This is a genomic window from Nocardioides cremeus, from assembly GCF_030518195.1.
GTDB lineage: Bacteria > Actinomycetota > Actinomycetes > Propionibacteriales > Nocardioidaceae > Nocardioides > Nocardioides cremeus.
The window spans coordinates 1-54,252 of sequence record NZ_JAULSC010000025.1 but is presented as its reverse complement, the minus strand read 5'-3'; the positions used below and the strand labels follow the sequence as shown (position 1 = coordinate 54,252).

50 protein-coding genes are annotated in these 54,252 nt (G+C 73.8%); 9 read left to right on the top strand and 41 right to left on the bottom strand.

The features are described from left to right. The first annotated feature begins 41 nt into the window (after window positions 1-41). The gene (locus QWJ41_RS18615) at window positions 42-704 is read left to right on the top strand and encodes a flavodoxin family protein (protein ID WP_439117346.1); all 663 of its coding nucleotides are present in this window, start codon (window positions 42-44) and stop codon (window positions 702-704) included. Window positions 705-727: 23 nt separating this feature from the next. On the opposite strand, the gene hisF is transcribed toward QWJ41_RS18615, so the two are convergent. Genes hisF through hisD form a run of 7 tightly spaced genes read right to left on the bottom strand, consistent with a single transcriptional unit; the run spans window position 728 to window position 6,344 of the window. Further along, window positions 728-1,489, bottom strand: coding sequence for an imidazole glycerol phosphate synthase subunit HisF (gene hisF, locus QWJ41_RS18610; RefSeq protein ID WP_302709977.1), 762 nt, complete (start codon window positions 1,487-1,489; stop codon window positions 728-730). Further along, window positions 1,486-2,220, bottom strand: coding sequence for a bifunctional 1-(5-phosphoribosyl)-5-((5-phosphoribosylamino)methylideneamino)imidazole-4-carboxamide isomerase/phosphoribosylanthranilate isomerase PriA (gene priA, locus QWJ41_RS18605; RefSeq protein ID WP_302709976.1), 735 nt, complete (start codon window positions 2,218-2,220; stop codon window positions 1,486-1,488). Before priA ends, hisF begins: the two co-directional genes overlap by 4 nt. Window positions 2,221-2,247: 27 nt before the next feature. Next, window positions 2,248-2,580 carry a hypothetical protein gene (locus QWJ41_RS18600; RefSeq protein WP_302709975.1) on the bottom strand — a complete coding sequence of 111 codons (333 nt, stop codon included), beginning with the start codon at window positions 2,578-2,580 and terminating at the stop codon, window positions 2,248-2,250. Window positions 2,581-2,596: 16 nt separating this feature from the next. Beyond that, on the bottom strand, window positions 2,597-3,256 hold the full coding sequence (hisH, locus tag QWJ41_RS18595) for an imidazole glycerol phosphate synthase subunit HisH (RefSeq protein WP_302709974.1): 660 nt from the start codon (window positions 3,254-3,256) through the stop codon (window positions 2,597-2,599). Continuing rightward, window positions 3,253-3,861: an imidazoleglycerol-phosphate dehydratase HisB gene (hisB, locus tag QWJ41_RS18590; RefSeq protein ID WP_302709973.1), complete on the bottom strand. Its 609-nt coding sequence runs from the start codon at window positions 3,859-3,861 to the stop codon at window positions 3,253-3,255. The genes hisH and hisB overlap by 4 nt, the downstream gene beginning before the upstream one ends. Next, window positions 3,858-5,018, bottom strand: a complete 1,161-nt coding sequence (locus QWJ41_RS18585; RefSeq protein ID WP_302709972.1) for a histidinol-phosphate transaminase — start codon at window positions 5,016-5,018, stop codon at window positions 3,858-3,860. The genes hisB and QWJ41_RS18585 overlap by 4 nt, the downstream gene beginning before the upstream one ends. 9 nt (window positions 5,019-5,027) lie before the next feature. Further along, entirely contained in the window at window positions 5,028-6,344 is a 1,317-nt protein-coding gene (hisD, locus tag QWJ41_RS18580; protein WP_302709971.1) for a histidinol dehydrogenase, read from the bottom strand. Between the two features lie 103 nt (window positions 6,345-6,447). Between hisD and QWJ41_RS18575 the strand changes: the two genes are divergently transcribed. Further along, a complete protein-coding gene (locus QWJ41_RS18575; protein WP_302709970.1) occupies window positions 6,448-7,113 on the top strand; it encodes an LON peptidase substrate-binding domain-containing protein in 666 nt (221 codons plus the stop codon). A 10-nt stretch (window positions 7,114-7,123) separates the two neighbouring features. Next, entirely contained in the window at window positions 7,124-7,618 is a 495-nt protein-coding gene (ybaK, locus tag QWJ41_RS18570) for a Cys-tRNA(Pro) deacylase (RefSeq protein ID WP_302709969.1), read from the top strand. Between the two features lie 223 nt (window positions 7,619-7,841). Here ybaK and QWJ41_RS18565 read toward each other — a convergent pair whose 3' ends face one another. From QWJ41_RS18565 to mraZ, 25 genes are all read right to left on the bottom strand, one after another. Next, entirely contained in the window at window positions 7,842-9,389 is a 1,548-nt protein-coding gene (locus tag QWJ41_RS18565) for a DUF3352 domain-containing protein (protein WP_302709968.1), read from the bottom strand. 9 nt (window positions 9,390-9,398) lie between these two features. Next, window positions 9,399-10,007 (bottom strand): hypothetical protein, encoded by a 609-nt coding sequence (locus QWJ41_RS18560; RefSeq protein ID WP_302709967.1) that lies wholly within the window; start codon window positions 10,005-10,007, stop codon window positions 9,399-9,401. Continuing rightward, window positions 9,992-13,564, bottom strand: coding sequence for a DNA polymerase III subunit alpha (dnaE, locus tag QWJ41_RS18555; RefSeq protein WP_302709966.1), 3,573 nt, complete (start codon window positions 13,562-13,564; stop codon window positions 9,992-9,994). The genes QWJ41_RS18560 and dnaE overlap by 16 nt, the downstream gene beginning before the upstream one ends. A gap of 132 nt (window positions 13,565-13,696) precedes the next feature. Continuing rightward, window positions 13,697-14,410 carry a GNAT family N-acetyltransferase gene (locus QWJ41_RS18550; protein WP_302709965.1) on the bottom strand — a complete coding sequence of 238 codons (714 nt, stop codon included), beginning with the start codon at window positions 14,408-14,410 and terminating at the stop codon, window positions 13,697-13,699. Next, window positions 14,400-15,338 carry an RluA family pseudouridine synthase gene (locus QWJ41_RS18545; RefSeq protein WP_302709964.1) on the bottom strand — a complete coding sequence of 313 codons (939 nt, stop codon included), beginning with the start codon at window positions 15,336-15,338 and terminating at the stop codon, window positions 14,400-14,402. The genes QWJ41_RS18550 and QWJ41_RS18545 overlap by 11 nt, the downstream gene beginning before the upstream one ends. Further along, complete coding sequence (gene lspA / locus QWJ41_RS18540) at window positions 15,335-15,901, bottom strand: signal peptidase II (protein WP_302709963.1); 567 nt, start codon at window positions 15,899-15,901, stop codon at window positions 15,335-15,337. The genes QWJ41_RS18545 and lspA overlap by 4 nt, the downstream gene beginning before the upstream one ends. After that, complete coding sequence (locus QWJ41_RS18535) at window positions 15,874-16,731, bottom strand: TraR/DksA family transcriptional regulator (RefSeq protein ID WP_302709962.1); 858 nt, start codon at window positions 16,729-16,731, stop codon at window positions 15,874-15,876. The genes lspA and QWJ41_RS18535 overlap by 28 nt, the downstream gene beginning before the upstream one ends. A 200-nt stretch (window positions 16,732-16,931) precedes the next feature. After that, window positions 16,932-17,690: a DivIVA domain-containing protein gene (locus tag QWJ41_RS18530; protein WP_302709961.1), complete on the bottom strand. Its 759-nt coding sequence runs from the start codon at window positions 17,688-17,690 to the stop codon at window positions 16,932-16,934. Window positions 17,691-17,806: 116 nt separating this feature from the next. Further along, complete coding sequence (locus QWJ41_RS18525; RefSeq protein WP_302709960.1) at window positions 17,807-18,097, bottom strand: YggT family protein; 291 nt, start codon at window positions 18,095-18,097, stop codon at window positions 17,807-17,809. Window positions 18,098-18,158: 61 nt separating this feature from the next. After that, window positions 18,159-18,674, bottom strand: a complete 516-nt coding sequence (locus tag QWJ41_RS18520) for a cell division protein SepF (RefSeq protein WP_302709959.1) — start codon at window positions 18,672-18,674, stop codon at window positions 18,159-18,161. 54 nt (window positions 18,675-18,728) lie between these two features. Further along, window positions 18,729-19,424, bottom strand: coding sequence for a YggS family pyridoxal phosphate-dependent enzyme (locus QWJ41_RS18515; protein ID WP_302709958.1), 696 nt, complete (start codon window positions 19,422-19,424; stop codon window positions 18,729-18,731). Beyond that, on the bottom strand, window positions 19,421-20,107 hold the full coding sequence (locus QWJ41_RS18510) for a purine nucleoside phosphorylase YfiH/LACC1 family protein (RefSeq protein ID WP_302709957.1): 687 nt from the start codon (window positions 20,105-20,107) through the stop codon (window positions 19,421-19,423). Before QWJ41_RS18510 ends, QWJ41_RS18515 begins: the two co-directional genes overlap by 4 nt. 13 nt (window positions 20,108-20,120) lie before the next feature. After that, window positions 20,121-21,350, bottom strand: a complete 1,230-nt coding sequence (gene ftsZ, locus QWJ41_RS18505; RefSeq protein WP_302709956.1) for a cell division protein FtsZ — start codon at window positions 21,348-21,350, stop codon at window positions 20,121-20,123. Between the two features lie 401 nt (window positions 21,351-21,751). Further along, window positions 21,752-22,540 (bottom strand): cell division protein FtsQ/DivIB, encoded by a 789-nt coding sequence (locus tag QWJ41_RS18500; protein ID WP_302709955.1) that lies wholly within the window; start codon window positions 22,538-22,540, stop codon window positions 21,752-21,754. Then, window positions 22,533-23,963 (bottom strand): UDP-N-acetylmuramate--L-alanine ligase, encoded by a 1,431-nt coding sequence (gene murC / locus QWJ41_RS18495; RefSeq protein WP_302709954.1) that lies wholly within the window; start codon window positions 23,961-23,963, stop codon window positions 22,533-22,535. The genes QWJ41_RS18500 and murC overlap by 8 nt, the downstream gene beginning before the upstream one ends. Further along, the gene (gene murG, locus QWJ41_RS18490) at window positions 23,960-25,060 is read right to left on the bottom strand and encodes an undecaprenyldiphospho-muramoylpentapeptide beta-N-acetylglucosaminyltransferase (protein WP_302709953.1); all 1,101 of its coding nucleotides are present in this window, start codon (window positions 25,058-25,060) and stop codon (window positions 23,960-23,962) included. Before murG ends, murC begins: the two co-directional genes overlap by 4 nt. 10 nt (window positions 25,061-25,070) lie before the next feature. Beyond that, complete coding sequence (gene ftsW, locus QWJ41_RS18485; protein WP_302709952.1) at window positions 25,071-26,339, bottom strand: putative lipid II flippase FtsW; 1,269 nt, start codon at window positions 26,337-26,339, stop codon at window positions 25,071-25,073. A gap of 25 nt (window positions 26,340-26,364) precedes the next feature. Next, a complete protein-coding gene (gene murD, locus QWJ41_RS18480) occupies window positions 26,365-27,849 on the bottom strand; it encodes a UDP-N-acetylmuramoyl-L-alanine--D-glutamate ligase (RefSeq protein ID WP_302709951.1) in 1,485 nt (494 codons plus the stop codon). Then, window positions 27,831-28,919: a phospho-N-acetylmuramoyl-pentapeptide-transferase gene (mraY, locus tag QWJ41_RS18475; RefSeq protein WP_302709950.1), complete on the bottom strand. Its 1,089-nt coding sequence runs from the start codon at window positions 28,917-28,919 to the stop codon at window positions 27,831-27,833. Before mraY ends, murD begins: the two co-directional genes overlap by 19 nt. 138 nt (window positions 28,920-29,057) lie before the next feature. Then, the gene (locus QWJ41_RS18470) at window positions 29,058-30,659 is read right to left on the bottom strand and encodes a UDP-N-acetylmuramoyl-L-alanyl-D-glutamate--2,6-diaminopimelate ligase (RefSeq protein WP_302709949.1); all 1,602 of its coding nucleotides are present in this window, start codon (window positions 30,657-30,659) and stop codon (window positions 29,058-29,060) included. Window positions 30,660-30,716: 57 nt separating this feature from the next. Next, complete coding sequence (locus QWJ41_RS18465) at window positions 30,717-32,528, bottom strand: peptidoglycan D,D-transpeptidase FtsI family protein (RefSeq protein WP_302709947.1); 1,812 nt, start codon at window positions 32,526-32,528, stop codon at window positions 30,717-30,719. Between the two features lie 60 nt (window positions 32,529-32,588). Continuing rightward, entirely contained in the window at window positions 32,589-33,248 is a 660-nt protein-coding gene (gene ftsL / locus QWJ41_RS18460) for a cell division protein FtsL (protein ID WP_302709946.1), read from the bottom strand. Next, window positions 33,245-34,225 (bottom strand): 16S rRNA (cytosine(1402)-N(4))-methyltransferase RsmH, encoded by a 981-nt coding sequence (rsmH, locus tag QWJ41_RS18455; RefSeq protein WP_302709945.1) that lies wholly within the window; start codon window positions 34,223-34,225, stop codon window positions 33,245-33,247. The genes ftsL and rsmH overlap by 4 nt, the downstream gene beginning before the upstream one ends. A 1-nt stretch (window position 34,226) precedes the next feature. After that, window positions 34,227-34,406: a hypothetical protein gene (locus tag QWJ41_RS18450; RefSeq protein ID WP_193670380.1), complete on the bottom strand. Its 180-nt coding sequence runs from the start codon at window positions 34,404-34,406 to the stop codon at window positions 34,227-34,229. 353 nt (window positions 34,407-34,759) lie between these two features. Then, on the bottom strand, window positions 34,760-35,185 hold the full coding sequence (gene mraZ, locus QWJ41_RS18445; protein WP_302709943.1) for a division/cell wall cluster transcriptional repressor MraZ: 426 nt from the start codon (window positions 35,183-35,185) through the stop codon (window positions 34,760-34,762). Between the two features lie 295 nt (window positions 35,186-35,480). Between mraZ and QWJ41_RS18440 the strand changes: the two genes are divergently transcribed. The 3 genes from QWJ41_RS18440 to QWJ41_RS18430 are packed head-to-tail and all read left to right on the top strand — an operon-like array spanning window position 35,481 to window position 40,091. Then, complete coding sequence (locus QWJ41_RS18440) at window positions 35,481-36,407, top strand: AAA family ATPase (RefSeq protein ID WP_302709978.1); 927 nt, start codon at window positions 35,481-35,483, stop codon at window positions 36,405-36,407. A gap of 10 nt (window positions 36,408-36,417) precedes the next feature. Next, window positions 36,418-37,692: a DUF58 domain-containing protein gene (locus tag QWJ41_RS18435; RefSeq protein WP_302709942.1), complete on the top strand. Its 1,275-nt coding sequence runs from the start codon at window positions 36,418-36,420 to the stop codon at window positions 37,690-37,692. Further along, window positions 37,689-40,091, top strand: coding sequence for a transglutaminase TgpA family protein (locus tag QWJ41_RS18430; RefSeq protein ID WP_302709941.1), 2,403 nt, complete (start codon window positions 37,689-37,691; stop codon window positions 40,089-40,091). Before QWJ41_RS18435 ends, QWJ41_RS18430 begins: the two co-directional genes overlap by 4 nt. Before the next feature lie 324 nt (window positions 40,092-40,415). Here QWJ41_RS18430 and QWJ41_RS18425 read toward each other — a convergent pair whose 3' ends face one another. From QWJ41_RS18425 to QWJ41_RS18390, 8 genes are all read right to left on the bottom strand, one after another. After that, entirely contained in the window at window positions 40,416-40,880 is a 465-nt protein-coding gene (locus QWJ41_RS18425) for an SCO2097 family morphological protein (RefSeq protein ID WP_302709940.1), read from the bottom strand. 208 nt (window positions 40,881-41,088) lie between these two features. After that, window positions 41,089-42,294: a DNA polymerase IV gene (dinB, locus tag QWJ41_RS18420; protein ID WP_302709939.1), complete on the bottom strand. Its 1,206-nt coding sequence runs from the start codon at window positions 42,292-42,294 to the stop codon at window positions 41,089-41,091. A 108-nt stretch (window positions 42,295-42,402) separates the two neighbouring features. Further along, complete coding sequence (locus tag QWJ41_RS18415; RefSeq protein ID WP_302709938.1) at window positions 42,403-43,137, bottom strand: methyltransferase; 735 nt, start codon at window positions 43,135-43,137, stop codon at window positions 42,403-42,405. A 31-nt stretch (window positions 43,138-43,168) separates the two neighbouring features. Then, window positions 43,169-47,116 carry a DNA polymerase III subunit alpha gene (locus QWJ41_RS18410; RefSeq protein WP_302709937.1) on the bottom strand — a complete coding sequence of 1,316 codons (3,948 nt, stop codon included), beginning with the start codon at window positions 47,114-47,116 and terminating at the stop codon, window positions 43,169-43,171. A 109-nt stretch (window positions 47,117-47,225) separates the two neighbouring features. After that, a complete protein-coding gene (locus QWJ41_RS18405) occupies window positions 47,226-48,458 on the bottom strand; it encodes an endonuclease (RefSeq protein WP_302709935.1) in 1,233 nt (410 codons plus the stop codon). A gap of 14 nt (window positions 48,459-48,472) precedes the next feature. Then, window positions 48,473-48,928: an SAV_6107 family HEPN domain-containing protein gene (locus tag QWJ41_RS18400; RefSeq protein WP_302709934.1), complete on the bottom strand. Its 456-nt coding sequence runs from the start codon at window positions 48,926-48,928 to the stop codon at window positions 48,473-48,475. Between the two features lie 14 nt (window positions 48,929-48,942). Continuing rightward, window positions 48,943-49,332, bottom strand: a complete 390-nt coding sequence (locus QWJ41_RS18395) for a DUF6504 family protein (RefSeq protein WP_302709933.1) — start codon at window positions 49,330-49,332, stop codon at window positions 48,943-48,945. A gap of 184 nt (window positions 49,333-49,516) precedes the next feature. Further along, on the bottom strand, window positions 49,517-50,020 hold the full coding sequence (locus QWJ41_RS18390; protein ID WP_302709932.1) for a hypothetical protein: 504 nt from the start codon (window positions 50,018-50,020) through the stop codon (window positions 49,517-49,519). 72 nt (window positions 50,021-50,092) lie between these two features. Here QWJ41_RS18390 and QWJ41_RS18385 point away from each other — a divergent pair, with 72 nt between their 5' ends. Both QWJ41_RS18385 and QWJ41_RS18380 read left to right on the top strand, forming a co-directional pair. Further along, on the top strand, window positions 50,093-50,578 hold the full coding sequence (locus QWJ41_RS18385; RefSeq protein ID WP_302709931.1) for a YbaK/EbsC family protein: 486 nt from the start codon (window positions 50,093-50,095) through the stop codon (window positions 50,576-50,578). A gap of 22 nt (window positions 50,579-50,600) precedes the next feature. Further along, a complete protein-coding gene (locus QWJ41_RS18380; RefSeq protein WP_302709930.1) occupies window positions 50,601-51,902 on the top strand; it encodes a phytoene desaturase family protein in 1,302 nt (433 codons plus the stop codon). Window positions 51,903-51,921: 19 nt separating this feature from the next. Here QWJ41_RS18380 and metF read toward each other — a convergent pair whose 3' ends face one another. Continuing rightward, window positions 51,922-52,812, bottom strand: coding sequence for a methylenetetrahydrofolate reductase [NAD(P)H] (metF, locus tag QWJ41_RS18375; RefSeq protein WP_302709929.1), 891 nt, complete (start codon window positions 52,810-52,812; stop codon window positions 51,922-51,924). 88 nt (window positions 52,813-52,900) lie between these two features. On the opposite strand from metF, the gene QWJ41_RS18370 reads away from it, so the two are divergent. Next, window positions 52,901-53,998 carry a polyprenyl synthetase family protein gene (locus QWJ41_RS18370; RefSeq protein WP_302709928.1) on the top strand — a complete coding sequence of 366 codons (1,098 nt, stop codon included), beginning with the start codon at window positions 52,901-52,903 and terminating at the stop codon, window positions 53,996-53,998. Window positions 53,999-54,252: the final 254 nt, after the last annotated feature.

Sequence of the window (54,252 nt, the reverse complement as noted above, 5' to 3'; positions counted from 1 at the left end):
TTACGAGGTGCCTCTCGTGAACAGGTGGATTCGACGTCGCAATCGACATCTTCCCTGCTCAAGAGGGCACCTCGTTCTACGCCACGCTCACACCGCTGGACGCCGCCGGTGGATCAGGGCTGAACTGCACGCTGAAGAGCTCGCCGGCCCCGTCGAGCTCCGACAAGCTCGGCCGCGAGGTGCTCGCCGCCCTCGAGGAGCACGGCGGCAGCGGCGAGGTGGTCCGCGTCGTCGACCACCGGGTCCGCTTCGGGGTCTCCACCGACGAGGGCGACGGCGACGAGTGGCCCACCATCCGCCAGAAGATCCTCGACTGCGACGTGCTCGTGCTGGCCACCCCGATCTGGCTGGGCCAGCCGTCGTCGGTGGCCAAGGTGGTGCTCGAGCGTCTCGACGCCGAGCTCGCCGAGACCGACGACGCCGGGCGCCCGATCCTCTTCGACAAGGTCGCCCTGGTGGCCGTGGTCGGCAACGAGGACGGGGCGCACCACACCACCGCCGAGCTCCTGCAGGCGCTCAGCGACGTCGGGATGACCATCCCGGCCCAGGCGGCGACGTACTGGGTCGGCGAGGCGATGCACGGCACCGACTACAACGACCTCGAGGAGTCCCCCGAGGGCACCGCGTCGACCACCCGCACCGCCGCGGCCAACGCGGCGCACCTCAGCGGGCTGCTGCGCGGCTCGGGCTACCCCGCCGGGTAGGCCCCGGCGTCGGCGGCCCCCCGTCAGCGGACGGGGTGGCCGCCCTGCGCCAGGGCCTGCTTGACCTGGCCCACGGTGAGCGCGCCGAAGTGGAAGACCGAGGCCGCCAGCACCGCGTCGGCACCCGCGTCGACCGCGGGTGCGAAGTGCTCGGGCGCCCCCGCGCCGCCCGAGGCGATCACCGGGATGCTCACCTCGCGGCGCACCGCCGAGATCAGCTCGAGGTCGAAGCCGACGCGGGTGCCGTCGGCGTCCATGGCGTTGAGCAGGATCTCCCCCGCACCCAGCTCGGCCGCGCGGTGCGACCACTCGACGGCGTCGAGCCCCGACGAGGTCCGCCCGCCGTGGGTGGTCACCTCGAAGCCCGAGTCGGTGCCGCTCGCACGCCGCGCGTCGACCGAGAGCACCAGCACCTGGTTGCCGAACCGGTCGGCGATCTCGGCGACCAGCTCGGGACGGCGGATCGCGGCGGTGTTGACCGCGATCTTGTCGGCGCCCGCGCGCAGCAGCCGGTCGACGTCGGCGACCGAGCCCACGCCGCCACCGACGGTGAGCGGGATGAAGACCTGCTCGGCGGTCGCGGCCACGATCTCCATCGTGGTGGCCCGGCCCTCGTGGGAGGCGGAGATGTCGAGGAAGGTCAGCTCGTCGGCGCCCTCGGCGTCGTAGAGCTGGGCCAGCTCGACGGGGTCGCCGGCGTCGCGCAGGCCCTGGAAGTTCACACCCTTGACGACCCGGCCGCCGTCGACGTCGAGGCAGGGGATGACGCGGACCGCGAGGCTCACGAGGCGCCCCTGGTCAGCGCGAGCGCGTCCTCGAGGGTGAAGCGGCCCTCGTAGAGCGCGGTGCCGGCGATCGCGCCCTCGACGCCGTCGGGCACCAGCGACATCAGCGCCTCGATGTCGGAGAGCTCGGTGACCCCGCCGGAGGCGATGACCGGGCGGTCGGTGACCGCGCAGACGTCGCGCAGCAGCTGCAGGTTGGGCCCCTGCAGCATCCCGTCCTTGTTGACGTCGGTGACGACGTAGCGTGCGCAGCCCTCGGCGTCGAGGCGGGCCAGCACCTCGTAGAGGTCGCCGCCCTCGCGGGTCCAGCCACGCGCGGCCAGGGTGCGCCCGCGCACGTCGAGGCCGATGGCGATCCGGTCGCCGTGCTCGGCGATCACCTTCGCGCACCACTCGGGCGACTCCAGCGCGGCGGTGCCGATGTTGACCCGGCGGCAGCCCGTGGCCAGCGCGGCCTCCAGCGACTCGTCGTCGCGGATGCCGCCCGACATCTCCACGTCGATGTCGAGCGCGCCGACGATCTGCGCCTGCAGCTCGCGGTTGCTGCCGCGCCCGAAGGCCGCGTCGAGGTCGACCAGGTGCAGCCACTCGGCCCCCGCGTCCTGCCAGCGGCGCGCGGCGGCGACCGGGTCGCCGTACACGCGCTCGGAGCCGGCGACGCCCTGGGCGAGCTGGACGGCGCGGCCCTCGGTGATGTCGACGGCGGGGAGGAGCTGCAGGTAGTCGCTCATGGGACCTTCCGGGGTGGTGGAGCCGCCTCAGCGGCGGAACAGCAGGGTGTGCAGGACGGGGGCGGCCAGGACGGAGACGACCAGCGACAGGGCCGGCCAGGCCCAGCCGTCGGTGAGCAGGGCGACGAGGACGTTGAACACCACGACCAGCACCACGGTGGTGGTGCGCTGGCGGCGCTCCCGCTCGGCGAGGACACCGGTCGGGCGGCCCGCGCGCGAGCGCTCCGGCAGCCACGAGGCCACCGCGCGGCGCCGCGCCGTACGCCGCTCGCGACGCTCGGCCTCGGCCGCGCGCGCCGCGGCCAGCAGCGCCTGCTCGTGCTCGCGCGCCTCGCGCCGGCGCGCCCGCTCCTTGCTCATCCGCCCTCGCCCGCGCTCAGGGCCGCAGCGTGGCGACCCAGTTGCGCAGCAGCGCCGCGCCGGCGTCGCCCGACTTCTCGGGGTGGAACTGGGTGGCCCACAGCGGTCCGTTCTCGACCGCCGCGACGAACCGGTCGCCGTCCTGCTCGGGGGCGCCGGTCTCGGCCCAGGTCACCAGCGGGGCGCGGGTGCGGTCGTTGGTCTCGAGCTGCCACTCGCGCACGCCGTAGGAGTGCACGAAGTAGAACCGCTCGCCCTCGATGCCCGCGAACATCGCGGAGCCCTCGGGCGCCTCGACGGTGTTCCAGCCCATGTGCGGCACCACCGGCGCCTGCAGCCGCTCGACCAGGCCCGGCCACTCGTCGCAACCCTCGCTCTCGACGCCGTGCTCGATGCCGCGCGAGAAGAGCACCTGCATGCCCACGCAGATGCCCAGCACGGGGCGACCGCCGGCCAGGCGGCGACCGATCATCCGGTCGCCCTTGACCTCGCGCAGGCCGGCCATGCAGGCGGCGTAGGCGCCCACGCCGGGCACCAGCAGGCCGTCGGCGGCCAGGCAGGTCTCGAAGTCGGAGGTCAGCTCGACCTCGGCGCCGGCGCGCTCGACGGCACGCACCACCGAGCGCAGGTTGCCCGAGCCGTAGTCGAGGACCGCCACCGTGGGGCGAGCAGTCACAGCGCACCCTTCGTCGAGGGGATGCCACCCTCGCGCGGGTCGATCGCGACCGCGTCGCGGAAGGCGCGGGCGAACGCCTTGAACTGCGTCTCCACGATGTGGTGCGGCTCGCGGCCGGCCAGCACCCGCACGTGCAGCGCGAGGTGGGCGTGGAAGGCGATCGTCTCGAAGACGTGGCGGGTCAGCGAGCCGAGGTAGCCGACCCCGCTGCCGCCCAGCGAGACGTACTGCTGGCCCTCGGGCTCACCGGTGTGCACGCAGTAGGGCCGGCCCGAGACGTCGACGACGGCCTGGACCAGCGCCTCGTCGAGCGGCACGGTCGCGTCGCCGAAGCGGCGTACGCCGACCTTGTCGCCCAGCGCCTGGCGCAGCGCCTGGCCCAGCGCGATGGCGGCGTCCTCGACGGTGTGGTGGGCGTCGATGTGCACGTCGCCCTCGACCTGGACGGTCAGGTCGATCAGCGCGTGGCGCGCGAACGCGGTGAGCATGTGGTCGTAGAAGCCCACGCCGGTCGAGATGTCGTGGCGGCCCGACCCGTCGAGGTCGACCTCGACGAGCACCTTGGACTCGCTGGTCTGTCGCTCGATGCGTGCGGTGCGGCTCATCGGGTGCTCGCTTCCTCGGTCAGGGGGCTCTGCGGGGGTTCGTGGGCCAGCACCTCGTCGAGGGCGGCGTCGAAGGCCATCATCTCCTCCGGGGTGCCCACGGAGACGCGCAGCCACCCCTCGGGGCCGGTCTCGCGCACCAGCACGCCCCGCTCGAGCAGCTGCTCCCAGGTGGCGTGGCGGTCGGCGAAGCGGCCGAACAGCACGAAGTTGGCGTCGCTGTCGGCGACCGTGAGGCCCTTGGCGCGCAGCGAGGCGACCGTGCGGTCGCGCTCGGCGCGCAGGTCGTCGACCTTGCCGAGCAGCTCGGGGGCGTGGCGCAGCGCGGCCAGCGCGACCGCCTGGGTCACCGCCGAGAGGTGGTAGGGCAGGCGCACCACGCGGATCGCGTCGCAGATCGCCGGGTCGGCGGCCAGGTAGCCCAGCCGGGCGCCGGCCAGCGCGAACGCCTTGCTCATGGTGCGCGTCACCACGAGGTTGCGGTGCTCGGGCAGCAGCTCGAGCGCGCTGGGCGTGCCCGCGCGGCGGAACTCGCCGTACGCCTCGTCGATGACCACCAGGCCACCGGGCTCGTAGGAGGCCGCGGCCTCGCACAGCACGCCGACCGCCTCCGGCGCCAGGGCGGTGCCGGTGGGGTTGTTGGGGCTGGGCAGCAGGACCACGGTGGGCTGCTGCTCGAGCACCAGCGCGCGGGCGGCGTCGAGGTCGAGGGTGAAGTCGTCCTCGCGGCGCCCCTGCACCCACTCGGTGGCGGTGTCGCGGGCGTACTCGGGGTACATCGAGTAGGTCGGCGCGAAGCTCAGCGCGCGCCGGCCCGGGCCGCCGAAGGCCTGCAGCAGCTGGAGCATGACCTCGTTGGAGCCGTTGGCCGCCCACACCTGCGCCGGGTCGATCGCGAAGCCGCGGGTCGGCTCGGTGTCGCGCGAGAGGTACGCCGCCAGGGCGGCGCGCAGCTCGACGTGCTCGCGGTCGGGGTAGCGGTTCAGCGTGGTCGCGGCGGCGCGCACCGACGCGGCCACGTCGTCGGCGCAGGCCGGCGACGGGCCGTAGGGGTTCTCGTTGGTGTTGAGCTGCACCGGGGCGCGCTCCAGGGAGACCTGGGGCGCGCCGTACGGCTCCAGCCCCTGCAGCTCCTCGCGCAGCGGGGGGAAGACCATCGCCGGCCCCTAGCTCTCGAAGCGCACGCGCACGGCGGCGCCGTGACCGGGCAGGTCCTCGGCCTCGGCCAGCGTCACCACGTGGTCGGCCACCTCGGCCAGGCCCTCGCGCGAGTAGTCGACGACGTGCACCGACTTGGTGAACGCGCGCACCGACAGGCCCGAGGAGTGACAGGCGCAGCCGCCGCTGGGCAGCACGTGGTTGGAGCCGGCGCAGTAGTCGCCCAGGCTCACCGGGGCGTGCGGGCCCACGAAGATCGCGCCGGCGTTGCGCACCCGCGCCGCGACGTCGGCGGCGTCGTCGGTGTGGATCTCGAGGTGCTCGGCGCCGTAGGCGTTGACGACCTCCAGGCCCTGCTCGAGGTCGTCGACCAGCACCGTGGCGGACTGGCGCCCGCCGAGGCTGGTGCGGATCCGCTCCTGGTGCTTGGTCACCGAGACCTGCTTGTCGAGCTCGGCGTCGACCTCGTCCGCCAGCCGCTCGGAGGTGGTCACCAGCACGCTCGCGGCCAGCGGGTCGTGCTCGGCCTGGCTGACCAGGTCGGCGGCGACGTACGCCGCCTGCGCGGTGTCGTCGGCCAGGATCGCGATCTCGGTCGGGCCGGCCTCGGAGTCGATGCCCACGACGCCCTTGAGCAGCCGCTTGGCGGTCACCACGTAGATGTTGCCCGGGCCGGTGACCATGTCGACGCGCTCGCAGGGGCCGACCCCGTAGGCGAACATCGCGATCGCCTGGGCGCCGCCGACGGCGTAGACCTCCTCGACGCCGAGCATCTCGCAGGCCGCGAGGATCGTGGGGTGCACCTCGCCGCCGAAGTCCTTCTGCGGCGGGGAGGCCAGCGCCAGCGAGCGCACGCCCGCGGTCTGGGCGGGCACCACGTTCATCAGCACGCTCGAGACCAGCGGCGCCAGGCCGCCGGGCACGTAGAGGCCGACCCGGTCGATCGGCACCTTGCGGTGCGTGACCCGGGCGCCGGGGCCCAGGTCGGTGACGGCGTCGCGCTCCAGCTCGTTCTCGCAGGTCCTGCGCAGCCGGGCGATGGACTCCTCGAGCCCCGCGCGGATCGCCGGGTCGAGCTCCTCCAGGGCGCGGCGCATCGCCTCGGGGGCCACGCGCACGTCCTCGCGCTCGACCCCGTCGAACTTCGCCGACATCTCCTGGATCGCGGCGAGACCGCCGGTGCGCACCGCCTCGGTGATCGCATGCACCGCGGGCACGGCGGCCTCGACGTCGAAGTCGGCGCGGGGCAGGGCCGTGCGGTAGTCGAACGGCTCCCCTGCCGCGCGGCCGGTGGCGGCACTGCGCAGGTCGATGCGGCGGATCATGCCCCCGAGTCTACGAGCGCGCGCCCACCCGCACCGATTCAGCGGCGGTGGTGGACAGCACGGCGACCAGCACGGTGCACGCCCGAGGGCTAGGTTGGTGGGCGTGGACGACACGCTGCCGATGTTCCCGCTGGGCTCCGTGCTGTTCCCTGGCGTCAGCGTGCCGCTGACCGTCTTCGAGGACCGCTACCGCGCCCTCGTGCACCACCTGCTGCGGGTGGAGGACCCGACGCAGCGGCTGTTCGGCACCGTGGGCATCCGCGAAGGCTACGAGGTCGGCGACCACGGCGCGCAGTCGCTCTACCGGGTCGGGGTCAAGGTGCTGCTCACCGAGGTCGAGGCGCACGCCGACGGCACCTTCTCGTGCGTGGCCGTCGGGCTCGAGCGGATCGCGCTCGAGCGGCTCGAGACCTCCGGCCCGTTCCCCGTGGGGCACGTCGAGGAGCGCCCCGAGCCGGCCGGCGAGGTTGACGAGCACGTCGTCGAGCGCGCCCGCGCCGTCTTCACCGCCTACCGCGCCGCGCTGGCCGACCTGCGCGCCGACCCCTACAGCGGAGCGCTGCCCCGCGACCCGTCGTACCTGTCGTGGACGCTGGCGGCCTGCGCGCCGCTGCCCATGCCCGAGCGCCAGGCGCTGCTCGAGGCCGACGACGCCGGCGAGCGGCTGGTGCTGGTCACCGACCTGCTGCAGCACGAGCTGCGGGCGATGAACGTGATCCCCTCCCTGCCCGCGACCGACGTGGCGCGCACGCGCTGGTCGCCCAACTAGGCGGGTTCGTGTGGCCCGCCGCTCCCGCGACCGCTCCCCCACCACCCAGGCCACGCTGGCGCTGGCGCGCGCCGGTGTCGAGCACGTCGCCCACACCTACGAGCACGACCCCCGTGCGGCGTCGTACGGGCTGGAGGCGGCGCAGGCCCTCGGCGTCGACGCGGCGCGGGTGCTCAAGACGCTGCTGGCCGAGGTCGACGGGCGCCTCGCGGTCGCGGTGGTGCCCGTCAGCGCCCAGCTCGACCTCAAGGCCCTGGCGCGGGCGCTGGGCGGCAGCCGGGCGGTGATGGCCGACCCCGCCGTCGCGGAGCGGGCCACCGGGTACGTCGTCGGCGGCATCTCGCCGCTGGGCCAGAAGAAGCCGCTGCCGACCGTCGTCGACGCCGGCGCGCTGGAGCACCCCACCGTGCTGGTCTCCGGGGGGCGCCGCGGCTTCGACATCGAGCTCTCCCCCACCGACCTGGTCGCCCTCACCCGGGCCACCACCGCCCCCGTCTCCCGCTGACCCGGCCCGAACTTCCCGCCGAGTCGGCCTGAACTTCCCGCCCACCCGGCCCGAACTTCGCACCGAGTCGGCCTGGACCGGCCGTCCTCGACCGGGTGTGGATCCCGGCCGGCTCGAGGGGAGACCTTGGCCGGGTCAGCGCGAAGTTCGGGCCGGGTCGGCGCGAAGTCTGGGCCGGGTCAGCGTGAAGTTTGGGCCGGGTCAGCGTGAAGTCTGGGCCGGGTCAGCGGGTGGTGAGGCGCAGCACGGCGCGGACCACGTCGCCGTCGACGCGGGCGCTGGCGCCCACGGCCCCGAGCTGGGCCAGGTCGCGGTCCTCCTCGACGCCCGGGGCGGCCTGGTCGACCAGGTCGGCCACGACTCCCAGGTCGAGGAACGCCACCATGCCGGCGCCATCGGCGTCGGGCACCACCGAGGTGAAGAGGTCGGAGTCGCCGAGCGAGCCGCCGGCCTCGACCGCGTCGAGCCACGGACCACTGGGCCCCACGAGGATCCGGTCACCGGCCTCGCGGGCCTCGAGGGAGGCGGCCAGCGGACCCGCCTGGGCGATCGCCTCCTCGGCCTCGTCCAGGTCGCCCCGGGTGATGGCGGCGACCGGCACGTCGCTCAGGTCACCGGAGAAGAAGGCGCCCAGCAGGGCGTCGGGGTCGAGGTCGGGACCGATGGCGAGCGCGGCGACGTCGCCGAGCAGCGCCTCGACGTCGACGGGCAGCGAGGCGCCCTCCTCGTCGAGCGCCTGCGACCAGCCCTCCCCCAGCCCGGCCGCGAGTGCCAGCACGGTGTCGTCGGGCAGCCCGGTGACCAGCTCTCCGGCGCCCGCCTCCAGGGCGTCCGCCTGGTCGGAGGCGGCGCCGGCGGCCTCGATCTCCAGCGCGCCGTCACCGAACCGGAGCACCGCGGCCATCCCCTCGAAGTCGTCGAGCGTCTCGTCGAGCTCCTCCAGCTCCTCGGCCCCGGGCAGCTCGCCGCCGAAGAACTCGCTGCCGAGGTCGGCCAGCACGCGCGGCGCCTCGGGAGCGGCGTACGCCGTCAGCACGCCCTCGTCGCCGGCCTCACCTGTCCAGCGCCGGAAGTCCTCGTCGTCGGCCAGAGACCCCTCCGCCGCGGCGTCGGCGACCTCCGCGACGATCTCGGGGGTCTCGGCCACCAGCAGCCAGTCGCCCTCGACGCTCCAGCCGGCCATGCTCTCGGCATCGCTGCCGTCGCACGACAGCAGCGCACGCACCCCGGCGTCGGCAGCGTCGGGGTCGGTGACCTCCACGGCGAAGACCATGGAGGGCAGCGCCTCGCCCGCGGGCACGGCGGCGGCCCCGAACCGCTCCCCCAGCCAGGGCGCGACGGCGTCGTCGTAGCCGAGGTCGCAGGGTGCTTCCTCGAGCACCGCCTCGACGATGCTGCGCTTGACGTCGACGTCCTCGAGCGAACCCTCGAGGTCGAGCTCGTCGGCGATCGTCGGGAACTCCTGCAGGGTCTCCAGCGCGGCGAGCTTCTGCTTCCCGCTCGGGTCGAGGGTCACTCCCACGTAGCCGACCGAGTCGGCGGGGAACGCCTCGGCGGCCTGGGCGCCGTCGGAGAGGTACCAGTAGGCGCCGAACGCCGCACCGCCCACGAGGCCCAGGCCCAGCACGCCGAGGCCGGCCACCAGGGCCGCCGGACGCCTGCTAGTGCGCGGCCGCGGGGCGATCGGGCCGCCTCGGCCCTGCTCCAGGACCTCGGCCTGCGGCTCGTCCTGGTCGTGGGGGCGGCGGGGCTGCTGAGGGGTCTCGTCCACGCCGTCAGACTACGCCGGACGGCGCCCGCCCACGCCCGGCAGCAGCGCGTAGGCGCTGCCGGTGCCCAGGGCCGCGGCCAGCGGCCAGGCCAGCAGCGCGCCGAGGCTGTCGAGGCCCAGGGCACTGGGCAGGGTGGCGCCGCGCCCGGCGGTGCGGGCCAGCTCCTGCGGGTCGGGCGGGCCCAGGGCGACGCCGACCTGCCACATCACCACGGCCGCCAGCAGCGAGGCGAGCACGACCACGGCCAGGGCCACCAGCTCGCGCCCGACCAGCACCAGGCTCGACAGCGCACCCAGGACGACGCCGCCACCGAGGGCGAGCACGACGTACTGGGCGGTGCCGGCGAACTCGTTGCGCAGCGCGTCGAGGTCGTAGCGGCCATCAGCGTCGACGGGGAACCACTCCTTGCGGAAGACCGTGCCCGTCGACGGCTCCCACCAGCGCTCCCAGACCCAGCCCAGGGCCGCACCCGCGACCACGAAGACCAGCACGACGCCCAGCGCCTGCAGCAGGCTCGCGCGCAGCCCCGGCCGCGCCCGGCGTACGTCGCCCGGTTGCGCGAGCGAGGAGCCGAACGGGTAGTGGTGCGACGACGAGTGGGTCAGCTGGTCAGGCATCCCGGACCCAGCAGCGCCTTGAGGTCGGCGAACAGCGCCGGGGTCGGTGTGACCCGCAGCCGGTCGTCGAGCCTCATCACCTTCGTCGCCTCCCGCGTCATGAGACGCAACCGTACTTCGGTCATCCCAGGGTGCGTGCCGAGCACGTCCTTGAGCTGCTCGACCACGGGGCCGGTGCAGCGCGTCGAGGGCATCGAGATGACCACCGGGCCGGACGGGCCGTCGGAGATGTCGGGGACCGAGACCTCCTGGCCGTGGATCTCGGGCTGGTCCTTGCTGCGCGAGAGCCGGCCCTTGACGGTCAGGATCGCGTCCTCGACCAGCAGCGTCGAGGCCAGCTGGTAGGCGCTGGGGAAGAGCAGCACGTCGATGCCGCCGTCGAGGTCCTCGAGCGTGATCATCGCCCACGCGTCGCCGCGCTTGGTGATCTTGCGCTGCACCGAGGTGACCAGGCCGCTGATCGTGATCGGCGAGCCGTCGGTGCGGTCCTCGTCGAGCATCAGCTGGCCGATGGTGCAGTCGGAGCCGTTGGCCAGCACGTGCTCGAGCCCCAGCAGCGGGTGGTCGGAGACGTAGAGGCCGAGCATGTCGCGCTCGTGGGCCAGCAGCGTGGTCTTGTCCCACTCGTCGATGTCGGGCACCGTCACCGAGATCCCGAAGGAGCCCCCGGCGTCGTCGTCCATCCCGCCGAAGAGGGAGTCCTGGCCGATCGCCTCGTTGCGCTTGATGTCGACGTACTGGTCGACGGCGGTCTCGTGGATGGCCACCAGGGCGCGGCGGCGGTGCTTCATCTCGTCGAAGGCACCGGCCTTGACCAGCGACTCGATGACGCGCTTGTTGCACACCAGCGCCGGCACCTTGTCCATGAAGTCGTTGAAGTCGGTGTAGCGGCCCTTCTGCTCGCGGCCCGAGACGATGCCGTCGACGACGTTGGCGCCCACGTTGCGCACCGCGGTCAGGCCGAAGCGCACGTCGTTGCCGACCGGGGTGAAGTTGGCGGCCGACTCGTTGACGTCGGGCGGCAGCACCTGGATCTTCATCCGTCGGCACTCGTTGAGGTAGATCGCCGACTTGTCTTTGTCGTCCTTGACCGAGGTCAGCAGCGCGGCCATGTACTCGGCCGGGTAGTTGGCCTTGAGGTAGGCGGTCCAGTAGGACACCACGCCGTACGCCGCCGAGTGCGCCTTGTTGAAGGCGTAGTCGGAGAACGGCAGCAGGATGTCCCACAGCGTCTTGATCGCGGCGTCGGAGTAGCCCCGCTCCTTCATGCCCCCCGAGAAGCCGGCGAACTGCTTGTCCAGCTCGGCCTTCTTCTTCTTGCCCATCGCGCGTCGCAGGATGTCGGCCTGGCCCAGGGTGTAGCCCGCGAGCTTCTGGGCGATCGCCATCACCTGCTCCTGGTAGACGATCAGGCCGTAGGTCTCGCCCAGCACGTCCTCGAGCGCCTCGGCGAGCTCGGGGTGGATCGGCTCCACCGGCTCCCGGCCGGTCTTGCGGCGGGCGTACTTGTTGTGCGAGTCGGCACCCATCGGGCCGGGCCGGTAGAGCGCGCCGACCGCGGAGATGTCCTCGAAGGTGTCGGGGCGCATCGAGCGCAGCAGTGCGCGCATCGGGCCGCCGTCGAGCTGGAAGACGCCCAGGGTGTCGCCGCGCTGCAGCAGGGCGTAGGTGTTCTCGTCGGTCAGCTCGAGCTCCTCGAGGACCACGGTCTCGCCGCGGTTGGCCTCGATGTTCTTGATGGCGTCGTCGAGGACGGTCAGGTTGCGCAGCCCGAGGAAGTCCATCTTGATCAGGCCGAGGCCCTCACAGGTGGGGTAGTCGAACTGGGTGATCATCGCGCCGTCGGCGGGCCGCTTGAGCAGCGGGATGACGTCCTCGAGCGGCTCGCTCGACATGATCACGCCGGCCGCGTGCACGCCCCACTGCCGCTTGAGACCCTCGATGCCGATGGCGGTGTCGACGACCTTCTGCACGTCGTTGTCGGAGTCGTAGAGCTGGCGGAACTCCCCGCCCTCGCCGTAGCGGGCGTGCTCGGGGTCGAAGATCTGCTGCAGCGGCACGTCCTTGCCCATCACCGCCGCCGGCATCGCCTTGGTGATGCGGTCGCCCATGGCGAAGGGGTAGCCCAGGATGCGCGAGGAGTCCTTGACGGCCTGCTTGGCCTTGATGGTGCCGTAGGTGACGATGTAGGAGACCCGGTCGTCGCCGTACTTCTCGGTGACGTACCTGATGACCTCGCCACGCCGGCGCTCGTCGAAGTCGATGTCGAAGTCGGGCATGGAGACGCGGTCGGGGTTGAGGAAGCGCTCGAAGATCAGCCCGTGCACCAGCGGGTCGAGGTCGGTGATGCGCAGCGCGTAGGCGACCATCGAGCCCGCACCCGAGCCGCGGCCCGGGCCCACGCGGATGCCGTTGTTCTTGGCCCAGTTGATGAAGTCGGCGACGACGAGGAAGTAGCCCGGGAAGCCCATCTGGGTGATCACGCCGAGCTCGAACTCGGCCTGCTTGCGGACCTCGTCGGGGATGCCGTTGGGGTAGCGGAACTGCAGGCCGCGCTCGACCTCCTTGACCAGCCAGGAGTCCTCGTTCTCCCCCGGCGGGCAGGGGAACTTGGGCATGTACTTGCCCACGCCCTCGGAGAACTCCACGTCGCAGCGCTCGGCGATCAGCAGCGTGTTGTCGCACGCCTCGCGCAGCTGGTACTTGTCGGCCCACAGCGCCCGCATCTCCTCGGCGGACTTGATGTAGTAGCCGTCGCCGGAGAAGGCGAAGCGCTGGCCGGGGCCGTCACCGGCGGGGATGTCCATCGTGGAGCCGGAGTTGATGCACAGCAGGTGCTCCTGGCTCTTGGCGTCCTCGCGCATCACGTAGTGCGAGTCGTTGGTGGCCAGCAGCGGGATCTTGAGGTCGCGGCCGAGCTCGAGCAGGCCGTCGCGGACCCGGTTCTCGATGTCGAGGCCGTGGTCCATCAGCTCGAGGAAGTAGTTCTCCTTGCCGAGGATCTCCTGGAAGTCGCCGGCGGTCTGGCGGGCGGCGGCGTAGTTGCCGTGGCGCAGGTGGACCTGGATCTCGCCGGAGGGGCAGCCGGTGGTGCCGATGATCCCCTTGCCGTGCTGCGAGAGCAGCTCGCGGTCCATGCGCGGGTGCTTGAAGAAGCCGTCGCGCCACGCCCCGGTCGAGAGCCGGAAGAGGTTGTGCATGCCCTCGGTCGACTCCGAGAGCAGCGTCATGTGGGTGTAGGCGCCGCGGTTGGAGACGTCGTCGGGCCCGCCGCCGTAGAAGTTGACGCCCTTGCGCTCGAAGCGCGAGATGTTGGGGGCGAAGTAGGCCTCGATGCCGATGATCGGCTTCACGCCGGCCGCCTTGGCCTTCGAGTAGAACTCGTAGGCGCCGAACACGTTGCCGTGGTCGGTCATGGCGATGGCCGGCATGCCCAGCTCGGCCGCGCGCTCGGTCAGCGCGCCCAGCCGGGCGGCGCCGTCGAGCATGGAGTACTCGGTGTGCACGTGCAGGTGCACGAAGGAGTCCGACGAGGTCGCCATGGTCGCGAGCAGCATCCCTTCGGGATCGGTGCGGTGGGGCAGCATCGAGCGCGACCAGCGCGGGGCACCGGGGTCGTACGTCGATCCTGGGGGAAGGACGTCAGCCTACGCGACCGACACCGACAGGTTGCCAGGGCGCACCGACACTCAGCTCCGCTCGGCCGCCGCGTCCAGGGACTCGGTGATGATGGCGTGCGCGATGCGCTCGAGGCGCTCGACACCGAGCTCGGGAGCACGCGTCGCGAGCGCCTCGGCCACGGCGCGCTCGCGCCCCGGGTCGCGGCTGGTGGTGGTCTTGAAGGGCTGGATCGCGCGGGTCAGGGCCGCGCGTCGCGCCAGCAGGTCGCCGAGCTGGGCGTCGACGTCGTCGACCAGGCCGCGCAGGAAGCGCAGCGGCTCGGCGCCCGGCCAGGCCAGCCGCACGTCGGGGGCCCGCTCCTCGTTGGCCGACCCGTCGGTGCTCTCCAGCTCGACCAGCCCGTGACGCTCGTAGAAGGCCCGGGCGGGGGTGTTGGAGGCGAAGACCCACAGGCAGAAGCCCGCAGGCTCACGGGCCTTGACCAGGTCGAGCAGCGCGGTGCCCACGCCGCGTCGTGCCGCCACCGGCACGACGTACAGGTCGTCGAGCCAGCCGGGCGTCAGCCGGGCGTAGCCCACGACCCCGTGGTCAGCGAGGTCGGCGACCCACACCTCGTCGCTCTCGAGCCGGCCCGCCAGCCACCGCGTGACGTCGGCCTCGTCGTGCACCGGGTCGGGCATCGGCGCGGCTCGGCGCGACTGCAGGTGGACGCCAGCCAGGACCGCGGCCTCCCCCGGCTCGGCCGGGCGCAGCCACAGGTCGGCGGAGGCGTCAGTGGGCATCGCGGATCGTGTCGAGCGCGCGGGCCAGGTCCTCGGGGTACGTCGACTCGTACTGGACCTGCTCACCGGTGTCGGGGTGCTCGAAGCCCAGGCGCACCGCGTGCAGCCACTGGCGCTCCACCCCGAACCGCTTGGCCAGCACCGGGTCGGCGCCGTAGGTCAGGTCGCCGACGCAGGGGTGCTTGAGGGCGCTCATGTGCACCCGGATCTGGTGGGTGCGCCCGGTCTCGAGGTGGACCTCGAGCAGGCTCGCGAAGCGGTGCGCCTCGAGGGTCTCGTAGTGGGTCACCGAGGCGCGGCCGTCGGCCATCACCGCGAACTTGTAGTCGGCCTTGGGGTGCCGCCCGATGGGGGCGTCGATGGTGCCCTCGAGCGGGTCGGGGTGGCCCTGCACGACCGCGTGGTAGGTCTTGTCGACGGTGCGGTGGCGGAAGGCGTTCTTGAGCCGGGAGTAGGCGTGCTCGGACTTGCAGATCACCATCACCCCGGACGTCCCGACGTCGAGGCGCTGCACGATCCCCTGCCGCTCGGAGGCGCCGCTGGTGGCGATCCGGAAGCCGGCGCCGGCGAGGTGGCCCACGACCGTGGGCCCGCCCCAGCCCGGGGAGGGGTGCACCGCGACGCCGACGGGCTTGTCGATCACCACGATGGAGTCGTCGTCGTGGATGATCTTGATGCCCTCGACGATCTCGGGCCGCACCTCGAGCGGGTCGACGACGCTGGGGATGCTGACCTCCAGCAGCGAGCCGGGCAGCACCCGGTCGCTCTTGCTGGGGGGCGTCCCGTCGAGCAGGACGTGTCCCTGGGCCACGAGCTCGGCCGCGCGGCTGCGCGAGAGCCCGAACAACCGGGCCATCGCCGCGTCGACGCGCTCGCCGTCGAGCACGTCGGGGACGTGCAGGGCACGCTGGTCGGACACCTGGGTCATGCTTGTCCCTCCTGCTCGTCGTCGCGCTCGCGGGTGCCGTCGAGACGCACGCCGCGGAAGGCCTGCACCAGGATCAGCGCCGCCGCGCCGTTGATGGCCATGTCGGCCACGTTGAAGACCGGCCAGTTGGGCAGCATCAGGAAGTCGATGACCTCGCCGCGCATCGGCCCGGGGGCACGCAGCAGACGGTCGGTCAGGTTGCCGAGCACGCCGGCCATCAGCAGCCCCAGGCCCAGCGCCCACAACCGGCTGCGCAGCCGTAGGCTGAGGTAGGCCACGACGACGGCGGCCACGATCGAGAGCGTGCTGAGCACCACCGTGTACTCGGTGCCGGTGCTGAACGCCGCACCCGGGTTGCGCACCAGGCGCAGGACCAGCAGGTCACCCACCACGGGCACGTCGGGCTCGCCCTGGAGGCGGCTCACCGCCAGCACCTTGGTGCTCAGGTCGAGCGCGTAGCCCGTCAGGGCCACCAGGGCGAAGACCGCCCAGGTACGTCGGCGGGTCGGTCGGTCCTCGGGTGCTGCGGCCGGGTCTATCGCCGCTCCTCGCGCTGCTTGCATGGCATGCACAGTGTCGCACGGGGGAAGGCCATCAACCGCAACTTGCCGATCGGCTGACCGCACGACTCGCACTGTCCGTAGCTGCCGTCGGCGATGCGGCCCAGCGCCCGGTCGATCTGGGCGAGCTTGTCGCGCTCGCTGTTGAGGACGCTCAGCTCGTGGTCGCGCTCGAAGGTCGTGGCACCGACGTCGGCCTGGTCGAGGCCCGCACCGTCGCCGGAGTCGCGCATCAGCCCGTCGAGCTCGGCCTCCATCTCCTCCACGACGCCGCTGCTGTGCTCGCGCTGCTCGTTGAGCTCGGCCATCACCTCGTCGAGCTCGGCGGGGGTCCATGCCTCCTCGTCGGACTTGACGACCAGCGCCTCGGCGGCGGGCGCCTTCTTGGCGGTCTTCTTGGGGGCCGTCTTCTTCGCAGGTGAGGTCGTCACGGTCACTGCCTTCTTGTCCGGGGCCGTCGGGGTCGTGGTGGTGCGCTGCTTCGCGGCCGTCTTCTTGGCAGCCGTCTTCTTCGCGGCCGTCTTCTTCGCGGCCGTCTTCTTGGCCGGGGCCTGTGCGGCCGTCTTCTTCGCGGCCGTCTTCTTCGCGGCCGTCTTCTTGGCGGGCGCCTTCTTGGCGGGAGCCTTCTTCGCTGCCGCCTTCTCGGCGGGTGCCTTCTTCGCGGGCGCCTTCTTGGCGGGCGCCTTCTTGGCGGGCGCCTTCTTGGCGGGCGCCTTCTTCGCGGGCGGCGGCGTCACCGCCGGCTCCGGCGTCGGCTCCTCGGCCGGTCGCCCCAGGGCCCGACGCGCCACGGAGACGGCCTGAGCGGCGAGCGTGCGTCTCTCACGAGCCATCGAGCCCGCCTCCCTCCGGCGACCCCTGCGGGGACCCGTCCCTGGCCGTGCGCCTCATCTCGACGCCGGCGGTGGCACGGAGAGTAGCCCCTGGACCCCCACCCTCAAAACCGCCGCACCGGTGACGGAGTACGACGCACGACGCGGCCGACCCCCCAGGGGGCCGGCCGCGTCGAGGCGGTGCTGGTGCGAGGGCTGGCTCAGCCCTCGTCCTCGCCGAGGATCGAGCGCAGGCGCTTGGGCTGCGGGCTCTCCTCGCTAGTGGTGTCGCCGGTGCCCTCGAGCGCCTCGAGCTGCTGGGTGAAGTAGCTCTTGAGGCGGGAGCGGTACTCGCGCTCGAAGGAGCGCAGGTTCTCCACCTCGCCGCTGAGCTTGTCGCGCTCGCGCTCGAGGTCGCCGAACATCTGCTGACGACGCTCGGCGGTCTCGGAGTCGAGCATCTGCGCGCGGGTGCGGGCGTCGGACTCGAGGCGGTCGGCCTTCGACTTCGACTCGCTCTCGAGGCGCTCGGCCTTGGTGCGGGCCTCCCCGATGATCTTGTCGGCCTCGTTCTTGGCCTCGTCGACGAGCTCGTCGGCGTTGCGGGTGGCGAGCTCGAGCAGCCGAGCGGCAGCGTTGGAGGCCTGCGGCACGGTCTCGACGCGGATCGTCTCGACCGGCGTCGCAGCGGCGGCCGGAGCCGGCGCGGGTGTGGGCGTGGGCGCGGGGGTCGGCTCGGGAGCCTTCTCCTGCGGCTTCTCGGGCGCCGGGGCCGCGGCCACGGCGGGCTGCTGACCGGTGTCGCCACCGGTCTGGGCCGACGCGAGACGGGCGCGCAGGTCCTCGTTCTCCTTGGTCAGACGTGCGAGCTCAGCCTCGACCTCGTCAAGGAACTGGTCGACCTCCCCCATGTCGTACCCCTCGCGGAGACGGACCGGAGTGAAGCGCTTGTTGCTCACGTCCTCGGGTGTCAACGGCATGACCTCACCCATTCGTAGTCGTGGTTGTCCCGAGGACCCGACTGCGTCCTCGACCTGTCGGATCGAACAATAGCCTCATCACTGGGGCAGGTGTGACACGCGGGTTGGCCCCGGGCTCACAACATCGTGGCAGCGACCACGCTGCGCAGGATCCAGACGCTGATGAAGACGATCAGGAAGCTGAGGTCCAGCGCGATGCTGCCCAGCCGCAGCGGCGGCACCACGCGGCGCAGCGCCTTGATCGGGGGGTCGGTGACCGAGTAGACGGCCTCCAGCACCACCAGCACGGGACCGCGTGGCGACCAGTCGCGCGCGAAGACCATCACCCAGTCGACGACGAAGCGGATCCACAAGAAGATCCAGAAGATCGTCAGGATGATGTAGATGATCGAACCGGCGACCTGCACGTCGGTCTCGTCTCCTGTTCAGTGACCCGGGCTCGCGTCCCGGGTCGGGGTCGCGCGAGCCTCAGCTCTGGTTGAAGAAGCCACCCTCGGCGATGCGCTCCTTGTCCTCGGCCGCCACGGTGACGTTGGCGGGCGAGAGCAGGAAGACCTTGTTGGTGACGCGCTCGATGGTGCCACGCGTGGCAAAGACCAGGCCGGCGGCGAAGTCGACCAGGCGCTTGGCGTCGGCGTCGTCCATCTCGGAGAGGTTCATGATCACCGGCACGCCCTCACGGAAGTTCTCCCCCACCGTGCGGGCCTCGTTGTAGGTGCTCGGGTGCAGGGTCGTGATGCGGGACAGCTCAGCCACCACTCCGGTCGGGCCGGGCGCCGGACGACGGCGCTCGGCGAGGTCTGCCACGGGTGCGGGACGCTGCTCGCGCGCACGCTCGTGTCGGGAAGGGCCGGGGGCGGCCACGGGACGGGTCTCGGCGGTGTAGTCGTCGCTGGGGTCGTGCTCGCCGTGGGTGCCGTCGTACCGGCCGGTGTCCTCGACGAGACCGAGGTACTCGCCGATCCTGCGCATCGCGCCGCTCATGGTGGTGCCCTCCGGATCTCGAGCGTCCGGTGACGGACGCCTGGTGGTGTGAATCTATCGGACCGCAGGCCTCGAACCGAGGATTGCGGAGCCGACGCGGACGTGTGTCGCGCCGGCGGCGACGGCCTGCTCGAGGTCGCCGCTCATCCCGGCTGAGAGCCGGTCTGCATGGGGGTGGTCGGCCAGCAGGCGCTCGCGCACCCGGGCCAACCGGTCGAACGCCGCGGCGGGGTCCTCGCCCAGCGGCGCGACGGCCATCAGGCCGCGCAGGCGCAGGTGCTCGGCCGCCTCGACCGCCGCGGCCAGCGCGGGTACGTCGTCGGGCGCGGCGCCGGCGCGGTGCTCGGCGCCGGGCGGGTCGAGGCTGACCTGCACCAGCACGTCGAGCGGGCTGCCCCGCTCGGCGGCGCCGCGGTCGAGACCGCGCACCAGCTTGGGGCGGTCCAGCGACTCGACGACGCCGGCGTACCTGGCGACGGCGGCAGCCTTGTTGCTCTGCAGGGCGCCGATGTAGTGCCACACGAGGTCGAGGTCGGCGCACTCGGCGGCCTTGGCCTCGGCCTCCTGGTGCCGGTTCTCCCCCACCTCGCGCACGCCCAGGTCGACCAGCAGCCGCACGTCGGAGGCCGGGAAGAACTTGGTGACCACGACGAGGCCCACGGCGTCGTCGCGGCCGGCCGCAGCACGGGCCGCGTCGATCCGCTCCTTGACCGCGGCCAGACCCGCGGCGATCTCGGCGCGGCGGCTCACGACGTCCACACCAGACCGGCCATCCGGCCCGCGGTGGCGGCGTCGCGCCGGTGGGAGTGCAGCGCCGCGTCCTCGATCGTGCAGCGAGCGACCTCGGTGAGGCTGACGTCGAGCGCCTCGAGCTGGGCACGCACGCCGGCGCCGAGGTCGAGCGAGGGCGTCCCCCACGTCGTCTCGGCCCAGGTCTGCGGCACGACCGCCGCCACGTCGTCACGCATCTGCTCGGGCACCTCGTAGCAGCCACCGCACACGTGCGGGCCGACCCAGGCGTGCACCGCCCCGGCGCCCTGTGCGCGCATCTGCTCCACCGCGCGGGCCACCACCGCGAGCGCCACCCCCGCCCGGCCGGCGTGCACCGCCGCGACGACACCGCTACCGGTGTCGGCCAGCAGCACCGGCACGCAGTCGGCGACCCGGACCATCAGCCCCAGCCCCGCCGTGGCGGTGACCAGCGCGTCGCCGGTGACCACCGGCTCCGTCGGAGCGGGGCCGGGCTCGTTGACGACCAGGACGTCGGCCCCGTGCACCTGGTTCATCCGCGCGAAGCGGACGCCGCAGGCACTCTCCAGGCGAGGGAGGGCCTCCGAGAAGCCCGGACGCAGCCCCTGCAGGTCGATGCTGGAGTCGGTGAAGGCGACGTCGACACGGACGTCGCCCTCACGGTGGTCACGGAAGCTGAACACGGACCTCAGGCGCTCACTTCAAGAAGTCGGGCACGTCGAGGTCGTCGTCGTCGAACTGGACCTGGCGCGGCGCCGGCTTGGGGGCCTGCGGGGCCGACGGCGTGAAGGTCTGCTGCGGGGTGACGGCGGGCCGCTGCGGAGCCGAGCCCTGACGGGCGCCGGCCTCGACCTTGTCGCGGTCGTCGCGGTCCTCGCGACGGCTGGCCGCCGTACGCGCGGCCTCGCGGGTCTCCTCCTGGCTCTGCTGCTCGCGCGGCTCGCGGCGCAGCACGGTGCCCTCGTCACGGCGCTTGGGGGTGCCCCCGTCGAACCCGGCGGCGATGACGGTGACCCGCACCTCGTCGCCGAGCGCGTCGTCGATGGTGGCGCCGAAGATGATGTTGGCCTCGGGGTGCACGGCCTCCGCGACCAGGGCCGCCGCCTCGTTGATCTCGAAGAGGCCCAGGTCGGAACCACCGGCGATCGAGAGCAGCACGCCGTGGGCGCCGTCGATGCTGGCCTCGAGCAGCGGCGAGGAGACAGCCATCTCGGCAGCGGCCACCGAGCGGTCCTCGCCACGGGCCGAGCCGATGCCCATCAGCGCGGAGCCGGCGTTGGCCATGACCGACTTCACGTCGGCGAAGTCGAGGTTGATCAGGCCGGGCGTGGTGATCAGGTCGGTGATGCCCGAGACACCCTGCAGCAGCACCTGGTCGGCCTGCTTGAAGGCGTCGAGGACGGAGACGTTGCGGTCGCTAATCGAGAGCAGCCGGTCGTTGGGGATGACGATCAGCGTGTCGACCTCCTCGCGCAGGCCGGCGATGCCCTCCTCCGCGGAGTTGGCGCGACGACGACCCTCGAAGGCGAACGGCCGCGTGACGACACCGATGGTCAGCGCACCGAGCGAGCGTGCGATGCGGGCCACGACCGGAGCACCGCCGGTGCCGGTGCCGCCGCCCTCGCCGGCGGTGACGAAGACCATGTCGGCGCCCTTGATGACCTCTTCGATCTCGTCGGCGTGGTCCTCGGCCGCGCGCGCGCCCACCTCGGGGTTGGCGCCGGCACCGAGGCCGCGGGTCAGCTCGCGACCGATGTCGAGCTTGACGTCGGCGTCGCTCATCAGCAGCGCCTGCGCGTCGGTGTTGATGGCGATGAACTCGACGCCCTTGAGGCCGACCTCGATCATCCGGTTGACGGCGTTGACGCCACCACCACCGATGCCCACGACCTTGATGATGGCCAGGTAGTTCTGTGCAGCTGCCACGGTGGCTCGCCTCTCGCTGAGTACTCGGATGGATTCGTTGCTGTGCTTGCTGGGTGTTGCTGAGTGGTGCGGGTCCTGCGGGGTGTTGCTGAGTCCTGGGCGACGGGTCGGCGTGTCTCTCAACTCTGACCCTCAGGTAGAGGGTTATAGTTATGTCAACCTCGTCGTGGTCACGACAGTAGGCAGCCGGGATACCTCGCTGGCGCCGACACACCGCGTGTCGGCGTCTTTTTTCGGGGGCGGCTGCGTGGGCCCACTCACACCGGCCGGCGAGTGCCGGTCCGGGCCGGGTCGGCGGGAAGTTCGGGCCGGGTCGGCGGGAAGTTCGGGCCGGGTCGGCGGGAAGTTCGGGCCGGGTCGGCGGGAAGTCCGGGCCGGGTCGGCGGGAAGTTCGGGCCGGGTCAGCTGCGGGTGGTGGGGGTGGCGGGCACGGAGACGTCGAGCACCCGGCCGTCCTGCTCGAGCAGCACCTCGAGCACGCGCGCCTTCTGCTCGGCGTCCGCGCTGCTGCCCCACACGACCTCGCGCCCGTCGCGCAGCAGCAGGCGGATCTGGTCGACGGTGCCGACCTCGACGTAGTCGACGTCGGCGGCCAGTCCTTCGGGCAGGGCGGCCACCACGGCCGCGCCCTCCCGCAGCGCCTCGCTGGTCACGCCCGACAACGCGTCGACGCGCGGCAGCGCGGTGGGGGTCTCCTGGTAGTCGCGGAAGACCACGCCCTCGGCGTCCATGCCGCGCAGCGTCGAGCCGATGCGCACCACCGCGACGGCCACCCGCTCCTCGACCTCGACGCGCACGCCGTCGGGCCAGGCGCGCGTCACGTCGGCGCTGCGCACCACGGCCAGCGCCTCGACCCGCGCACGCACCGCGTCGAGGTCGATGCGGGCCACCGGGTCGCCCACCGGCACGGAGGCCGCGTCGCGGACCTCCTGCTCGCTCAGCACGTCGGCACCGGCCACCTCGACCTGCTCGACGGCCAGCAGCGAGGAGAACCAGATCGCCCAGACGCCGACCACCAGGAGCGCCAGGCCCAGCACCGCGACGACGACGTAGCGCAGCCGCAGCCAGCGCCGCGACCACTGGCGGCGCGCGAAGCGGCGCTGCGAGGAAGCCGTGACGGTACTGCCGGGACTGCCGGGACTGCCGGGGCCACCGGGGCCGGCCGGGGCGCGGGTGCGGGTCTCAGCCACCGGCGGCCTCCCGCAGCAGGTCGAGCACCCGGGGCCCGACCTCGGTGACGCTGCCGGCGCCCAGGGTCAGCACCAGGTCGCCGGGGCGGGCCCGGTCGACGAGCGCGGCGGGCACGTCAACGATGTCGGGCACGAAGGCGACGCGCCCGGCGGGCAGCGGCACGTGGTCGGCGACCAGCGCGCCGGTGACCTCGGGGTCGGCGTCCTCACGGGCCAGGTGCACGTCGAGCACCACGACCTCGTCGGCGGCCCCCAGCGCGACGCCCATCGCGGTGCCGAAGAGCCGGGTGCGCGAGACCAGGTGGGGCTGGAAGGCCACGATGACGCGCCCCTCCCCCGCCACCGACCGGGCGGCCTCGAGGTCGCCGGCGATCTCGATGGGCTGGTGGGCGTAGGAGTCGTAGACCCGGACGCCGCCGGCCTCGCCCTTGGCCTCCATCCGGCGGCCGGTGCCGCCGAAGGCCTCGAGCCCGTCGCGCAGCCCCTCGAAGGGCATCCCGAGCCGCAGCCCGACCCCGAGCGCGGCCAGCGCGTCGAGCACGTAGTGGCGCCCGGGGATCGCCAGGCGGACCCGGCCCAGCTCGCGGCCGCGGTCGACGACGGTGAAGGAGGAGGTGGTGCCCTCGAGGACCACGTCGAGCGCGCGCAGGTCGGCGTGCTCGCCCTCGCCCACGCCGACCAGCTCGAGCCCGCGGGCGGCGGCCAGCGGACGCAGCGCCTCGGCGCCGGGGTCGTCGACGCAGGCGACCAGGAAGCCGTCGGCGTCGATGGTGGTCACGAACTCGGCGAAGGCGGCGCGGTAGGCCTCCTCGGTGCCCCAGGTGTCGAGGTGGTCGGCACCGACGTTGGTGACGATCGCCGCGTGCGGGCGGTAGACCAGGAAGGCGCCGTCGCTCTCGTCGGCCTCGGCGACGAAGAGGTCGCCGGCCCCGGCGTCGGCGTTGCGCCCGGTCGCCGACAGCACCCCGCCGACGGCGTACGTCGGGTCGGCACCGCAGGCGAGCAGGGCCACGGTCAGCAGCGAGGTGGTGGTCGTCTTGCCGTGCGTTCCGGCCACGGCCAGCACCCGGCGCTCGGTCATCACCGAGGCGAGCCCGGCCGAGCGCGGCAGCAGCCGCAGCCCGCGCCGGCGGGCCTCGAGCACCTCGGGGTTGTCCTCGCGGGCGGCGGTGGTGACCACGGCGGTGTCACCGGGCCCGAGGTCGCCGAGGTGGTCGGGGTCGTAGCCGAGGTGGCAGGTCACCCCCACCTCGCGCAGCGAGGGCAGGAAGGGGGTGTCGTGGTCGTCGCTGCCGGTGACCTCGACGCCGCGGGCGGCCATGATGCGCGCGATGGCCGACAGGCCGGCGCCGCCGATGCCGACGAAGTGCACGCGGCCGAGCTCGTCGAGGCCGGGCACCACCTCGGGGACCGGCAGCCTCATCGCGCCGCTCCCCCGGCCTCGAGCACGATCCGCGCGAGCGCCTCGTCGGCGTCGCGGGGCACCAGGTGGCGCGCCGCGGCGCTCATCGTGGCCAGGCGGGCGGCGTCGGTGGCCAGCGGCACGACGTTGGCCACCACCCAGTCGGCGTGCAGCTCCTCGTCGCGCACCAGCAGCGCTCCCCCGGCCTCGACGACCGGTCGGGCGTTGAGCTCCTGCTCACCGTTGCCGATCGGCAGCGGCACGAAGACCGCGGGCACCCCGGTGGCGGCGGCCTCGACGACGCTGTTGGCGCCGCTGCGGCAGACCATCAGGTCGGCCGCGGCCAGGGCGAGGTCCATCCGGTCGACGAAGTGCTCGACGACGTAGGGCGTCGCAGTCGCGGTGGTCGCGCCGGGCTCGGTCTCGCCGCGTGCGCCCACCACGTGCAGCACCTGCACGCCGGCCTCGCCGAGCTGGCGCGCAGCGCCCGAGACGGCCTGGTTGATGCGCCGCGCGCCCTGGGAGCCACCGGTCACCACCAGGGTCGGCCGGTCGGGGTCGAGGCCGAAGAACGCGCGCGCCTCGGCGCGCAGCGCCTCGCGGTCGAGGGTGGAGATCATCCGCCGGATCGGCAGGCCGACGTACTCGGCGCCGGGCAGCGGGGTGTCGGGGAAGCTGACCGCGACCCGGCCACCGCGCCGCGAGGCGACCCGGGCGCCGAGCTTGTTGCCCAGGCCGGGCAGCGCGTTCTGCTCGTGCACCACGACCGGCAGGCCGCGCTTGCGGGCGGCCAGGTACGCCGGCACCGAGACGTAGCCGCCGTAGCCGACGACCACGTGGGGGTCGACGCGGTCGAGCACGGCGTGGGTCTGGCGCACCGCGTCACGCACCCGTGCGGGCACCTTGAGCAGGTCGACGCCGGGCTTGCGCGGCAGCGGCACCGGGGGCACCAGCTCGAGGGGGTAGCCGGCCGCGGGGACCACCGTGTTCTCCAGGCCCCGGGGGGTGCCCAGGCAGGTGATCTCAACCGTGGGGTCGAGCCGGCGCAGCGCGTCGGCGGTCGCGAGCAGGGGCGAGGTGTGGCCGGCGGTGCCGCCACCGGCGAGGAGGATGCGCATCGGGCTCAATCTAGGCGGTGTGGCTGGGGTGCGAGGCACCGGCCGCGACGCCGGCGGCGCGGCCACGGCGACGGGCGGCCAGGGCGCTGGCGGCCTCTGGCTCGCTGCGCGCGAAGCCGATGAGCAGGCCCAGCGCCACGAGCGAGGGCAGCAACGAGGAGCCGCCGTACGAGATCAGCGGCAGCGGGATGCCGATGACCGGCAGCAGCGCCAGCACCATGCCGACGTTGATGATCATCTGCCCGACCAGCCACACGATGATGCCGAAGCTGGCGTAGCGCACGAACGGCTCCTGGGTGTGGCGGGCCACCCGCAGCGCCGCCATCGCGATGGTCAGGAAGAGCGCGACGACCAGGAGGGTGCCGACCAGCCCGAGCTCCTCGCCGAGCACGGCGAAGATGTAGTCGGTGTGCGCCTCGGGCAGGTCGCCCCACTTCTGCTGGCTGGCCCCGATGCCCTGGCCGAACCAGCCGCCCGAGGAGAGCGCGAAGAGCCCGTGGGCGGGCTGCCAGCCGGTGTCGAGGTAGTCCTGGAAGGGGTCGGCGAAGTTGGTGATGCGCGCGACCCGCTCGGTGTCGGTGGCCGCCAGCCCGATCGCGGCGACGCTGACCAGCGAGATCGCCAGCCAGAAGAGCCGGGCCGGGGCGCCGACCACCCAGAGCATGCCGAGCAGGATCGCGAAGAAGACCAGGGCGGTGCCGAGGTCGCGACCGGCCACGACGAGCAGGGTGGCCAGCAGCAGGCCCGGGACCACCGGCACCACGAGCTGGTGCAGGCTGTGCAGGCGGCGTTCCTTGTTGGCGTAGATGTGGGCGGCCCACAGCACCAGGGCCAGCTTGGCCAGCTCGGAGGGCTGGATGGCCAGCGAGCCGACGCCCAGCCAGTTCTGGTTGCCGTTGACCGAGGTACCCACGAAGGCCGTGGCCAGCAGCAGCACCAGCGAGAGCAGGTAGGCGGGGTAGGCCAGCGCGCGCACCAGCCGCAGCGGCATCCGGCTGGCGATGAAGGCGGCGGGCAGTCCGAGCGAGAGCCACATCAGCTGGCGGCGCACCACGGCGTAGGAGTCGCCGTCGAAGACCCTGAACGACCACACGCTGGAGGCGGAGAGCACCATCACCAGGCCGATGGTCAGCAGCAGCGCGGAGGCGCCGACCAGCATGTAGTACGACGTCAGCGGCCGGTCGAAGGCCTCGCGCATCGAGGAGAGCGTGGCGCGCAGGTTGCTGGTGCGCCGAGGGGTCCCCAGGACGTCGGGGTCGTCAGGGACTGTCGTGGTCACCTCGGCCCCTCCTGCGGTTGCGCTCCTAGGGCCCGGTGCGGGCCCGTACGGCGGCGGCGAACGCGTCGCCGCGAGCGCCGTAGTCGGTGAACATGTCCTGCGAGGCGCATCCCGGGGCCAGCAGCACCGTGTCGCCCGGCTGGGCGAGGCCGGCGGCGGCCTCGACGACGCGACCCATCGGCCCGTGCTCATCGTCAGTCACACCAGTCTCATGCGCCTCAACCTCGATCACCGGCACATCCGGCGCGTGTCGCGCAAGAGCCTCCGCGAGCACCGCCCGGTCGCGACCCAGCAGCACCACCGCGCGCAGCCGCTCGTGCACCGCGGTCACCAGCTCCTCGAAGCGGGCGCCCTTGGCCAGCCCGCCGGCGACCCACACGACGCTGTCGTAGGCGCGCAGCGAGGCCAGCGCCGCGTGCGGGTTGGTGGCCTTCGAGTCGTCGACCCACGTCACGCCCTCGTGGCGCGCCACCTCGGCGATGCGGTGCCCGTCGGGCCGGAAGGCGCGCAGCCCGTCACGCACCGCCTGCTGCGAGACCCCGTGGGCGCGCGCCAGGGCGGCGGCGGCCAGCGCGTTGGCCACGTAGTGCGGCGCGCTGCTGGCCAGCTCGTCGACGGTGACCAGCTCGGCGGCCGAGTCGGAGCGCTGCTCGATGAAGGCCCGGTCGACCAGGATGTCCTCGACCAGCCCGAGCATCCCGACGCCGGGCATGCCCAGGGTGAACCCGATGGCCCGGGCCCCCTCGACCACGTCGGCGTCGCGGACCAGCTGCTCGGTCAGCGGGTCGTCGACGTTGTAGACGCACGCCCGCTGCACCTGCTCGTAGACGCGGCCCTTGTCGGCGGCGTAGTCGTCCATCGAGGAGTACCAGTCGAGGTGGTCCTCGGCGATGTTGAGCACCGCGGCCGACTCGGCGCTCATCGAGCTGGTGTAGTGCAGCTGGAAGCTGGAGAGCTCGACGGCCAGCACGTCGTACGGCGTCGGGTCCATCACCGCCTCGACGATGGGCAGCCCGACGTTGCCGGCCGCCACCGCGCGCAGCCCGGCGGTGCGCAGGATGGTCTCGAGCATCTGCACGGTGGTGGTCTTGCCGTTGGTGCCGGTCACCGCCAGCCAGGGCGCGGCGTGCTCGGGGTGGCGCAGGCGCCAGGCCAGCTCGACCTCGCCCCAGACCGGGACGCCGCGCTCGCGGGCCTGGGCCAGCAGCGGGGCGTCGGGGCGCCAGCCGGGCGAGGTGACGAGCACGTCGACGTCGTCGGGCAGCACCGCAGTCGCGCCCTGGCCCAGGCGGATGGTCGCGCCGAGCACCTCGAGCAGCTCGGCCTTCTCCTCCTTGCCCGTGGCCGACTCGTCGAGCGCGGTGACGGTGGCGCCGAGGTGGTTGAGGTTGTCGGCGGCGGCGAAGCCGGAGACGCCGAAGCCGGCGACGACCGCGCGCACGCCGTCCCAGGAGCTGGTCTGGTCGAGGCCGTCGAGGTCGCGGCGCGCGCTCACGTGCCTGCCACCCACTCGGCGTAGAAGATGCCCAGCCCGCCGGCGACGCAGAGACCGGTGAGGATCCAGAACCGGATCACCATGGTGACCTCGCCCCAGGCCATGTCGAAGGTGTGGTGGATGGGAGCCATCCGGAACAACCGCTTGGGCGAGCCGGTGAGGCGCCGGCTGAGCTTGAACCAGGAGACCTGCAGCATCACCGAGACCGTCTCCATCACGAAGACGCCGCCGACGATGACCAGCAGCAGCTCGGTGCGGGTCAGCACCGCCAGGCCGGCCAGCGCGGCGCCCAGCGCCAGCGAGCCGGTGTCGCCCATGAAGATCTGGGCGGGCGAGGCGTTCCACCACAAGAACCCGAAGCAGGCGCCGGTGATGGCCGCGGCCACGATCGCGAGGTCGAGCGGGTCGCGCACCTCGTAGCACTTGCCGTAGGTGATGTCGGACTGGCCGCACCACTGGTTGTTCTGCCAGATGTTCACGATCGTGTAGGCGCCGAAGACCATCATGCTGCAGCCGGTCAGCAGCCCGTCGGCACCGTCGGTGAGGTTGGTGGCGTTGCTGGTGGCGATCACCATGACCAGGATCAGCGCCACCACCGCGGCGGCCGGCAGCACGAGGCTGTCGAAGTCGCGGATGAAGGAGATCGAGAACGACGCCGGCCGCTGGCCGCGGTCGTCCTCGAGCACCGGGCTCAGCGCCAGGATGCCGAAGGTCAGCCCGACCACCGTCTGGCCGACGATCTTGGCCTTGCTGCGCAGCCCGAGGCTGCGCTGCTTGTAGATCTTGATGAAGTCGTCGAGGAACCCGACGGCGCCGATGCCGACGAAGAGCAGCAGCAGGAGCAGCGCCGAGGCCGTCGGCGGGGACAGCGTGATCAGCTTCGCCCCGAGGTAGCCGAGCACGGTGGCGCCGATGATGACGACGCCGCCCATGGTAGGGGTGCCGCGCTTGACGTGGTGGGTCGTCGGGCCGTCGTCGCGGACCTCCTGGCCGTAGCCCCACCGCGTGAACTGCCTGATCGCGAAGCGGGTGCCGATCAGCGAGATCAGCAGCGCCAGGCCTCCGCCCAGCAGGATCGCCCTCACCGCCGTTGCACCTCGTTCCGCTCCCAGGTCACCTCGCCGACGACGTGCGCCACCGGCCGGGCCGGCTCACCGGCACCGTTCATCTTGGCGTACGCCGGCGGCGGGCTCGACCGCGCCTCGCCGGGCGGGTGTCGATCATCACGCCCGCTCGGCCTGCTCGACCCGCTCCCCCGCGGCGTCCGGCGCGAGGCGCTCACGCAGCAGCTCGGCGGCGACCTCGCGGTCGTCGAAGGGGTGCACCACGCCGTCGACCTCCTGGCCGGTCTCGTGGCCCTTGCCGGCGACCAGCACGATGTCGCCCGGGCCCGCGTGGCCCAGCGCCTCGGCGATCGCGGCCCGCCGCCCGGCGACCTCGAGCACCTCGGCGCGCTGCTCGCTCGGCACCTGCTCGGCCCCGGCCAGCAGCGCGGCGCGGATGGCGGCGGGGTCCTCGGAGCGGGGGTTGTCGTCGGTCACGACCAGCACGTCGGCCAGGCGGGCGCCGATCTCGCCCATCACCGGCCGCTTGCCGGTGTCGCGGTCGCCGCCGGCACCGATCACCAGCACCAGCCGGCCGGTGGTCAGCGGGCGCAGCGCGCCCAGGGCCGCCTCGACCGCGTCGGGCTTGTGGGCGTAGTCGACGACCACCTCGAAGTCCTGGCCCGCCACCACGCTCTCGAGACGGCCGGGCACCCCCGGCAGGGCGCTGATGCCGGAGGCCACCTGGGCGGCGACGTCGACCGGGTCGACGTCGCCGGGGCTGGCCTCGCCGACCGCGGCCACCGCCGCGAGGGCGTTGGAGACGTTGAAGGAGCCGGCCAGCGGGACCCCGCCGGCGAACGCCCGGTCGCCGGGGCCCAGCACCCGGAAGTCGGAGCGGCTGGGCGAGGCCTCGACCTCGTCGACGCCCCAGGTGGCCGACGAGCCGCTCGTGGAGAAGGTGGCCACCGGCAGCTCGGTCTCGGCGGCCAGGCGGCGACCGTGCTCGTCGTCGACGTTGACCAGGGCCCGGCGGGCGCGCTCGGGGGTGAACAGCGAGGCCTTGGCCGCGTAGTACTCCTCCACCGTGTCGTGGAAGTCGAGGTGGTCGCGACCGAGGTTGAGGAAGACCGCCACGTCGAAGACGACGCCGTCGACCCGGCCGAGCACCAGCGCGTGGCTGGAGACCTCCATCGCGCAGACGTCGACGCCCTGCTCGACCATGGCCGCGAAGAGCCCGTGCAGGTCGGGGGCCTCGGGCGTGGTCAACGTCGTCGGCACGTCGTGGCCGGCCACGCGGGTGCCGACGGTGCCGATCACCGCACCCACCAGCCCGGCGGCGTCCAGGCCGCCCTCGAGCAGGCGGGTGGTGGTGGTCTTGCCCTGGGTGCCGGTGACCCCGATCATCGTCAGCCGCTCGGCCGGGTCGCCGTAGACCCGGGCCGAGAGCCGGCCCAGGATCCGGCGCGGGTCGTCGGTCACCAGCAGGGGCACGCCCGCAGGCACCCGCTCGGCTCCGGCCGGGTCGGTCAGCACCGCGACCGCACCCGCCTCGAGCGCGTCGGCGACGAAGTCGGCCCCGTGGGCGCGGGCGCCCGGCAGGGCGGCGTACAGGTCGCCGGCGCGCACGCGCTGGCTGCTCAGGCTGACACCGGTCAGCACCACGTCGTCGCCGCGGTGCTCGACCATCGCCAGGGCCTGGCGGGCCCAGTCGGCGAGCTCGCTCAGCGCGGTGCGCGGAGGGTCGACGGGCCGGGTCGCGGGGACGTCAGGGCGAGGCATGCCGGGGAGGCTAGCAGCGCGAGATCCGGGCCGGGTCAGCGCGAGATACGGGCCGGGTCACCACTCGACGGGCAGGTCGGAGGCGGGGGTGCCGGTGGGCGGCACGGCGTAGCGGCGCAGCGCGTAGCCGGTGATCTTGGCGAACGCCGGGCCGGCCACCGAGCCGCCGCCACCGCCGTTGCGCGGGTTCTGCACCACGACGTAGACGGTGAAGCGCGGGTCGTCGGCCGGCGCGAAGCCGGCGAAGGAGACGGTGAAGGTGCCGTCGTAGCAGCCGCACTCCGAGCTCGCGCGCTGGGCGGTGCCGGTCTTGCCCGCCACCCGGTAGCCGGGGATCTGGGCGCCGGGAGCGACCCCCGCCTCGGGGTCGACGACGCGCTCCATCATCAGCGCCGTCTTGCGCGCAGCCTCGGCGCTGACCACCTGCTGGGTGGTGGCCTGGTCGGTGCCGACCTGCTCCCCCGCGTCGGTGGTCGCGCTGCCGCGCACCAGGCTCGGGTCGATGCGCACGCCGTCGTTGGCGATCGTGTTGACCGCGGCGGTCATCTGCAGGGCGTTGACCGACACCGACTGGCCGAAGGCGATGCGGTCCTGGGTCTGGCTGGTCCACAGCGAGGGGTCGGGCAGGATGCCGGCCGACTCGCCGCGAACGCCCGCGCCGGTGGCCGACCCGAGCCCGAAGGCCGCGAGGTAGCGGCGCATCTGGCCGTCCTCGAACTTGTCGGAGGCCAGCACGGTGCCGATGTTGGAGGACTTGGCCAGCACCCCGGCGAGCGTCAGCCGGATCGTGTCGTGGGGGAACCAGTCGCCGATGGTGCGGTCCTGGCGGGCCAGCGACCCGGGCACCGTGAGCCGGGTGCGCGGGGTGACCTTGCCGGCGTCGAGAAGGCCGGCCATGGTCAGCACCTTCGACACCGAGCCCGGCTCGTAGACGTCGCTGACCGCCCGGGAGCCCAGGTCGGCCTCGTCGGAGGCCAGCGGCGCGTTCGCGTCGTACGTCGGGTGGTCGGCCAGGGCCAGCACCTCGCCGGTGCGGGAGTCCATCACCACGGCCAGGCCGGAGTCGCCGCGCGCCTGCTGCACCGTCTGGCGCACCACCCGCTGGGCGTACCACTGCAGCTCGCGGTCGACGGTCAGCGTGAGGTCCTGGCCGTCGCGCGCCTCCACGACCGTGTTGTCGCCCAGCGGCAGCTTGTTGCCGGCGGCCATCGCGTAACGGGCCGAGCCGTCGGTACCGGAGAGCAGCTCGTCGAAGGTGCGCTCGAAGCCGGCCAGCGGCTGGGGCGTGCCGTCGGCGAGCGGGGTGCCGAGGAAGCCGACCAGGTTGGCGGCCACGTCGTCGGCGGGGTACTCGCGCACCGGGTCGCGCCAGGTCGAGAGCCCGTCGAAGCCGAGCTCCTCGGCCCGGTCGACCACCTTGGTGGCGGTCGCGGCGGGCACGCCACGGGCGACGTACTGGAAGCGGCTCTCGGTGCGCAGGCGCTGCAGCAGGGTGAAGTAGTCGACGTCGAGCTTGCCCGAGAGGAACTTCGCGAGCTCGGGGGCCCGGTCGACCTCCTGGCCCTCCTCGTCGGTGTTGACCAGCGCTGGGTCGGCCACGACCATCAGCCCGTCAGCCGACTGCGCCAGCGGCTCGCCGTTGCGGTCGAGGATCGCGCCGCGCTGCGCCGGCAGCACCATCTCGTCCATGCCCTCGGCCGCCGCCATCTCGGCGTAGGCCTTCGGGTCGATGCCCTGCAGCTGCACCAGCCGGCCCGCGAAGACCGAGAGCACCATGGCGATGAGGACGAACCCGACCCGCAGCCGGAAGTGCGGGTGACCGCGGCGAGCCGCAGCCTCGTGGCTCGGCATCGGGCGCGTGGTGGGCACGAGGGCTCCTCCCTGGGGTGCTGGTCGTCGGTGGGCGTGGCGGTCGGGTGGTGCGGTGGCTCAGTCGTTCTTCTTGTTCTTCTTGTCCTTCTTCTTCTCGGACTTCTTCTCGGACTTCTTCTCGGACTTCTTCTCGGCCTTCTTGTCGGCCTTCTTCTCGTCCTGCTTGTTCTTACCCCCGTCGCCGCCACCGGAGCCGCCGCCACGCTGGTCGCCCAGCACGCCCTCGGGCGGGGTCACCACGGTCGCGGGCGGGTCGAGCTCGGAGGGCCGGGCCGGGAGCAGCGGGTCGAGCGGCAGCCGCGCACCCAGCGTGGCGCGGGCGGCGTCGCCCGAGACCGTGCCGTCGGCGAGGTCGAGGAAGAGCGGCGCGGCCGGCACCTGCATGCCCATCTTCTGGGCGCGGCGCGCGATCTCCTGGGGGTCGCGCAGCCGCTCGAGCTTGCTGGCCAGCGCCTCCTGGCGCGCCGAGAGCACCGTGGCGCGCTGCTCGAGCGAGGTCGCGGCGAAGGCCGACTGCTGCATCGAGGTGTTGAAGAGCAGCAGCCCGACGACCCCGCCGAGCAGCAGCACGGTGACCAGGCTGACGAACGGGACCTTCGCGGCGCGGGTGCGCGCGACCGGCACCACGCTGAGCCGGGCGCGCTCGACGGCGGCGCCGGCGATGCGGGGCATCCGGTTGCTGCGGGCGGCGCCCTGGGTGCTGTAGAGACTGCTCATCGGGCGGCTCCCCTTCCGGTGGTGGTGGTCGTGGTGGGTCGTACGCGCTCGACGGCGCGCAGGCGCACCGAGGCGGCGCGCGGGTTGGCCTCGATCTCGGCGGCGTCGGCCTTCTCGGAGCCGCGGGTCACCAGGCGCAGGGCCGGCTCGCTGCCCTCGGGCACGAAGGGGAGGTCGACGGGGACCTCCGAGCGGGTCGCGGCGGTGAAGGCCTGCTTGACCAGCCGGTCCTCCAGCGAGTGGTAGGACTCCACCACCACCCGTCCCCCGACGCCGATCGCCTCGATCGCCGCCGGCATCGCCCGGCGCAGCACCGCGAGCTCGTCGTTGACCTCCATGCGCAGCGCCTGGAAGGTCCGCTTGGCCGGGTGCCCACCGGTGCGGCGCGCGGGCGCCGGGATCTCGGCGTACAACAGCTCGACCAGCGCGGCCGAGGTGGTGAACGGCTCGCTCTCGCGGCGCCGCACCACGGCTTCTGCGATCTTGCGGGCGAACTTCTCCTCGCCGTAGTCGCGCAGCACCCGCGTCAGCTCGGCTGCGGAGTAGGTGTTGAGCACGTCGGCGGCCGTGGGGCCGGTGCTGCCCATCCGCATGTCGAGGGGCGCGTCCTCGGCGTAGGCGAAGCCGCGCTCGCGCACGTCGAGCTGCATCGAGGAGACGCCGAGGTCGAAGAGGACCGCGTCGACGTGGTCGAGGCCCAGCTCGTCGAGGACCTCGGGGATCTCGTCGTAGACCGCGTGCACGCCGCGGAACCGGTCGCCGTACGCCGCCAGCCGCTGCCCGGCCATCTCGAGGGCGGCGGGGTCGCGGTCGATGCCGACGACGCTGGCGTGCTCGAGGCGCTCGAGGACCGCCTCGGAGTGGCCGCCGAGACCCAGGGTGCAGTCGACGAGGACCGCGCCGGGGTGGTCGAGCGCGGGAGCGAGCAGTGCCACGACCCGGTCGAGGAGCACCGGGACGTGCGAGGGGCCGGCCACGTCAGCGGCCCAGGCTCGTCAGGAGCGTGAAGGCCACCGCCGCGCTGAGCGACATGGCTGCCGAGAAGGCCATCAGCCGCAGCGCGTCCTGCGCCTGGTGGCGCACCCGGGGCGCGGGGGCGCCGGGTGCCGGCCGGGCGCCGGGTGCGCCGGTCAGTCCGTCGACCTGGGTGCTGCTCATGGTCTCGACCCCATCAGGAGAGTGCTGCGTCGTGGTGCTGGCTGGTGCTGGCTTGTCCGGTGGTGCGGGGTGGTGCAGGTGGAGCGTGGGTGGAGCGCCGGTGGGGCGATCCGGGGTGCTGGTGGTCCGCAGGGTCTGGTCCCTGCCCGCTCGCCGGTGCTTCAGGGGGTTCTGGAACCGGGGAAGGTGCCCCAGAACCGGGTGTCGTCTGGGGCCGGGGAAGGTGTCCCAGAAGACGAGTGGGGAGCGGGCCGAGACCGGGCCCTGCGGATCACTGTTCTGTTGGTGGTCTGTCGCTGGTCTGCGTGTGGTGGTGCCTGGTGGTGCCTTGTGGTGCGTGGTGGAGCGCCCGCTCAGAGCGGGGGTGCCTCGTCGAGCTCGGCGAACTTGGCCTGTGCTCCGGTGGAGTACTCGGCCCAGCGCTGGGGGTTCCAGATCTCGACCCGGTCACCGACGCCGGCCACGACCACGTCGCGCTCGATGCCGGCGCTGGCCCGCAGGATCGGCGAGATGCCGATGCGGCCCTGCTTGTCGGGCGTGCCCTGCTCGGCGCCCGCGAACAGCACGCGGCGGTAGTCGCGAGCGTCCTTGTTCGTCATCGGGGTCTCCTGGGCCCGCCGGGCCTCGGCCATGAAGGTCGCCTCGGGCCACACGGTCAGGCAGTTCTCCTGTCCTTGCGTGATCACGAGCCCCTCCGACAGTGCGTCCCTGAACTTGGCCGGGAGGAAGAGGCGTCCCTTGTCGTCGACCTTGGGGGTGTAGGTGCCCATGAAGAACACATCGCACCTCCACGTCGACAAGCCCCGGGACGGTCACTTGCTCCACTTTCCACCACTGTACTCCACATCCCTCCACTGTCAACCACATTCCACCCCTTCCGCACCCTCGTCCTCCCCCGCGTCGCGCTCCCCTCCCCCACGGGCCGTCGGCAGCCCCACGGCCACGGAGGAGCGCGGTGTTGCCACGACGGCATACGGTTGGAATCCACCGCCGGGCACCGGCACGACCTCGAAGGGACCGCTCGTGGGATCTCCGACCGCTGGAGGCGCTGACCTCGAGACGCTGGCGCGCGTCATGGAGCGGGTGCGCACCAACGTCGAGCGCGTGATCGAGGGCAAGCCCGAGGTCGTCAGCTCGGCCCTGGTCGTGCTGCTGGCCGAGGGCCACCTGCTGATCGAGGACGTGCCCGGCGTCGGCAAGACCATGCTGAGCAAGGCCCTGGCCCGCTCGATCGACTCCACCGTGCGCCGCATCCAGTTCACGCCCGACCTGCTGCCCTCCGACGTGACCGGCGTGTCGGTCTTCAACCAGGACACCCGCCAGTTCGAGTTCCGCCCCGGTGGCGTCTTCGCCAACATCGTGGTCGGCGACGAGATCAACCGCGCCTCGCCCAAGACCCAGTCGGCACTGCTGGAGTGCATGGAGGAGCGCCAGGTCACCGTCGACAACGCGACCTACCAGCTCGAGACGCCCTTCATGGTCATCGCCACCCAGAACCCGGTGGAGATGGAGGGCACCTACACGCTGCCCGAGGCCCAGCGCGACCGGTTCATGGTGCGCACCTCGATGGGCTACCCCGTCGAGGCCGCCGAGCTGGCGATGATCGCCGGCCACACCGAGGGCAACCCCCTCGACGACCTCGAGCACGTCACCGACGCCGCCGAGATCCGCAAGCTCACCGCGATCGTCGGCCAGGTCTTCGTCGCCGAGGCCGTGCAGCGCTACACCGTCGCGCTGACCTCGGCCACGCGGCGTACCGACGAGCTGGTGCTGGGCGCCTCGCCCCGCGCCACGCTGCACCTGGTGCGCGCCGCCAAGGCCTACGCCGCCCTGCAGGGTCGCGACTACGTGCTGCCCGACGACGTGCGCACGCTCGCGCCGCGGGTGCTGACCCACCGGCTGCTGCCCAGCGTCGAGGCCTCGATGAACGAGCGCAGCACCGACGAGATCCTCCAGCGTCTCGTCGCCACGGTGCCCGTGCCCGACGGCACCCGCGGCTGAGGCCGTCGCCATGAGGGAGGCGCTGGCCGGGCTGACGGTGCGCGGACGCGCGTTCGTGGCCGCCGGCGTCACCGCCGTGGTCTGCGCCGTGCTGCTCGGCCAGCCGGCGCTGACCCGGGTGGGCGTGCTGGTGCTGGCGCTGCCGCTGGTCACCGCGCTGGTGCTGGGCCGCAGCCGCTACCGGCTGGCGCTGGTGCGCACCGTCTCCCCCTCGCTGGTCGCCGCCGGCCAGCAGGCCCGGGTGACCCTGTCGCTGAGCAACGAGGGCCGCACCCCCAGCGGCGTGCTGCTGCTCGAGGACCACGTGCCCTACGTGCTGGGCACCCGCCCACGCTTCGTGCTCGAGGGCATCGGCCACGGCTGGCGGCGCCAGGTCGGCTACCAGGTGCGCTCCGACGTGCGCGGGCGCTTCGAGGTCGGCCCGATGTCGGTGCGGGTCAGCGACCCCTTCGGGCTCGTCGAGCTCGGCCGCGCCTTCCACACCACCTCCGCCCTCACCGTCACGCCCCGCACCGTCGTGCTGGCCCCGATACCCCTCGGCGGCTCCGAGAGCGGCTCCGGCGACAACCGCCCGCGCGCCTTCGCCACCGGCAGCGCCGAGGACGTCACGGTGCGCGAGTACCACCGCGGCGACGACCTGCGCCGGGTGCACTGGCCCAGCTCGGCCCGCATGGGCGAGCTGATGGTGCGGCGCGAGGAGCAGCCCTGGCACTCGCGTGCCACGGTCTTCCTCGACAACCGCGCGACGGCCCACCGTGGGGAGGGCATCGCCTCCTCGCTCGAGACCGCCGTGAGCGCGGCGGCCTCCGTCTCGGTGCACCTGACCCGCCGCGGCTTCGCGGTGCGCCTGGTCACCGCGACCGGCGAGGACCGCGCCAGCGGCTGGCACGAGCGCGGCGCCGACCTGAGCACCGCTCCCCTGCTGGAGGCGCTGGCCGTGCTGCGTCCCGTCGAGGCGCCTCGCCTCGACACCGCGTGGCTGGGCGAGCCGGGCCACGGCGGCCTGGTCGTCGCGGTGCTGGGCGCGGTGCAGCAGCACGACGCGCCGGTGCTGCGCCGCATGCAGTCCCAGCACGGCAGCGCCCTCGCCCTGGCCCTCGACGTCGATGCCTGGGTCGGCGGCGGCTCCGGCACCCCGGCCACCGCCCTGCTGGCCCAGCAGGGCTGGCGGGCCGCCGGGGTCGGGCCCCGCGACCGGCTCGAGGCCCGCTGGCAGGAGCTCGGCACCACCGCACGCTCGGCCGCGCGCGCGAGCACGCGGCGTACGACGGAGGTGGGCTCGTGACCAGCAGGAGCCGCAGCAGCCTCGGCGCCGGCGTCGCCCTGTCGACCGCCGCCGCCCTGACCACCTGGATCTGCATCCTGTCGTGGCGCGGCTTCACCGACGCCCCGTCGCTGTTCCTGTCCCCCCTGCTCGGGCTGGCGCTGCTCGTCGCTGGCATCGGGGCGGTGGGCCGCTGGTCGCGCCTGGGCGTCGCCTCGGTGCTGCTGCTGCAGCTGCTGACCGGGGCGATGGCGCTGAGCTGGGTCGTCGTGGGCTCCCCGCTGCCGGTCGGCTCGACCTGGGACGCACTGCTCGTCGCCTTCGCGCAGGCACGCGACGGAGCGGTCGTCTACGCCTCGCCGGTGCCGACCGCCGAGGCGGCCGTCGAGCCGCTGCTGGTCGGGGGCGGCCTGCTGTGCCTGGTCCTGGTCGACCTGCTGGCCTGCGGGCTGCGGCGGGTGCCGCTGGCCGGCCTGCCGCTGCTCGCGGTCTACAGCGTGCCGGTCAGCCTGCTGGCCACCGACCTGACCTGGTGGGTCTTCGCGCTCTCCGCGCTCGGCTTCGTCGCCATGCTCTACCTGCAGGAGAGCGAGCAGGTCGCGCGCTGGGGCCGCAGCCTGGGCGAGGACGGCCCCGACCCGCTCGCGGCCACCTCGGGCCTGGGCGTGCACACCGCCACCGTGCGGCTCAACGCGCTCGCGGTGGGCGGGGTGGCGACCGCGCTGGCCGTGGTGGTGCCGCTGGCGGTGCCGACGCTCGACGTGCAGCTCTTCGACGTGGGTCGGGGCCCCGGCGGGGACACCAAGATCAGCGTCGACAACCCGATGACCGACCTGGTGCGCGACCTCAACCGGCCCGACGACACCCCGCTGCTGGCCGTGCGCACCGACCAGGTGGAGCCCGAGTACCTGCGCATCTCGGTGCTCAACCGCTTCTCCCAGAACGAGTGGAGCCCGGGCGACCGGGAGATCCCGCTCGAGAACCGGCCCGACGGCGACATGCCCACCCTGACCGGCGTCAGCCAGTCGGTGCCGCGCCGCACCCTCGACTACCGGCTCGAGGCCTACGAGACGTTCTCCTCGCGCTGGCTGCCGACCTTCGCCCCGGTGAGCCGGGTCGAGGCCGCGGGCGACTGGCGCTACGACGAGTCGACGATGGACTTCCTGGCCGGCGACCCCGACCTCGACCTCACCGGGGCCACCTGGTCGATGACCGCGGTCGACCTCGACCTCTCCGCCCAGGAGCTGGCCGACGCCCCCTCCTCGGTCGGCATGGTCTCGGCCTCCTACACCGACCTGCCCTCCGACATGCCGCCGCTGATCCGCCAGCTGGCCAACCAGGTCACCGCCGGCGCACCGACGCGGTTCCAGAAGGCCGTGGCCCTCCAGGACTGGTTCCGCGAGGAGTTCGACTACTCGCTGCGCAACGTGCCTCCTGGCAACGGCACCGACGAGCTCGAGGAGTTCCTGAGCCCCGACGGCGACTACGCCCGCACCGGCTACTGCGAGCAGTTCGCCAGCGCGATGGCCGTGATGGCGCGCCAGCTCGGCATCCCCGCCCGCGTGGCCGTCGGCTTCCTGCGGCCCCAGCGCATCGCCGAGGGCGTCTACGAGTACTCCTCCGACGACCTGCACGCCTGGCCCGAGCTCTTCATCGCCGGCTCCGGCTGGGTGCGCTTCGAGCCCACCCCGCCGGCCCGCGCCGGCGCGGTGCCCGCCTACACCCGCGAGGCCGTCGACCTCGAGCAGCCCGAGCCCAGCGGCCCCAGCGGGCGCGCCGAGGACCAGCTGCCCGACCGCAACGGCGAGCCCACCGCGGCCCCCGACGAGCTCGACCCCGAGGCCGACGACGAGGCCGGCGCCGTCGACGCCGGCTTCCCGTGGGGCACCCTGCTGGGCGTCCTGCTCGGTGCGCTGGCACTGGTCGCGCTGGTCCTGGCCCCCCGTGCCGTACGCCGCCGCCGGCGCGAGCACCGGCTCGCCGCGGGGCCCGAGGCGATCTGGGACGAGCTGCGCGACACAGCCCGCGACCTGGGGCTGCCCTACCCCGACCACCGCTCGCCGCGCGAGACCGGCGCCGGCCTGGTGGGCCACCTCGGCAGCCCGCTCGACGACCGGCCGCGTCCCTCGCACGGCGCCGGTCAGGCCCCCGAGGCGGTCGACTCGCTGCACCGGCTCGTCGGTGACGTCGAGCGGCTGCGCTACGCCCCTGTCGGGGCGGACGAGTCGCGCCCCGACCGGCAGGAGGACGGCCGGCGCGTGGCGCAGGCCCTCCACGACGGCGCCACCCCCCAGGCCCGGCGACGCGCCACCTGGCTGCCGCGCACGCTGCTGCGACCCACGCGTCGTACGGACGTGGTGGCCGGGCCGGAGACCGAGTCGCTGGGCTACCGCGACGGGGTCGTCGACCTCGTGCGCTGACGCCGACCCGGCCGGTTCGAACGAGCCGGGTCGCGAGTCGGCCGGTTCACACCAGCCGGGTCGCGGGTCGAAGGCGTCGACCCGTGCGCTGACGCCGAGTCGGCCGGTTTGAACGAGCCGGGTCGCGAGCCGTCCGGTTCACCCCAGCCGGGTCGCGGGTCGAAGGCGTCGACCCGTGCGCTCACGCCCAGTCGGCCGGTTCACACCAGCCGGGTCGCGAGCCGGCCGGTCCACACCAGCCGGGTCGCGGGTCGAAGGCGTCGACCCGTGCGCTCACGCCGAGTCGGCCGGTTCACACCAGCCGGGTCGCGGGTCGGGCGGGGCTCAGAAGCCGCCGTTCTCCTCGCGGCGGCGGCGCCAGCGCTCCTCCATGCGGTCCATGAAGCCGGCGCCGTTGGAGCCGCTCGAGCCGCCGCGGCGCTGGCGCGCACGGGTGCGGCGACCACCGTCGATGACGGTGAAGGAACGCTCGCCCTGCTCCTCGGAGGAGGCGCCCGCCTGGGCGGCCGGGCCGGCCTGGGTCTGGGTGCGCAGGGCGTTGAGGCCGAACGTGGCCGAGCCGAGCATCACCACGAAGCCGACGATGCCGATCGGCCAGATCTGGGTGATCGCGCCGGTCATCAGCACGACGATGCCGACCACGAAGACGGCCCCTGCCGCCATCGCACGGCGACGGGCGACGCGACGCAGCGACGTGCCGCGCAGGGTGGAGGCGAACTTGGGATCCTCTTCGGAGAGGGCTCGCTCCATCTGCTCGAGCAGTCGCAGCTCCTCTTCCGAGAGTGGCACCGTTCCTCCAATGGGGTCACGCACGCACCGACACGTCTGGTCGATGTCGGCACGTCAAGTCTAGGCAAGCCCTCGCCGTCACGGTAGGCGGCTCACACAATTTGGCTCTGACCGGGTCGGGACCGTGGTCTCGGCCGTGGTCCGGGACCGGCTGGTGGGCCGGTCCCGGGAGTGGTTCGGGGCTGCGGCCCGGACGGATGGGACCGGGTCACGAGAGCAGGCTCGCCGGGCGCACCGCGGCCGAGCCGAAGCGCCGTGCCGCCCGGTCGACGGCACGGTCGGCCTCCGACCAGCCGTGCTCGCGCTCGCCCAGCACGTGCTGGTGGTGCACGCTCTCGCGGGGCGCGAGCCCCTCGACCCGGACCCCCACCAGCCGCAACCGGGCCCGCTGCAGGCCCAGGGCGTCGTACAGGGCCGTGGCGGTGCGGTAGACCTCCTGGGTCACGTCGGTGGCCTCGCTCATCGTGCGCGAACGGGTGATGGTGGTGAAGTCGGCGAAGCGCACGGTCAGCGTCACGGTGCGCCCGGCGACGCCGGCCACCCGCATCCGCCCGGTGACGGTGCTGGTCAGGCGCAGCAGCTCGCGCAGCACCACCGTGCGGTCGTCGACGTCGCGCCCGAAGGTCTCCTGCGCCCCCATCGACCGGTCGGGCTCGGCACCCCCGAGGCCGAACGCCCCGCTGGAGCCGGCGACCACCTCGCGGCGGTCGTCGCCCCACGCCAGCCCGTGCAGGTGGCGACCGAGGTGGTCGCCGACGGCGCGCTGGAGGGTGCGCACCGGGGTGTGCGCGACGTCGCCGACGGTGACCAGCCCCAGTCGGTGCAGCATGGCGCGGGTCTTCTCCCCCACCCCATAGAGCTCGCCGACGTCGAGCGGGTGCAGGAAGGTGGTGATCTCCTCGGGCGGGACCACGACCACGCCGTCGGGCTTGGCACGCTTGCTGGCCAGCTTGGCCACCGAGATGGTCGCCGCGACCCCGACCGAGCAGGTGATCGCCTGCTCGTCGTGGATGGTGGCGCGCACCTGCTCGGCGATCTCGACCGGGGGGCCGAGGCGGCGTACGGAGCCGCTGACGTCGAGGAACGCCTCGTCGAGGGAGACCACCTCGACCAGCGGGGTGACTCGGCGGAAGGTCTCGACGACCGCGGTCGAGACCCGGCCGAAGAGCTCGTGGTCGGGCGCCACCACCACTGCCTGGGGGCACAGCCGCCGGGCCCGGGTGGCCGGCATGCCCGACCGCACGCCGTGCTCGCGGGCCAGGTAGTTGGCCGAGAGCACGACGCCGCGGTAGCCCCCACCCACGATGACCGGCACCTCCCACAGCTCGGGCCGCTCCCGCACCGCGACCGAGGCGTAGAAGGCGTCCATGTCGATGTGGAGGATCGGCGTGGCCGGAGCGCCAGCGGAGGTCATGCCGATCCTCGCCGAGCCGGCGCTACTTCACGGGAGGAGCGGAGCGGGGGAACGTGAAGTAGCGCCGGCTCGGCGTGAACTAGCGCCGGCTCGGCGCGCTCGGCGCGGTCAGCGGGCGAGCACGTGCAGCTGTGTGGCGAGCGGGAGGTACTCGGGACGCGTGGCGACCGCCTGCTCGAGCTCGACCAGGGCGGCGGTGGAACCGGGCTCGAGGTCGAGCAGGGTGCCGGGGACCAGGTCGGCGAAGACCCGCACGCCGTGGACCTGCTCGACGTGCAGGTCGGCAGCGGCCAGCAGCGCGACGAGCTCGTCGCTGGTGTAGCGGTGACCGGCGCGGCCGGGGTCGACGGTGGGCTCGAGCAGCGCGAGGGCCTGGCCGAAGTGGCCGGCCATGGCGCGGGCCAGCACCGCGGCGTGGCGCTGGGCCACGAGCAGGCTGAGGGTGCCGCCGGGGCGCACGGCCTCGCGGAGCACGCCCAGGGCGGTCGCGGGGTCGCCGACGTGCTCGAGGACCCCGTGGCACAGCACCAGGTCGGCGCTGTCGGCGCCGGCGACGTCGAGCAGGCTCGAGACCTCGCCCTGCAGCCCGGCGACCTCGACGCCGCGCTCGCGGGCGCGGCGCCCGAGCGAGGCGAGGGCGTCGGGGCTGGGGTCGACGACGGTGACGCGGTGGCCGAGCTCGGCCACGCGCACGGCGAAGCCGCCGGTGCCGCCGCCGATGTCGAGGACGTCGAGGGGCCCGGACTGCTCGAGCAGCGGGCGCAGGGCGTCCCACACCACGGCGGTGCGAGCCGCCGCCCGGCGCTCGCTGGGACGTTCGCTGGGGCGGTCGCTGGCGGACATGGCACCCACCCTAGGGCCACAGGCACGCCGATCATCCCGGGCTCCCCGGGCTGCGGTGCCACAGCTTGCGTGCCACGTCGCGGGTCTCCTCGCCGGCGGGCTTGATGTCGGCGTACGGCGAGAGCCGGAAGCCGCTGGAGTGCACCAGCACCCGCCGGCGGCCCATCCCGCCCGCGGCACCCGGCCCGTCGGGGCGCGCCATCACCGGGCGCGGTGCCCGGCTCTGCGCCGCACCCTGCCCGGCGAGCTCGACGCCGACGCCGCCGAAGCCCTCGGGCACCACCGCCATCTGCTCGTGCACCGCCTCGATGCCGCCGCGACGCCACTGCTCGTGCAGGACCGGCAGCTCCCAGCAGCCGGTGGCGCGCAGCGAGACCCCGCGGTGGCCGGTGCGGCGCAGCTCGCCGCGCACCACCAGGAGCCAGGAGTGGAAAACGGTGGCGGCGTAGGGCCCCTGGGCGTCCTCGAAGAAGGTCGCGTCGACCGGGCCGGTGCCGTCGTCGAGGGTCAGGAAGACCACCCGGCGCCCGGAGCGGATCGGCGGGGTCTGGGTGGCGACCTTGACCCCGGCCACCAGCAGCTCGGCCTTGCTGCGCTGCTGGAGCAGCTGCTCGCTGCGGGTCACCCCGAGCGCGTCGAGGAAGGGGCCGTAGGTGTCGACGACGTGCCGGCTGGCGTCGAGGCCGAGGATCTCGAGCTCGGCGCGCATCTGCTCCTCGCCGGTCATCTCGGGCAAGCCAGAGACCCCGCCCTCCCCCGGCGCGTCACCGAGGTCGAGGCTCAGCTGCACCGAGTCGACCGGGGGCGGCGGCGCGGCGGTGCGCGCCTGGGCCAGCGAGCGGCCCCACACGCCCTCGCGCACCGGGGCGCCGCGGTCGTCGCGGTAGTCCTCGGCCTGGTCGCCGGGGCGCCGGTCGCGGCGCCGGTCGGCCTCGGCGGCGCTCTCCCCCGCCTGCGCCCGCTCGCGCACCCCGAGGTCGGTGCTGTTGCGCGCGGCCGCGGCCTCGGCGACCTGGCGGGCACGCGTGGTGGTGCCGCTCCAGGACTTGCGCCCGGCCACGCCGCGGCCCCGCGAGGCCCGTTCGAGGGCCCGGCCCTGGCGGTCGAGCTCGGCGACCTGCAGCAGCAGGTCGCGGCGGGTCAGCACCCCTCGACGGCGTACGTCGCTGCCGGCGGCCGACCCGATGCCGTAGGTGCTGTCGAAGGCGCCCGCCAGCACCAGCCGCTCGACCACGGGGCGCGAGACCCGTGCGCGCTGCCAGAAGTCGGGCAACGAGTGGAAGGGCCGGGCCGCGACGATGCGCGCGACCTCGGCCTCGCTGATGCCCTTGACCTCGGCCAGCGCCAGGCGGATGCCCCAGGGGCGCCCGTCGGGGACGTCGGGGCCGGGGTGGGCGCCGGTGGGCTCGACCCGCTCGACGACGTAGGCCTGCTCGGAGGCGTTGACGTCGAGCCCGAGCACCGCCACGCCGAGGCGGCGGGCGTCCTCGAGGATCAGCCGCTTGGGGTACATCCCCGGGTCGTGGGTCAGCACCCCGGACAGGAAGTGCGCCGGCCAGTGCGCCTTGAGCCAGGCCGACTGGTAGGTCGGCAGCGCGAACGCCGCCGCGTGGGCCTTGCAGAAGCCGAAGGAGGCGAAGGCCTCCAGCACGCTCCAGACCTCCTCGACCACGGCGAGGGGGTAGCCGCGGCCCAGCGCGCGCGGGAAGAACCAGGCCCGGGTCTGGGCCATCCCCTCGGCGTCGCCCAGGGCGCGGCGCTTCTCGTCGGCCTCGGCGTAGGAGATGCCGGTGAAGCAGCCGATGATCTCGATGACCTGCTCGTGGAAGACCACCACGCCCCGGGTGGGGGCCAGGATCGGGCGCAGGTCGTCGTGGAGGTAGCGCGGCTCGCGCCACCCGTGCTTGACCTCGAGGTAGGGCGTGATCATGTCGCTCTTGACCGGCCCGGGCCGGAACAGCGAGATGTCGGTGATGATGTCCTCGAAGGTCTCGATGCCGGACTTGCCGACCAGCTCGCGCTGGCCCGGGGACTCGATCTGGAAGACCCCGAGGGTGCGCGCCGCCGAGATCATCCGGTAGGTCGCGGGGTCGTCGAAGGGCACCTGCTGGTCGTCCTCGAGGTCGATGCGCACCCCTTCGACCCGCTCGACCTCGGTGAGCGCGTGCGCCATGGCCGACTGCATCCGGATGCCGAGCACGTCGAGCTTGAGCAGGCCGAGGTCCTCGACGTCGTCCTTGTCGAACTGGCTCATCGGGAAGCCGGCGTACGACGCCTCGACGGGGGTGCGGTCGAGCAGGGTCGCGTCGGAGAGCAGCACCCCGCACGGGTGCACCGCGACGTGGCGCGGCAGCCCGTCGAGCCGCTCGACGAGCTGGAACATCAGGTCGAGCCGGGCCTCGCCCAGCCCGCTGGCACGCAGCTCGGGCAGCTCGGCCAGCGCGGCGCGGGCGTCGCGGGCACGGATGTGCGGGAAGGCCTTGGCGATGGCGTCGGTCTCGGCCGGGGGCATGCCGAGCGCGGCGCCGACGTCGCGCACCGCGTGCCGCACCCGGTAGGTGTCCATCATCGAGACGCACACGCAGCGCTCGCCGCCGTAGCGGTCGAGGATGCGCTCGTAGACCTCGGTGCGCCGGTCGGACTCGACGTCGACGTCGATGTCGGGCAGCGCCTGGCGCAGCGGGGAGAGGAAGCGCTCCATCAGCAGCTGGTGGCGGATCGGGTCGACCCCGGAGATGCCGAGCAGGTAGTTGACCAGGCTGCCGGCCCCCGAGCCGCGTGCGGCGACCCGCACGCCCATCTGCTTGACCAGGTCGGTCACGTCGCCGACGGTCAGGAAGTACGACGCGTAGCCGAGCTCCCTGATCACCGCGAGCTCGTCGTCGAGCCGCTTCCACACCACCGCGAGCCCGCCGCTGCCGTAGCGGTCGCCGATGGCGCCCTCGCAGCGGGCCCGCAGCGCCACGTCGGCGCTGGGGTGGTCGGTGGAGAGGCTGAACTCGGGGAAGTGCACCTCGCCCAGGCCGAGGTCGGCACGCGGGTCGAGGGCGCAGCGCTCGGCCAGCGCCCGGGTGCGGGCCAGCAGGCGCAGCGCCTCGCGCCCGGTGCCCGCGCCGGCGCGGGCCACCACCTCGTGGGCGACCTCGCGCATCTGCGGCCCGGACTTCAGGTGCCCCTCGGCGTTGCCGCGGTCGACGTGGCGCCGGTCGAGGGCGACCAGGCGGCGGGCGGCGTCGAGCACGTCGACGGTGGCGGCGTCGCTGCGATCGGCGTAGCGCACCGCGTTGGTCAGCACCGAGCCGGCACCGGCCTCCTCGGCCAGGGCGAACATCCGGGCGGCGTGCCGGGTCGAGCCGGGGCCGTCGCCGGCCAGGCGGTGCGAGACCACCTCGACCTGGAGGTTCTCGCGCGGCACCAGGGCGCGCCAGCGCTCCAGGGCGGCCCGGGCGTGGTCGCGGCGGCGCACGGCCGCCGCGGCCCCGACCTCGGAGGCCGGCCCGAGCAGCACGACCAGGTCGCCGGAGCCGAGCAGCGCCGCGACCTCGGGGTCCTCGGGGTCCAGGACCGGGGTGCCGCGCTCGCCCGCGAGGTGGGTGGTCGAGAGCACCCGGCACAGCGCGGCCCAGCCACCGCGCCCGCCGCCGGGCCCGGCGGCGTGGGCCAGCAGGGTGACCCGGGGCAGCCGTGGGTCGCGGAAGGCGCCGCCCCGCACCGGGGTGCGCCCGCGCCCGGGCGCCGGCGCCCGCCCCTCGACGGGAGCCGGGCGGTGGGCCAGGTCGACGCCGAGGACCGGGCTGATCCCGGCCTGCAGGCACGCCTTGGCGAACTTCACCGCGCCGTAGGTGCCGTCGCGGTCGGTCAGCGCCAGCAGGTCCATGCCGTGGTCGGCCGCGCGCTGGACCAGCAGGTGCGGCAACGAGGCACCGTGCTGCAGGGAGTAGCCGGAGGCGACGTGCAGGTGCGGGAACGGGTCGGGCACGGGTCGGTCCACCTCTCGCGTCGGCTCGACCCTGACGACAATCCTCTCGAACTCATGTTCGAGAAGACGTCCAGCCTAACCCCGCCGCGCTCCCGGCGCCAACCCGCCCTCACCAGATCGCGGCAACCCACTCCGGGCGGTCGACGAAGGGGTTGCGGTTGCCCTGCCAGGTCTCGAAGATCGCGTCGTTGCGGGCGCGCTCGAAGGCGTCGGGCGGGTCCTGCTCGTGCCAGCGCAGCAGGGTCGAGAGCCGACCGAGGTAGCCCAGCGCGTCGAGGTCGCGCCGGCCCACCTGCTCGGAGACCTCGAGGTCGGCGAAGCCGTCGCCGCCCTCGTAGCGCACCGCCATGTAGAGCACCATCCGGGCCACGTCGCCCTTCACCGCCTCGCGCGGCTCCCAGGAGTCGGCGTCGCGGTAGGTGTCGGCGGCCTCGCCCTGGGGGCTGCCGCCGTCGTCGAAGTCAAGGCTGGAGCGGTCGGCGTTGACGCTGACGTCGGCCGGGCGCACGTGGTGCAGGTCGGTGCCGGGGCCCGCGGCGGTGCCGAACCCGCCACGGCTCTGCGGCCACACGTGCTCGCGGTTCCACTCCTCCGGGTCGCCGCCGTTGGCGTCGCCCGGCACGCTGTCGCCGGTGTAGAGCTCGATCACGCGACCGGGCGCAGCGGGGTCGGCGTCGGTGTTGCGCAGCGCCTCCCACAGCCGGTCGTAGCTCAGCCGGTCGACGTCGGTGGAGATGATCTCGTGCAGCGCCCGGGCCAGGTCCTCGCCGGTGCGGCCCTCGGCGTCGGCGTAGTAGTCACGCACCACCGCGGGCAGGTCGCCGGCGGCGCTCGGGGCCCGGGAGGGCGTCGCGGCGCCGACGAGCGCGACCGCGTCGACCTGCTTGAGCCCGGGCGCGGAGAAGTACGACGCCCGCTCGCCGCCGAGCACCACCTCAGCACCCAGCAGCTCGGGGTGCGAGGCCAGCCCCCAGGTGCTGCGCAGCTGCGCGGGCAGCTGGACCAGGAGCATCCGCGCCGGGTCGCGCTCCCCCGGGTCGTCGGCCAGTGCCAGCGCCAGGTCGGAGGGGAAGGACCCGCGCACCACCTCGCCCGGGGCGACGGGCTGGCCGACCAGGTGCCCGCGGACGCTCAGCACCGTGCCGTCGGCGCTGGCCAGCGCCTGGGCGACGTCGCTCGCGCCCGCCGTGGCGGCGGGGTCGAGCAACGAGCGCGCACCGCCCGTGGGCCCGACCTCCTCGTCGACGGAGCCCTGACCGGCGCAGGACGGGAGGAGCCCCAGCACGCCGACGAGCAGGAGCGCACCGAGCCGGCGCGGGCGCCGGGCGAGGACGGGAGGCATGGGCCCAGCCTGCCTCACCCGGCGCGGGCGATGCGCTCCTGGAGCGGCGGGTGCGGCACCAGCCCCAGGGACTGCTCGACCACGGCGAGGAACCGGTCGGCGTCGCGGACGAGGTCGTCGGCCTCGCGCTCGGTGACCGCCCGCGAGGAGCCGGCCTCGGCCGCGGCCCGCTTGGCTGCGCCCGCGGAGAAGAACGTGGCCCACTCGGCCAGCTCGGGGGCCACCTCGGCCAGCAGCACCCAGGCGTTCTTCTGGGCCCGGCGACGCGGGCCGGCGGGCCGGGCCCGCGCGGAGAGCAGCGCGGCGGCCGAGCGCAGCGCCGACACGTGCGCCCCGGCGTAGCGGGCCGGGACCTCGGGGGTGGCCATCGCCTCGCCGAGCGACTCCGCGGCGCGGGCGAGGTAGGAGTGCGTGGTCACCGGCAGGGCCTGCGGGTGCGGCACGGGCGCGGAGAAGGAGGAGCGGGTCATCACCGACATCCCCTTCAGTCCGCGCAGCCGACGAGCAGCCACTGCCCGCCGTCGACGTCGAGGGCCAGGTCGAAGACCCCGCCGGAGTCGTCGGCCCCGCGCACCGCTGCGCCGCGCCCGGCCTCGACGCGCCACAGCGCGCGCTCGGCGAGCAGCTCCTCGAGCGGGCGGGGGCGGGCCGGCTGCTCGGCGCTCGAGCCGTCGGCCGGCTCCTCGGAGCCCAGCACCGCCCGCACGCCGGCGTGGCGCCACCACTCACCGGTCTCCACCCAGTGCTCCAGCACCGAGCGGACCTTCCAGAGCCGCCCGCGCCACAGGAACTGCTCGGGGACCATCGTCTCGGCGCCGGCCAGCTGGCCGCACCGCACCTCGACGGGCTCGTCGTAGCGTCGCATCAGCTCCATCACTGCCACCTCTCCGGCGCCGGGCGCCAGGTCCGCCTGGAGCCCCCAGCGGAGGCGGGGTCGAGGTCGCCCCCGCCGGGAGCATGTTCGAATCTGTGTTCGAACTTGTTCCCAAGGTACACGCCCCCACCGACAGTGGGTCAAGGGTCGTGGCGGGCCCCTGTGCAGGAGCGCGACCGGCGGCTCAGGAGGCGGCGATCCGGTCGTGCGTGGCGCTGAGGTAGCGGTCGGTGTCGGGATGGAACATGGTGACCAGGATCGCGACCTCGACCACCAGGGAGAGGTAGCTGAGCACCACGAAGACCTGCGGCGGCTCGACCCGGATGCCGCTCAGGGTCGCCACCGCGGTCATCACCACGAGCACCGCCAGGCACACCCGCGCCCAGTGGTGGCCGTTGCGGAAGAAGACCAGCAGCACCCCGATCAGCATCGCCATCACCACGAAGAGCACCGCGGCGACCGGGAAGAACTGCGGGACCGCGATCGGCTGCTCCTCGATCAGGTAGTCGAGCCCCTGCCGCTCCAGGATCTCGGCGGCCGAGCGGTGCCCCCGCGCCCAGTTCAGCACGAGGTCGTCGCGCAGCACCGCCGTCAGCACCACGGTCAGGGCCCCCAGCGCCAGCAGCACCAGGTGCAGCTGCAGGCACGCCCTCAGCGCGCGCGGTCGTTCCAGGCGGTCGTCGTCCATGACGGCCCTCTCTGTGGTCCGGGGGCGGCAGCCGGGTGCGGGGCACCCGGTGCGAACTCTAGGGTCGCAGCCATGAGCACCGAGCACCCGGGCATCGCCCGGTTCCGCACCGAGCTGGCCCGCCGCGGCGGGCGCGGCGAGGTCGTCGTCCTGCCCGACGCCGTGCACACGGCCGCGCTGGCCGCCGAGGCCCTGGGCTGCGAGGTGGGCGCGATCGCCAACAGCCTGCTCTTCGACGCCGGCGGCTCGCCGGTGCTGGTGCTGACCTCGGGCGCGCACCGGGTCGACGTGCGCGCGCTCGCGGAGCGCATCGGCGTCGAGCGCCTCGCGCGCGCCGGCGCCGACTTCGTGCGCGAGCACACCGGGCAGGTGATCGGCGGGGTCTCCCCCCTCGCCCACCCCGCGCCCGTGCCGACGTACCTCGACGAGTGGCTGGCGCGCCACGAGGTCGTCTGGGCGGCCGCCGGCCACCCCGCCGCGGTCTTCTCGACCTCCTTCGAGGAGCTGCGCGAGATGACCGGCGCCGGCGTCGTCGACGTCGAGTCCCCGCCGGCCTGAGCAGCCTGGCTAGTCTGTGCCCGTGGCGAGGGTCGTGGTGGTCGGTGGCGGGTACGCCGGCCTCGCCACCGCCGGCCGGCTCGCCAAGACCGGCCACGACGTCACCCTCCTCGAGCGCGCCGCGACCCTCGGCGGCGCCCTGGGCTCGGTGCACGCCGACGGCTACCGCTGGGACGCCGGCCCGACCTCGACGCTGCTGCCCGCGGTGCTGCGCGACCTGTTCCGCAAGACCGGACGCCCGCTCGAGCGCGAGCTCGACCTGGTCGCGCTGGAGACGGTGCGCACGCACCGCTTCGTCGACGGCTCCGAGCTGGCCCTGCCCGGCGGCTCGCGCTCGGGGCAGCTGCGCGCGGTCGAGGAGCTCTCCCCCGGCCAGGGCCAGGCGTGGGTCGACCACGTCGCGGCCTACACCGACGACTGGGAGGTGCTGCGCCGCCACTACCTCGAGCAGCCGTGGGAGCGCGCCTCGCTGCCGGCCGAGCTCAAGGAGCGGCTGGGCTCGCGCGAGACCCTGCAGCGGCGGCTGCGCCGCACGCTCAAGGACGACCGGCTGCGCGACGTCGCGGCCCACCCCTTCGTCACCGACGGCCACGCCACCCGCGACGTCCCCGCCTGGATGGGCCTGGTGGCCTACCTCGAGCAGCGCTTCGGGTCCTGGACCGTGCCCGGCGGGATGGCCAGGGTCGGCGAGGTGCTCGCCGCACGGATGGGCACCCGCGGGGTCGACGTGCGCCTGGGCACCGGCGTCCGCGACGTCGTCGTGCGGGGCGGCCGGGCCGTGGCGGTCAGCACCGACGACGGCGAGATCGACGCCGACGTCGTCGTCTGCGCGATCGACCCCCGTCGCCTGCCGGCGCTGGCCCGGCTGGTCGAGCGCACGATGCCCGCGATCCCGCCGGTCGTGTGCCACGTGGGGCTGGCCGGCGACCTGCCCGAGGTGCCCCACGAGCTGGTGCTGCACGGCGACCCCACCCTGGTGGTGCGCACCGGCGGCCAGGCCCCCGACGGCGGCGCCGCCTGGACCGTGCAGGGCCGCGGCCGCCTGGCCGAGGACGTGCTGGTCGCGCTGGCGCGGCACCGCATCGACGTGCGCGGCCAGGTCGTCACCCGGGTCGACCGCTCACCGCGCGACCTCGTCGAGGCCTGGGGCGGCTCGCCGCTCGGGGTGCTGTGGCAGGGCCGCGCCACGGTGCAGCGCCGGCTCGGCCCCGACACGCCCGTGCCCGGTGTGTACGCCGCCGGCGCGCACGCGACACCGGGCGCGGGGCTGCCCTTCGTGGGGCTGTCGGCGGCCCTGGTGGCCCAGCGCGTGGGACCCGCCTGAGGCGGCGGCCGCGTCAGGCTCAGGGACGGACGTCGAGCTTCTCGAAGATCTCGCGCGTGGCCTTCGACCGGTTCAGCGTGTAGAAGTGCAGCCCCGGCGCGCCGCCCTCGAGCAGCTCCTGGCACAGCTCGGCGGCCTGGGTGATGCCCTCGGCGCGCATCGAGACCGGGTCGCCGTCGTGGGCGCTGATGCGCTCGACGACATCGGCGGGCACGTCGGTGCCGATCAGCTCGCCCTGGCGGCGGATGGCCTGCAGGTTCAGGATCGGCATGATGCCCGGCAGGATCGGCAGGTCCACGCCCCGCTCGCGCACCCGCTCGACGAGCGAGAAGTAGTCGGCGGCCCGGAAGAACATCTGGGTCACGGCGAACTCGGCGCCGGCGCGGGCCTTGGCGACCAGCACGTCGGCGTCGTGCTCGAGCGAGGCCGACGAGGGGTGCCGCTCGGGGAACGCGGCGACGCCGATGCGGAACTCACCACGCGCGGCGACCAGCTCGACCAGCTGGTCGGCGTGGTCGAGGCCGCCCTCGGTGGGCGTCCACTCGGCGCGCGGGCCCTCGGTGGGGTCGCCGCGCAGGGCCATCACGTGGTGCACGCCGGCGGCGGCGTACTCGTCGAGGATCTGCTCGAGCTCGCTGCGGGTGTGCCCGACGCAGGTCAGGTGGGCCATCGGCAGCATCGAGGTCTCGCGGGCGATCCGCCCGGTCAGCCGCACGGTGGTGCCGCGGCTGCTGCCGCCGGCGCCGTAGGTGACGGAGACGAAGGTCGGGTTGTAGGGCTCGAGCGCGCGCACGGCGTCCCACAGCTGGGCCTCGCCGGCCTCGTCCTTGGGCGGGAAGAACTCGAACGAGAAGGAGCGCCCGCCCGCAGCGATCAGGTCGGTGAGCGCACGTCCGCGGCCGATGGTCATGGCGACGATTCTATGGAGCACCTGTGCACCCAGGGGTGGGCGTCCACCCAACGGCGCCAGTTGTGGGTATGTCTCCTACTGTGATCCGGTGAGCGACTCCCCCGCCAGCACGGCCGGCACGGCCGGCACCCCCTGGGACGCCGACGGCTTCCGCGCCCAGGTCCAGGACGCCCTCGAGCAGTTCCTCGACCGGCAGGCCGACCGCCTGGCCCCGCTGGGCCCCGACGCCGAGCGGCTGCTCGCCGAGGCCCGCGCCGTGGTCGCAGGCGGCAAGCGCCTGCGGGCCGCGTTCTGCTGGTGGGGCCACCTGGCCGTGGCGGCACCCGTCGACGAGCAGGCGCTGGTGCGCGCCTGCGCGGCGCTCGAGCTGCTGCACGCGAGCGCGCTGGTGCACGACGACCTGATGGACGCCTCCGACACCCGCCGCGGGCGCCCGGCCACGCACCGCGCCTTCGAGCGCGAGCACCGCTCCGACGCCTGGCGCGGCGACCCCGAGCAGTACGGCGCCGCCGCGGCGATCCTGCTCGGCGACCTGCTGCTGTCGTGGTCCGACGAGCTGCTGCGCGGCTGCGGCCTGCCGCTGCCGCGGGTGGTCGCGGCCCTCGAGGTGCTCGACCTGTGCCGCACCGAGGTGATCGCCGGGCAGTTCCTCGACGTCTCGGTGCAGGCCCGGGGCCGCGCCGACGTCGACGCCGCGATGACGGTGCTGCGCTACAAGTCCGCGAAGTACTCGATCGAGCGTCCGCTGCAGGTCGGGGCGGCCCTCGCCGGCGCCGACAGCGCCGCGATGGAGCAGCTGAGCTCCTTCGGCCTGCCGCTGGGCGAGGCCTTCCAGCTGCGCGACGACCTGCTGGGCGTCTTCGGCGACCCGGCCACGACCGGCAAGCCCGCCGGCGACGACCTGGTCGAGGGCAAGCGCACGGTACTGGTGGCGCTGGCCCTCGACGGGGCCGACGAGGACGACGCGGCCCTGCTCGACCGGGCCCTGGGCCGCCCCCTCGACGCCGACCAGGTCGAGCGACTGCGCTCGATCATCTCCGGATCCGGCGCCCAGGCGCAGGTCGAGGAGGTCATCACCGCGCTGACCCAGCGCGCCACCGACTCCCTCGACCGCAGCGGCCTGGACCCCGAGGCCTGCGCGGTCCTCACCACGCTCGCCGCCGCGGCCACCCAGCGCGTCGTCTGACCGCGAGCCGGCGCCAGTTCCGCGCGAGCCGGCGCCAGTTCCTCGCTCTCGCCAGGAACTGGCGCCGGCTCGGCGAGGTCAGGGGCCGACGCGGGCGTACGTCGCCCCGGCGTCGTCGCTGTAGTAGCGCTCCCCGCGCGAGCCGGTGACCAGCAGCGCGCCGCCGCCGACGTCGTACTCGATGTAGTAGCGGCTGCTGGCCTGCACGGGCAGGACCCCGGTGGTGTTGGGCAGGGGACGCCGGGTCACCCCGC

Excerpts from the sequence above, each read along its gene's own strand:
- priA (WP_302709976.1), bottom strand. The coding sequence starts at position 2,220 with ATGAGCGACTACCTGCAGCTCCTCCCCGCCGTCGACATCACCGAGGGC.
- QWJ41_RS18600 (WP_302709975.1), bottom strand. The coding sequence starts at position 2,580 with ATGAGCAAGGAGCGGGCGCGCCGGCGCGAGGCGCGCGAGCACGAGCAG.
- hisB (WP_302709973.1), bottom strand. The coding sequence starts at position 3,861 with ATGAGCCGCACCGCACGCATCGAGCGACAGACCAGCGAGTCCAAGGTG.
- QWJ41_RS18585 (WP_302709972.1), bottom strand. The coding sequence starts at position 5,018 with ATGGTCTTCCCCCCGCTGCGCGAGGAGCTGCAGGGGCTGGAGCCGTAC.
- hisD (WP_302709971.1), bottom strand. The coding sequence starts at position 6,344 with ATGATCCGCCGCATCGACCTGCGCAGTGCCGCCACCGGCCGCGCGGCA.
- QWJ41_RS18560 (WP_302709967.1), bottom strand. The coding sequence starts at position 10,007 with ATGCCTGACCAGCTGACCCACTCGTCGTCGCACCACTACCCGTTCGGC.
- dnaE (WP_302709966.1), bottom strand. The coding sequence starts at position 13,564 with ATGCTGCTCGCGACCATGGCGACCTCGTCGGACTCCTTCGTGCACCTG.
- QWJ41_RS18550 (WP_302709965.1), bottom strand. The coding sequence starts at position 14,410 with ATGCCCACTGACGCCTCCGCCGACCTGTGGCTGCGCCCGGCCGAGCCG.
- QWJ41_RS18545 (WP_302709964.1), bottom strand. The coding sequence starts at position 15,338 with ATGACCCAGGTGTCCGACCAGCGTGCCCTGCACGTCCCCGACGTGCTC.
- lspA (WP_302709963.1), bottom strand. The coding sequence starts at position 15,901 with ATGCAAGCAGCGCGAGGAGCGGCGATAGACCCGGCCGCAGCACCCGAG.
- QWJ41_RS18535 (WP_302709962.1), bottom strand. The coding sequence starts at position 16,731 with ATGGCTCGTGAGAGACGCACGCTCGCCGCTCAGGCCGTCTCCGTGGCG.
- QWJ41_RS18530 (WP_302709961.1), bottom strand. The coding sequence starts at position 17,690 with ATGCCGTTGACACCCGAGGACGTGAGCAACAAGCGCTTCACTCCGGTC.
- QWJ41_RS18520 (WP_302709959.1), bottom strand. The coding sequence starts at position 18,674 with ATGAGCGGCGCGATGCGCAGGATCGGCGAGTACCTCGGTCTCGTCGAG.
- murC (WP_302709954.1), bottom strand. The coding sequence starts at position 23,963 with ATGAGGCTGCCGGTCCCCGAGGTGGTGCCCGGCCTCGACGAGCTCGGC.
- murG (WP_302709953.1), bottom strand. The coding sequence starts at position 25,060 with ATGCGCATCCTCCTCGCCGGTGGCGGCACCGCCGGCCACACCTCGCCC.
- QWJ41_RS18470 (WP_302709949.1), bottom strand. The coding sequence starts at position 30,659 with ATGCCTCGCCCTGACGTCCCCGCGACCCGGCCCGTCGACCCTCCGCGC.
- ftsL (WP_302709946.1), bottom strand. The coding sequence starts at position 33,248 with ATGAGCAGTCTCTACAGCACCCAGGGCGCCGCCCGCAGCAACCGGATG.
- QWJ41_RS18450 (WP_193670380.1), bottom strand. The coding sequence starts at position 34,406 with ATGAGCAGCACCCAGGTCGACGGACTGACCGGCGCACCCGGCGCCCGG.
- QWJ41_RS18440 (WP_302709978.1), top strand. The coding sequence starts at position 35,481 with ATGGAGCGGGTGCGCACCAACGTCGAGCGCGTGATCGAGGGCAAGCCC.
- QWJ41_RS18435 (WP_302709942.1), top strand. The coding sequence starts at position 36,418 with ATGAGGGAGGCGCTGGCCGGGCTGACGGTGCGCGGACGCGCGTTCGTG.
- dinB (WP_302709939.1), bottom strand. The coding sequence starts at position 42,294 with ATGACCTCCGCTGGCGCTCCGGCCACGCCGATCCTCCACATCGACATG.
- QWJ41_RS18415 (WP_302709938.1), bottom strand. The coding sequence starts at position 43,137 with ATGTCCGCCAGCGACCGCCCCAGCGAACGTCCCAGCGAGCGCCGGGCG.
- QWJ41_RS18405 (WP_302709935.1), bottom strand. The coding sequence starts at position 48,458 with ATGCCTCCCGTCCTCGCCCGGCGCCCGCGCCGGCTCGGTGCGCTCCTG.
- QWJ41_RS18400 (WP_302709934.1), bottom strand. The coding sequence starts at position 48,928 with ATGACCCGCTCCTCCTTCTCCGCGCCCGTGCCGCACCCGCAGGCCCTG.
- QWJ41_RS18395 (WP_302709933.1), bottom strand. The coding sequence starts at position 49,332 with ATGGAGCTGATGCGACGCTACGACGAGCCCGTCGAGGTGCGGTGCGGC.
- QWJ41_RS18390 (WP_302709932.1), bottom strand. The coding sequence starts at position 50,020 with ATGGACGACGACCGCCTGGAACGACCGCGCGCGCTGAGGGCGTGCCTG.
- QWJ41_RS18385 (WP_302709931.1), top strand. The coding sequence starts at position 50,093 with ATGAGCACCGAGCACCCGGGCATCGCCCGGTTCCGCACCGAGCTGGCC.
- metF (WP_302709929.1), bottom strand. The coding sequence starts at position 52,812 with ATGACCATCGGCCGCGGACGTGCGCTCACCGACCTGATCGCTGCGGGC.